This window comes from Chromohalobacter sp. HP20-39, assembly GCF_033052815.1.
Classification (GTDB): Bacteria; Pseudomonadota; Gammaproteobacteria; order Pseudomonadales; family Halomonadaceae; genus Chromohalobacter.
Window position 1 is genome coordinate 57,672 of sequence record NZ_JAWHTP010000002.1, and the last position, 57,671, is coordinate 115,342.

Below are 57,671 nucleotides of genomic sequence, written 5' to 3' on the forward strand. Positions count from 1 at the left end.
TCTCGTTCCAGACGGCCCCCAGCACTCGAGTGTCGATGATGTGGCCCTATCTGTCGGTGCCGGTCGGCGGCATCGTGATCATGATCAATGCCGTAGGGCTGTTGATCGATGAATGCATCGGCGCAGAGGAATAAGCCATGACACTACTTCTGTTCGTGCTGCTGATGGTGTTCTTCATCATCGGCTTACCCATCGCCTTCTCGTTGGGGCTAGCCTCTGCGGTGACAGTCTGGTATGGCGACTTGATGCCGATGCTGATCATCCCGCAGCAGCTCATCGCCTCGGTGAACTCCTTCCCGCTGATGGCGATTCCCTTCTTTATCCTGGCCGGTTACCTGATGCAAGGCGGTGGGATTTCCAAACGTCTGGTCGACTTCTCCAATACCCTGGTGGGTAGCATGACCGGCGGACTGGCGATGGTGGCCATCGTCACCTCGCTGTTCTTTGCCGCGATTTCGGGCTCGGGAGCGGCTACCACCGCAGCGATCGGCTCGATCCTGATTCCGGCCATGATTTCGAAAGGTTACTCAGCCACCTATGCGTCGGCCAACCAAGCGGCGTCGGGGGCACTGGGCGTGATTATCCCGCCGAGTATCCCGCTGATCCTGTACTCCATCGCTGCGGATGTCTCGGTCAGCGACATGTTCATGGCCGGTGTATTACCAGGGCTGATGCTCACGCTAAGCCTGCTGATCTATGCCTACGTCTACGCCAAGTTCAACCATTACGGTGGCGAGGCGAAAACCTCCTGGAAGGAGGTCTACCAGGCGGGGAAGAAGGCCATCCTGGCGATCCTGATGCCGGTCATCATTCTTGGGGGGATCTACGGTGGCATCTTCACGCCGACCGAGGCCGCCGTGGTCGCTGTTGCCTACTCTCTAGTAGTCGGCTGCCTGGTTTATCGAGAGATAAAGCTCAGCCAGATCCTGTCGATCTTTCAGGAGTCTGCGGTGACCACGGCAGTCATTTTGGTCATCATCGGTGCTGCAGGCATCTATGGAAGGATCCTGCAGCACCTGCGGGTGCCGGACATGGTCTCCAATTTCGTAATTGACACCATCGAGAGCCCCTTCGTCTTCATCGTGCTGCTTAACCTGCTGCTGTTGCTGGCGGGCATGTTCATCGAGGCCGCCGCAGCCATCCTGATTTTCGTGCCGATCCTGCTGCCGATCGCGATCAGCTTCGGTTTCGACCCGGTTCATCTGGGCATCATCATGGTGGTCAATCTGGCCATGGGCATGTTCACGCCGCCAGTGGGCCTCAACCTGTTCGTTGCCTCGCAGATATCGAAGGTCGGTATCTCCAGGCTCTCCTTTTCTGTCTTGCCCTTCGTAGCGATCGTGCTGATCAACCTGCTGCTGATCAGTGTCTTGCCGTTCCTTTCTACTTGGCTGCCTTCGCTGCGCTAACTCCAGCGGGCGATAACGATGAATTACAAGAGGACCATGAATGAAAACAACTGAACTGCTCATTCCCAAGCAAGGCCTCAAGGTGCTTGTGACCGCCGGCGCGAGCGGCATTGGATTGGCCATTGCCCAGGCGTTTCTGGACGCCGGTGCCAGGGTGCACGTCTGCGACATCGACGATAAAAGCCTGGGCGAGCTCCCGGCAGGGATCACCTCGACCCGCGCCGATGTCAGCGATGAGACCGATGTCGAGGCCCTGTTTCGGGCGCTCTGCGAGCACATGGACGGGCTCGATGTAGTGGTCAATAACGCCGGCATCGCGGGGCCGACCGCCGGTATGGACGAGATCAGCACCGACGAATGGATGCGCACCATCGACATCAACCTCAACGGCCAGTATTTGGTCGCCAAGCGAGCAATTCCCTTGCTCAAGGCGTCCTCGGGGCTGCTCGTCAATATGGCCTCGGTGGCCGGGCGGCTGGGGTTCGCCTACCGCACCCCCTACGCCGCCAGCAAATGGGCGGTGGTGGGGCTGACCAAGAGCCTGGCCAGCGAGTTGGGTCCCGATGGCGTGCGGGTCAACGCCATCCTGCCGGGCATCGTAAGTGGTCCGCGCATCCAGCGCGTGATCGAGGATCGCGCCAGGCAGCGGGGCACCAGCTATGCGGAGATGGAAAAGGAAAACCTCGCCAAGGTGTCGATGAGGAAGATGGTCGAGGCCACCGACATCGCCGCCATGGCGCTGTTCCTCTCGGCATCCGGCGGCGCCAATATCTCCGGCCAGGCTCTGAGCGTCTGCGCCAACGTCGAATCCCTGTGACCGGCAAAGGAGTCACCTCATGACAGCTCAGATAGGCATCATCGGCGCCGGCCTGATCGGCCGCGCCTGGGCCATCGTCTTCGCCCGGGCAGGCATGCCCGTGTCCCTCTACGATGTGGATGCCGGTGCCTTGGACATGGCCCGGGGCACCATACGCCAGTCCCTCGACGACCTTCAGCAGGCAGGCTTGATCGAGGATGTGGAAGCCACCCTGTCGCTCATCCAGACGGAAAGCGATCTGGCGCGAGCCATGGCAAGCGCAGAGTACATCCAGGAGTGCGGCCCCGAGAACGTCGAGGCCAAGCGGCGCATCTACACCGACCTGGAGGCGGTGGCGACCGAGGACACCGTGCTGGCCAGCTCCACCTCGGGCATCGCCGCCTCGCAGTTCACCGACCACCTGCGCCACCCCGAACGCTGTCTGGTCGCGCATCCGGTGAATCCGCCCTACCTGATCCCACTGGTCGAGGTCGCCCCCGCCCCGGCCACCTCGGACGCGACCGTGAACCGTACCATGCGCCTCATGAAGCAAGCTTGGCAAACGCCGATTCTGGTCCGCAAAGAAGTCCAAGGCTTCATCCTTAACCGCCTGCAGGGCGCCCTGCTCAACGAGGCGCTGCGTCTATTCCGCGGCGGCTACGTCTCCGCCGAGGACCTCGACAAGACCGTCAAGCATGGATTAGGCCTGCGCTGGTCCTTCATGGGGCCCTTCGAGACCATCGATCTCAATGCGCCATCCGGCGTGGTCGACTATGCCAATCGCTACGGCCCCCTGTACCGCGACGTCGATCGGCAGCGCGGTGACGACGCTCCCTGGGATCCCGCGACGCTGGCCGCCCTAGACAAGGAGCGCCGGGAACGACTTCCAACCAGCGGCCTCGCCGACCGGCAAGCCTGGCGCGACCGTCGCCTCATGGCGCTGATGGCCCATCAGCGCAGCTTCTCTTCTTCCTGACCCCGACACCCACCCGGAGAGACATTCCCATGGCTACCCAACGCAAAGTCATAATCACCTGCGCCGTGACCGGCGCCATCCACACGCCCTCCATGTCACCGTACCTGCCGGTCACTCCGGAGGAGATCGCCGAGGCCGGGATCGCCGCCGCCGAGGCGGGCGCCTCCATCCTTCACCTCCACGCCCGCGACCCTGACAACGGCAAGCCCACCCAGGACCCCGCCGTCTTCGAGCGTTTCCTACCGCGCATCAAGGCCTCCACCAATGCGGTCGTCAACCTAACCACCGGCGGCAGCCCGCACATGACCGTGGAGGAGCGTATGCGCCCGGCCATAGAGTTCAAACCGGAGCTCGCCTCAATGAATATGGGATCGATTAACTTTGGCTTGTTTCCCATGCTCAATCGCTACGAGAGTTTCCAGCACAAGTGGGAGCGTGAACACCTCGAAAACAGTCGCGACCTGGTGTTCAAGAACACCTTCGCCGACATCGAGAAAGCCATGACCATAGGCACGGAGAACGGTACACGCTTCGAGTGCGAATGCTATGACATCGGGCATCTCTACAACCTGCGCAACCTCATGGATCGCGGCATCATTGGTGGGCGTGTCTTCGTGCAGAGCGTCTTCGGCATTCTCGGTGGCATCGGTCCCCACCCGGAGGACGTAATGCATATGCGCCGCACCGCCAACAGGTTATTCGGCGATGACTACGAATGGTCCGTGCTTGGCGCCGGCAGCGGCCAGATGCGCATTGCCGCTCAGGCTGCTGCCATAGGAGGCCATGTACGGGTTGGCCTCGAGGATTCACTGTGGCTCGAGCCAGGCAAGCTCGCCGAAAGTAACGCCAGCCAGGTCGCCAAAGTGCGTAAGATTCTCGAGGGCCTCTCATTCGAGGTGGCTACCCCTGACGAGGCACGCGAAATGCTACAGTTGAAGGGGGCCGACCAGGTCGGCTTCTAAGGAGACGCTTCATGCCCCTCTATCGACTTGAGGACCACGCACCCAACATCGACCCCAGCGCCATGGTGTTGGATGAAGCCATCCTCATTGGCCGCATCCATCTTGGCCGCCGGGTTAGCGTTTGGCCAGGCGCGGTGCTACGTGGAGACAATGAGCCGATCACCGTCGGCGAAAGCAGCAACCTGCAGGACGGGTGCGTAGTGCACACCGACCCTGGCTACCCGGTCGCCATTGGCCGCCGGGTCACCGTTGGGCACCTGGCCATGCTACACGGCTGCCATATCGGAGATGGCGTGCTGGTCGGTATGAACGCCACTATACTCAACGGCGCCGCGATCGGCGAACACTGCATCATCGGTGCGGGAGCATTGATCACTTCCGGCAAGCGATTTCCTCCTCGCTCACTGATCGTTGGTGCGCCCGCCAAGGTCGTCAGAGAGTTGACCGACGAGGAGGTACAGTCGGCACTAGACAATAGCGATACCTATGTGCAGAAGATCAACATGTATCGTTCCCTAGAACGCCTCGAACCGGCTTTGAGATAGCCGGCTGTCTCAGTCACCACGACACGATATAAATCGATGAAAAGAAAATCCGTTACCTCACGCGAGGTCGCCAAACTGGCTGGCGTCTCGCAGTCCGCTGTTAGCCGGACATTCTCTCCCAATGCCAAAGTCTCAGAGAGGACACGCAAGAAGGTAATGGAGGCCTCGCGCGAGTTAGGCTATCGGCCTAATACGATCGCCCGCTCGCTTATTACGCGCTCTAGCCGGACTATCGCAGTAGTCACATACAGCCTGAAGAACCCCTTCTACAGCTTTATGCTGGAGCAGGCATCACGCTTCTTTCAGCAGCAGGGCTACCACCTTCTTTTGTTCAGCGCTCCCTCGGACGGTGGGGTCGACTCCGTACTCGACGACATTATCAAGAGCCAAGTGGAGGGCGTTCTCATGCTTGCCATCACGATGAACGAACAACAGGCACGACTGGTCGTCGATTTCAGCATTCCCGTGGTCATCATCAACCGTACCGTGGATTATGCAGGTATTAGCCAGGTGGGCAGTGACAATTTCCGGGGAGGATTTTGGGCTGGTCAATATCTCGCTTCGCAGGGCCATCAACGCATCGCCTATTTGGCCGGTTTACCAGACTCCTCTACCGAACAGCAACGACATGCAGGTTTCCTTAAAGGGTTAGCTTCGATGGAGCTCGAACTCTACAGCGATGATGTCGGCAACTACCGTTATGACGATGCCAGTCAGGCCACACGCCGGCTCTGCTCCTCGTCACCGAAGCCTGACGCGATATTTGCAGCTAATGATCTCATGGCCATTGCAGCTATGGAAATCATACGCGACGAATTCTGCATGAAAGTACCCGATGATGTGGCCATCATCGGGTTCGATGATGTACCTATGGCATCGTGGCCCAGTTACTCTCTCACGACTCTACAGCAACCTGTAGAGACTATGATCATGCGCGCTACTGAACTCTTGCTGAAGCAAATTGATTATCCGGAAACGCCCACCGAGCACATCACTCTCCCCGTCACTCCGATGCTTCGCCATAGTACTCGCCGCCCCACAACCTCAGACAACATCACCACAAGAGTATGACACCTTGCGAGTCTTATTAGCGCCCGATAGTTACAAGGATGCCGTATCTGCCAATCAGGCCACCGCAGCACTGGCAAGAGGAGTATACCGAGGCTGTCCAGATATCGACATTGATGAGTGCCCGATGGGGGACGGCGGCGAAGGCACGCTAAACGCCATCCTTGTGGCTACTCAGGCATATCAACAGTCAGCCAAAGTCCGAGATGCTTTAGGCCGTACATGTGAAGCGTCTTGGGGTTGGCACCCTGGAACCCAGACTGCCTTCATAGAATTAGCAGAAGCTTGTGGCTTGCAAAAGCTGGCGATGGATGAGCGAACAGCACTTTACAGTTCGACTTATGGTGTTGGAGAACTTATCTGCCGAGCTCTCGATCATGGAGCAAAGCGAATTCTTCTCTTGCTTGGTGGCAGTGCAACAAACGACGCCGGTGCAGGAATGCTCCAAGCACTAGGCGCCAAACTGACAGATGCCCGAGGTGATCCGTTACCTGGCGGTGGCGTTCACCTCACTAACCTCGACAAGCTAAACCTCAGTGGCCTCGACCCAAGGCTACGAGAAATTTCCATTGAAGCCGCCATCGATGTAGATAATCCCTTGGTCGGGCATCAGGGCGCGAGCGTTGTTTTTGGTCCTCAGAAGGGAGCCAGTTCAGCAGAAGTAGCGTATCTGGATACGTCCCTTAAACATTTTGCCGATATCACAACCCGCACCCTCAATACCGACTACCGAAACCTTCCAGGCGCAGGGCGGCAGGAGGTATTGGCTTTGCGGCACATACTTTCTTGCAGGCGATCCTGAGGCCGGGAATCGAGCTCGTAATGCACCATATGGGCTTCCACGAAAGGCTGGAGCATGCCGACCTAGTCATTACCGGTGAAGGTAAACTCGACGAACAAAGCTTGTCTGGCAAGACGCCCATCGGCATATCCCGCCTTGCAAGAAAGTTGGATGTCCCAATCGTAGTGATTGCCGGAAGTCTAGGACAAGGCTGGCAATCCTGTCATCGCGAGGGCGTGACCGCAGCATTTTCCCTAGTGGATCGCCCCATGCCTTTAACAGATGCTTTGGAGAGATGCGAGGCCCTGCTATCCGACAGATCAGAAAGTATTATCCGGCTCCTCCATCGCTGACGTTCATGGCTAGATGTAGCCCGGATGAGGAAACTAGCCTAAAGAAGGCGGTCTCAATGAGCAAGTGCAACACCTGACGCACTTGCTCATTGAGACCGCCCATTCGACGTACCCCTTGATTCTCTCCTTCAGCATCGCCAGAACGAGTGGTGAGGCAAGCAGGAAGGCTGCCTCGGGAAGATTCGTCACCGACGATCCCGTTAAGGAGGATGACATGAGCCGCAAGACCCTCACCGCCGTCAATCCCGCCAACGATCAGGTGCTCGGCGAGCACGAGATGCTCGACGATGCCCAGTTGGCCGAAAAGCTCAACCAAGCCCGCGAGGGCTATGCCGAATTCCGTCACCTGCCGGTGGCCGACCGCAAACATCGGCTCACCGCACTGGCCGACTTGATCGATGAACATCAGCGCGAAATGGCTGAGATCATCGCCCATGAAATGGGCAAGCCATTCCACCAAGGAATTGCCGAGACGCAGATTTCCTCGGCCATCGTGCGCTTCTACGCCGACAACCTGGACTCCCTGCTCAAGCCTCAACCGCGCCAGGTAGAAGGCGCACAGAAGGCGGAAATCGTTCACGATCCGATGGGCGCCGTACTCGGCGTGATGCCGTGGAACTATCCGCTTTATCAGGTAGTGCGTTTCGCCGCGCCCAACCTGGCGGGTGGCAACGTTTGCCTGCTCAAGCATGCCTCCAACGTGCCGGGCTGTGCCAAATACATCACCAAGCTGTTTCATGACGCCGGCTTCAAGGAAGGCACTTTCACTTGGCTGCCGATCGGCTCCGACAAGGTCGAGGGCATCGTGCACGATCCGCTCGTCTGCGGCGTCACGCTGACCGGCAGCGAGGAAGCCGGCCGCGCCGTGGCCAAGATCGCCGGCGACGCCATCAAGCCCAGCGTGCTCGAACTCGGTGGCATCGACCCGCTGATCGTGCTCGACGATGCCGATGTCGACAAGGCGGTAGAACTGGCCGTGAACGGCCGCTTCGACAATACCGGGCAAAGCTGCGCGGCCTCAAAGCGCCTGATTGTCGAACGTCCAATGCTGGAACGCTTTACCGAGCGGCTCATCGACCGTGTTCAGCAGATGAACATCGGCGACCCCATGGACGGCGACACCGAGATCGGCCCCATGTCGCGCAAGGACCTGCGTGACGATATACACGATCAGGTACAGCGCGCTATCAAGCACGGCGCGCAGCTCGAAACCGGCGGTGAGATCCTCGACCGTCCCGGTGCCTGGTACGCCCCAACCGTGCTGACCAACGTGGCGCCCGGCAACCCGGCCTTCGACGAGGAACTGTTCGGCCCGGTGGCCTCGGTCATCGTCGCCGACGATGCCGAACACGCCATCGAGCTGGCCAACAATTGCCGCTATGGGCTGGGCGGCACCGTGGTCGGTCAGGACGTGAAGCGCGCCGAACAGGTCGCACGTCGGCTCGAAGTCGGCATGAGCTTCGTCAATCGACCCACCACGCCCTTTGCCGAGCTTCCCTTCGGTGGCGTCAAGGAAAGCGGCTACGGTCGCGAGCAAAGCGAATACGGCTTTGGCGCCTTCCTCAACGTGCGCACGGTCTATATCGCCGAGTAAGCAAACCGTAAACGCCCCAACGCAAGCGCCCCCGCCCAATCATTGGGCGGGGGCGCTTCGTCGTTCGGCATCCGTGATGTTCCGTCAAAGGTCCAAGCCGGCCTTGTCACGGCTATGGATCTCTTGGATCGACTCCCTTAGATATAGGGATTGGATGTCTGTTCTTGAAAACCGCGATAGGCGCTTTCGGTCATCATTCCCAGCACACGGCCTGCATGCTTGCCAAAACGCTTGAGCAGAGTCGGTCGCGCAGTCGAAATCGTCATGGATAACGTGCCTGTGTCAGTGGATACACAGGCATTATACCTTAGTCTTTATACTTTGGTCTAATTTCGGCCGCGCTCGGTGCTAGAAGTTGTAATTGATGAAGCCGCCTGCATAAGCCTGGGTCGCATCACCGATATCGTCGACGATAGGGCTATCCTTGGCGTCGCCGGTCAGGCGTGACACACCGACCATCCCCGTGACGGACCACGCTTGCGTGAAGTGATAGCTCAGACTGGCATCGGCGCCGACCTTGAAGTAACCCTCGCTCGGCGTGTAGACATCCAGTCCCGAACGCTGGCTTTCCCGCGCGGAGATGCCGAACATATCCTCGGCCCAGGACTCGCTCCCATAGGCGATGCTCGGTCCCAGCGAGACGGACAGCCGCTGGGTCAGACGCGAGCGCCAATGCGCCTTGGCGCTGGCGTGATAGCCGTCCACATCCCCGGTCACCGGCGTTTCCACCGCCGCACTGTATAGCCAATTGCCCTCGGTATACTCGGCCCGCAGCCCGGCCGTGACACCGCCATCGACCTTGTCCAGGCGGTGCAGATCGTCCTCGTCGTCGCGCCCGAGGGTATAACCGAGAAACGGCGACACCTTCCAGCCATCCTGGTTGATGACGTTCCATCCCACCCCATCGCGTGCGTTGATATACACGCTATCGCCATAGGTCAGGTCGACCGACGGCCACACGGAGGTTTCGTAATCGTCGCTCCCCAGGTAGTCGGGGGAGTAAATCGCCCCTGCGCCCAAGCTCCCCTGCCAGCCGCTTTCCTGTGCCTGGCTAGGCGTTGCCGCCGCCAGCAGCGGTAGTCCAACGGCCAGCGTCGCGTATCGATATCTTGCCTGCATAGTTCCGACTCCCTGAATGGGTTGCATGACCACCGGCTGGCCGCCCGCCACGTTGCAGGCATACGTACCCGGTCTTTTACATACGATATCGTAGGTATTTCTGGCGCGCCAGCCGATCTTCGGCAGTGGGAGGCGGACCAGAGAGCGCTGACGTATCTGGGTACTTGAGCCTACAATGACGTTCGTTTTGTATTTCTGCTTACGCGGTAGCTGGCAAAATAGCCAAGGAGCGTCGGAGTGACAGGGTGGGTTTATTGGCTGGATTTAGCCGGTGTGATCGTCTTCGCACTCTCAGGGATCATCCTTGCCTGCCGCTCGCGAATGGATCCCTTCGGCATGCTGGTACTGGCCGCGATGACCGGCATTGGCGGCGGCACCCTGCGCGATCTGTTACTCGGCGTTCGTCCGGTGTTCTGGGTCACCGACCCTACCTATCTCTGGGTGATCATCATCACCGTCGTGATCTCGATCATCGGCTTTCATTACATTCATCGGTTATCGCGCATCGTTTTGCCCGTACTCGACGCCTTTGGCCTCGCCATCTTCACCATCATCGGCGCTCACAAGGCATTGGCGCTAGGCCATGGAGGTACCGTCGCTGTCTTGATGGGGCTCTTAACCGGTGTCGCAGGCGGAATGCTACGTGATGTGCTCGCAAGACGAGTCCCCATGGTGCTACGCCAGGAAATTTATGCGACCGCCTCTATTGCAGGCGCCTGGACCTACGTCATCCTCTACAGCCAACCCATCCATCCCTACGCCATTATCGCTCTGCCTATTCTGGTGATCTTGGCGCTACGCCTGAGTGCCATCTACTGGCGTCTCTCCTTACCGGTATTCGCCTGGATCACTTCGCCAGCCGAAGCCTCATCTCAAAGCACTATGCACAACGCAACACCGGCGTCGAAAGAGGTAGAAAAGAAGTCACGCCCTAAAGCCCGCGTGCGAATGCTCTCACCCAAACGGCGTAGATAGCCATTGCCAAATAATAGTTAGCAAACTACATTCTTGCCATCATTCGCTTCAGGAACGTTTTCATGGCATCCCCTAAGCTGTTCACGCCGCTCACGCTCGGCGAGCTCGAATTGGCCAATCGCATCGTCATTTCACCGATGTGCCAATACTCCGCCGATGATAGCGGCAGCATGACCGATTGGCACAAGATTCATCTGGGGAATCTCTCGCTCTCCGGCGCTGGCCTGCTGATCGTCGAGGCCTCCGCCGTCGCGGCGGAAGGACGCATCACCTCCGGTGACGTAGGTCTCTATTCGGACGATAACGAGCAAGCAATGGCGCGGGTACTCGAGTCGATTCGCGCCCATTCGCCGATGCCGGTCGGCATCCAGCTCGGCCACGCCGGACGCAAGGCTTCCTGCCAGGCACCCTGGGACGGCGGCGCTCAGCTTGGCCTCGACGAGGGCGGCTGGCAGACCGTGGCGCCTTCCGCCATCGCGTATCAGGACGGGCAACGTCCGCCACAGGCGATGAGCCTCGAGGATATCGAGCAGCTCAAGGCGAACTTCGTCGCCTCGGCCCAGCGCGCCGAGCGTCTCGGCTTCGAGCTGATCGAATTGCACGCGGCGCATGGCTATCTATTGCACGAGTTCCTGTCGCCGCTTTCGAATCAGCGCGACGACGCCTACGGCGGCAATCTGGAAAATCGCATGCGGATCGTGCTGGAGGTCTTCGACGCCGTGCGTGAGGTGTTCCCGAGCGACAAGCCAGTCGGCATTCGCATCTCCGGCAGCGACTGGGTCGAAGGCGGCTGGGATCTCGAACAGAGCGTCGAATTGGCCAAGGCCCTCGACGCCCGTGGCTGCAACTTCATCGACTGCTCCGGCGGCGGTCTCGATCCGCGCCAGACGCTCGAGGTCGGCCCCAACTATCAGGTGCCGTTCGCTCGCCGCATGAAACAGGAAGTCGCCATGCCGGTGATCGCGGTGGGACTGATCACCGAGCCGGAACAAGCCGAAGGCATCGTGTTCAGCGGTGAGGCGGACGCTGTCGCACTGGCGCGCGGCATGCTTTTTGATCCGCGCTGGCCGTGGCACGCCGCCGCCAAACTGGGCGCCAGCGTGCACGCCCCGAAGCAGTGTCTGCGTAGCCAGCCGCACACGCTGAAAGGGTTATTCGGCTAACGCGATATTTACGCACCGTAGGCATTTTGCAGGCGGCCCGCCTCGTTGTAACGAAGCGGGCCGCTTGTTTTCACGCTCTACCCTCAATACGCCACCATTACCATATTTCAAACTAGAACGGATACTGGCGCGGCGCGTGCTGTAGCGTGATCCAGTGTTCGGTGGTGAATTCATCGATCGCCCAGTCACCGTTGAAGCGGCCCAGGCCGGAGTTCTTTTCACCGCCGAACGGCGCATGCGGTTCGTCATTCACGGGAATATCGTTGACATGGGTCATGCCCGCCTTGATGTTCTGCGCAAAGCGTACGCCGCGTTCCAAGTTCTGGGTAAAGACCGCACTGGAGAGACCAAACTCGGTGCGATTGGCCAGTTCCAGCGCATGCGCTTCATCGCGCGCTGACTGAATACCCACCAGCGGTCCGAAGATTTCCTCCTCGGCGATTTCCATTTCCGCCGTGACATCACCGAACACATGCGGGGGAAGCACGTTGCCTTGTGCCTCGCCGCCGGTCAGCAGCTTGGCCCCTTCGGCCTGCGCCTTGGCGATCTTGGTCTGGAGCCCGTCGAGCTGCTTGGCATTGATGATCGGTCCCACAGCCGTCTCGGCATCGGCGGGATCGCCGCAGCGCAGCGCCTTGACGCGTTCGACGAAGCGCGCCGTGAACGCCTCCAGCAGCGGTGCTTCGACGATGATGCGGTTGATCGCCATGCAAATCTGGCCCTGGTGCAGGAACTTGCCCATCACCGCTGCATCGACCGCCTGCTCGACATCGGCATCCGCCAGCACCACGAAGGGGCTGTTACCGCCCAGCTCCAGCGCGACATGCTTGAGATGCTTGCCGCCGCTGGCCAGGCGTCCGATGTTGAGGCCCACCGGCGTCGACCCGGTGAAGGTGATCAACGACGGCACGGGATGCTCGACGAAGGCGTCGCCGATCTCGGAACCGGCGCCGACAAGGACGCTCAACACCCCTGCCGGCAGCCCGGCTTCTTCAAAGATGCGCGCCAATAGCAGTCCCCCGGTAATGGGCGTGTCGCTCGCCGGCTTGATGACCACCGCGTTACCTAACGCCAACGCCGGCGAGACCGAGCGAGCACTCAGGTTGAGCGGAAAGTTCCAGGGGCTGATGACGCCCACCACGCCCAACGGCGCCCGATAGACACGACTTTCCTTGCCGGGAATGTCCGAGGGCAGAATACGTCCGTGTGCCCGCGTCGGCATGCTGGCCGCTTCCTGAGTGATCGCCCGCGCCGCGCTCCATTCAATCTGCGCCTTGATGCGGGTACTGCCGGATTCTCGAATGATCCAGTCGATGATCTCGTCACGGCGCTCATCGAAAATCGCCACCGCCCGGCGCATGACATCACCGCGGGCGTTGGGCCCCATCGCCGCCCATTCGGCCTGGGCCACTTGTGCTTGGCGATAAGCATCGTCAAGGTCCTGACGATCGGCCATGGCCAACTCGAGCAAGGCCTCCCCGGTATACGGATTGGTCACGCGCAGACGGCGTTCGGCGCGGCCTTGTCGCCACTCTCCCGCGATCGGCTGGGTATCCTGGCCGGCAAACAACGGTGCTTGTGTCATGTCTCTCACCTCAATCGACGTACGAAGACGCGGCGCTGTCTGGTCGCGTCGCTGTCATGCGAGACTAGCCGGGCACTTAAGACGCAGACTAATAGTAATGCCCAATGGTCTCGATACGTGGTGATCGCACCGCCAAATCCGACTAGTCCTCCAGCGGCTCGTAGGGCAAGCCCACGTAGTTTTCGGCGATGGGATACGCAATTCCTAGACTTCCGCTCAATAACCCGCAATCAGCAAGTCACCTACTCCGTGGCTCGCCGCCGGGATACCGACGAGACTCCGTCGCCAGATACTTGCTAAGCTAACGTTTTATTTCACCACCCCGGGAACGTTCGATGGTTCATAAAAAGGCAATTGCGTATTCAGTGTCATTCGCCGCTTTTCTGGGCCCTTTTACTCAAACCGTCTACGTTCCCATCCTCCCCGAGCTGCAAGACACACTGGCCACCAGCCAACTGCTCATCAACGCCAGTATCTCGGTATTTACCTTCATCATCGCCTTCATGCAGATCCTCTACGGTCCGCTGACCGACAGCCTGGGACGCAAGAAAGTCTTGCTCCCCGGGATCGCGCTTTACGTCGCGGCGTCGATCGGTTGTTTCTATGCCGATCACATCACCTCGCTGCTCTTCTTCCGCGTATTTCAAGCGGTTGGAATCGCGACGGGGTCGGTGGTCGCCGTCACCGTTATAGGCGACCTTTTCCAAGGCGAGGAGCGTCTCAAGGCAATGGGCACCTTCCAGATGATGGTCGCGCTCGGCCCCGTCATCGGACCAGTGGCAGGCGGCTTCATCGCCGGCCGGCTCGACTATCACTTCGTTTTTCTGGCACTGGCCATCGCCGGAGCGCTGATCGGCATCATCAACTGGATATTGCTCCGAGAGACCAAGCCCGCCGGCCCTGCCCGCAAAATAGACCTCGCCGAATATGCCCGCATCGCACGCGACCGACAGGGGCTGACCCTTGGCATTCTGGGCTTTGTGCAGTTCTACATTTACTACAATTTCCTGGTCTATTTGCCGGTGATTCTCGACCGGGGCTATACGCTCACCGTGGCCCAGAAAGGGCTGATGTTCTTGCCGCTTTCTGTGGCCCTGGTGCTGGGCAGTTTCCTGAGCAGCCGTGTGCAGAAACGTCTGTCGACGGAAAGCCTATTGGTAGCCACCACACTACTGGGGGCCATCGATGTCGTGGTTTTTCTCGTCACAACGATGCACTCGCTGGCGATGCTCATCACCACCACCTTTATTTTCGGCCTGCTGCTGGGCCTCTCGCTACCCGCGCAGACCGCGCTGCTGACGCGCGTCTTCGTCACCCACCGCGCCACCGCCGTGGGGCTCTACAATTTCTTTCGCTTCATGGGCATGGCCAGCGGGCCGTTTCTCGGCGCTCTACTCTTCAGCCTCGGCGATCTCACGCTATTGTTCAGCATCGCCGCCCTACTGCTGCTGCTCATCGCCCTACTCGCCCGGCACAATCTGACGCCCGCCCGACATACCTAGGCGGAGATACCCTCAGGCATATTTGCCTCTCGGGGGCCAACCACGCCTAGAATGAATGCATGCATCGCGCCTGTTGCCAGGCGTGGTTGTTATTCATCGCGCATAGGAGGTCCCCATGTCATTGACGCCTTCCACCATGATCGAGCTGGGCTCGCCACTGCCGGCATTTCGGCTTCCCGATGCCGAGGGCAAGGAGGTCGACAGCGCGGACTTCGTCGGGCGGCCGGTGCTGGTAGCATTCATCTGCAACCACTGCCCGTTCGTCAAGCATATCGCGGATGCCTTCTCCGACTTCTCCCGCGAGTACCAGGCCAAGGGCCTGTCAGTGGTCGCCATCAACAGCAACGACTTTCACGCCCACCCGGATGACAGCCCCGAGCGCATGCGCGAGGAAATCGACACACGCGGCTACACCTTTCATTACCTGGTGGACGAGAGCCAGGACGTGGCGCGCGCTTTCGACGCGGCCTGTACGCCTGACTTCTTCCTCTTCGATCATGAGCATCGCCTGGCTTATCGTGGCCAGTTCGACGCCAGCCGCCCCAGCAAAGAGACGCCGGTCACCGGAGAAGATCTACGCGCCGCCGCCGATGCCGTGCTCGCGGACCGCGCACCGTCGGCCCAGCAAATCCCCTCCATGGGCTGCAACATCAAATGGAAGTGAGCGATGTTCAGCGCGCGCGGCGCCGTATCGCCAAGGCGCTCGCACCAACACCGCTGGTGCTTGATCACGTGCTTTCCGAGCGCCTGGGACGGCGCGTATGGCTCAAGGTCGAGTCACTACAGCACACCGGTTCCTTCAAGGCGCGCGGCTCGCTGAACTGGCTGGGCACGGCCCGTGACGAGGAGCTCAGCGGTGGGCTGGGCGCCGTATCCGCCGGCAACCACGCCCTGGGGCTGGCTTGGGCGGCACGCCAGCGGAACGTGCCCGTGACCATCGTGATGCCCGAGAATGCCAGCCCTTTCAAGGTAGAAGGCAGCCGCGCGCTGGGAGCGGAGGTCATCCTGCATGGCGACATCAACGCAGCCTGGACGTTGATGCATGAACTGGTCGAAAAACGCGGCCTGACGCTAGTGCATCCCTATGACGACGAACGCATCATCGCCGGGCAAGGCACGCTGGGGCTCGAGGTGCTCGAGCAGGCACCCGACGCGCAGGCAATCCTGTGCCCCGTCGGTGGGGGCGGGTTAATCGGGGGAATTGGTGTAGCTGCCTCGGCACTGCGCCCCTCGCTCTCGCTAATCGGCGTGGAACCCAGCGGGGCGGCCAGCATGGCGCATGCCTGGGCCCAAGACGGCCCGGCGAAGCTCGACAGGGTCGAAAGCTGCGCCAAGAGTCTCGCCGCCGCCATCGTCGGCGAACACACCTATCTGCTGAGTCGCCGATACGTCGCCAAGCTCCTCGCCGTGGACGAAGAGGCCATTCACCGCGCCATGCGCCATCTGCTCTACCAGACCAAGCTGGTCGCGGAGCCCGGCGCCGCCGTGGGCGTGGCCGCCCTGCTGGAAGACGCCGCCACGCTGCCGCCGCAAGGCGATATCGTGGTCATCGTCACCGGCGCCAATCTGGGGCGCGACGAGTTGGCTGACTTTCTTTGATGTACGCGCTTGGTCAACGTTCCTGAGCGACGTGTTCATCGCCCAACCAAGCGCGCAGGCGCTTGGCGATCGCCTCGGGCACTTCCACACTGGGTACGTGGGCGATGTCCTCGAGTACTTCGAGACGCGCATCGCCGAACTGCGAGGCCAGCGTCTTCAAGGTATCGGGCGGGGTGGACAGATCCTCACGCCCCCCGAGAAGACGTACAGGTCCGCTGACATCACGCAACCGGCCGGTAAAATCGGTCGCGGCCAGCATTTCGCAGAGCCGTGCGTAACTTTCGTCATCAATGCGCGTGAGCTGAACTTTCCAGCCCGTGTAGACAGCCGTGTCACGCTGCACGAACGCCTCGGAAAACCAGCGCGGCACGATCTCGTCGGCCATGGCGGCCAGGCCTTCCTGGCGCACTCGCGACGCCCGCGTGTGCCAGTTGTCAGGCGTGCCGATGACTGCACCGGTATTGGTCAACACGACATCAGTAAGCCGCTCGGGGCACTGGACCAGCAACTGCTGGCCGACCACGCCACCGACCGACGTACCCACGAAGTGGAAGCGCGCAAGTCCCAAGGCATCGGCCAGGGCCAAGGCGTCATCAGCCAGATGTTCCGGCGTTACCGCTGTTGTCAGGCCGGTGCTCGCGCCATGACCGGGAAGATCCCAGGTCACGCAGCGAAAGCGTCCGCGCAGGGCTGCGACCACGCCTTCCCAGACGTCCTGACTCATACCCAGCGGATGTGCCAACAGCACCGCTGGCAGCGCGTTTTCGCCGCTATCACGATAGGCGATCGTGCGTTCCGCTACCGTCAAGAAAGCCATGCCGTTCTCCTCAAACGCGTTCGATCAAAGTGGCCACACCCTGACCCACACCGACACACATGGTGCACAGGGCGTAGCGCTTGTTCTGCGCGTGCAATTCATACGCTGCCGTCAGCAGCAAGCGCGCACCGGACATGCCCAGCGGATGGCCGAGCGCAATCGCCCCTCCGTTAGGATTGACGCGCGGGTCGTCGTCGGCGACGCCCAGCTCGCGCAGGCACGCCAGCCCTTGGGCGGCGAAGGCTTCGTTGAGCTCGATGATGTCGACCTCGTCGATGCCGATACCCAGGCGCTCGAGCAGCTTGCGCGTGGCCGGGACCGGCCCCATGCCCATGATGCGTGGCTCCACGCCGGCGGTGGCCATGCCCAGAATGCGCGCCATGGGGGTAAGCCCGTGACGCGCGACGGCGGCATCGCTGGCGACCAGCATCGCCGCTGCGCCATCGTTGACGCCGGACGCATTGCCGGCGGTAACACTGCCGCCCTCGCGAAACGGAGTCGGCAACTTGGCCAGTTTTTCCAGCGTGGTACCGGCACGCGGATGCTCGTCCTGATCGACGATCAGGGGATCCTGCTTGCGACGCGGCACCTCGACCGGCGTAATCTCCCGCGTCAGACGCCCTGACTGCTGGGCGCGCTCGGTCTTCTGCTGCGAGCGCACGGCGAAGGCATCCTGATCCTCGCGAGAAACATGAAATTGCTCGGCGACGTTCTCGGCGGTTTCGGGCATCGACTCGACGCCGAAGTGGTTCTTCATCAGCGGATTGACGAAGCGCCAACCGATGGTGGTGTCCTCGATCGCCTGAGCGCGCGAGAAGGCGGTCTCGGCCTTGCCCATCACGAAGGGCGCGCGCGACATGGATTCCACACCGCCCGCCAAGGCCAACTCGAACTCGCCCGCCTTGATGGCGCGGAACGCCGTACCCACGGCGTCCATGCCCGACCCGCACAGGCGGTTCATCGTGGTGCCGGGCACGCTGGTAGGCAGCCCGGCCAGCAACGCCGACATGCGCGCCACGTTGCGATTGTCCTCGCCGGCCTGGTTGGCGCAGCCCATGATCACTTCATCGATGGCCGCCGGATCGAGATCCGGCGCCTGGGCCAGCACGGCGCGGAAGATCGTCGCCGCCAGATCGTCGGGACGGACACTCGCCAGCACGCCGCCGAAGCGCCCCACGGCGGAACGCGTGGGATGACACAGCCAAACATCGCTCATCGAATTCTCCTCACGCCTCACCGGCGTGTTTACGTTCGGTACGCGCCTTGAGATCCCGCAGCACTTCCAGCTCGCGTGCATCAGGCGTCGGTGTCGTCTCGAGCTGCTCGGCGAAGCGAACCTCCCAGCCGGTAGCCTCGACCACGTCGTCACGCGTGACGCCCGGGTGCAGCGACACCACCACCAACTCCTTGGTTTCGGGATCGGGCTTCATGACACACAGGTCGGTGATCACCCTGGTCGGCCCACGGCCGATATTGGGCACACCATCGCGCGCCTTGCCGTCGCGACCGAAACCCAGCGTGGTGATGAAGTCCACGTCGTTGACGAAGGTCCGTTTGGAATGCTTGAGCGTGATGAAGACTTCGCCGGCGCTGGTGGCAATCTCCGGTGCCCCGCCGCCGCCCGGCAAACGTATCTTGGGCGATTGATAGTCACCGATCAGCGTAGTGTTGAGATTGCAGTAGCGGTCGATCTGCGCGGTCCCCAGGAAGCCCACGTCGACCTTGCCGCCCTGTAGCCAGTAGCGGAACATTTCCGGTACCGAGACGGTGGTCAACGCCGACTCGCACAGCTCGCCGTCGCCAATGGACAACGGCAACACCTCGGGCTTGGTCTGCAGGGTGCCGGATTCGTAGATCAGCACCACGTCCGGTGCGTGCGTCAGGCGGGCCAGATTAGCGGCCTCGGAGGGCAAGCCAATGCCCACGAAGCAAGTCATGCCGTTTTCCAGCGCTTTCGCCGCCGTCACGGTCATCATTTCCGAGGAGGTGTATTCGTTACTCATTGGGCCTGACCTCCTGCGTTGTAAACATTGTCATCGAGCCATGTCTGGAAGGTGTCGCGGTCGCGAGCGATGGCGTCCCACTCCTTGTAGAAGCGGTTGTCACGCGGGTAGTAGCCGTGAGCGTAGGAGGGATAAGCGCCCTTCTCGGCTACCGCGATAGCATCGATCGCCCATCCCGGAATCACGCAGGCGTTGGGGCCGGCTTCAAGGTCGTCGACCACTTCCTCGACGGTGACGATGCTCTTGCCCGCGGCGAGAATCGCTTCCTTCTGTACCCCGATGATGCCTTCCACCAGCACGTTGCCCTTGCGATCCGCCTTCTGCGCATGCACCACGCTGACATCGGGGCGGATCGATGGCACCGCCACGAGGCGTTCCCCGGTGAACGGACACTCGATGAACTTGATCTGGTCATTGACGCTGGGCAGCTCGCTACCCACATAACCGCGCAACACCGCCAGCGGCAGCCCCGCCCCGCCGGCCTCGAACGCGCACGCCATGGCCGCGTGACTATGCTCGAAGATCTCCACCTTGTGCGGCCAGCTTTTCTCCACCGCATCGCGCAAGCGATGCAGCGACCCCACGCCGGGATTTCCGCCCCAAGAGAAGATCAACTTCGTGGCGCACCCGGCACCGATCAATTGGTCGTAGACCAAATCCGGCGTCATGCGAATCAGCGTCAGGTCACGCTTACCCTGGCGAATGATCTCGTGCCCGGCAGCAGAGGGAATCAGGTGAGTGAAGCCTTCCAGGGCCACGGTGGCGCCATCTTCGACATAGCGCGCCACGGCGTCATGGAGGCTAAGAAATTCAGCCATATTTAAACCTCACACATTAAAAATTATAACAGGCATTACAAAGCGCCGCTGCATTAGTAACATTAAAATTAATATATAAACAGACCTACCTTACCATCAGGTAAAAGACTTCAAAACTCTGCCTTATAAAATAGCCACCCCTAACACCCCGAGGCGGCCTTAAGGCAACCACTTTCATCTAAATAACTTTCCACCCTGGTCACTCTATCTTTTCGATAAAAAATCAGCAACAAATTGAGTATTAAATTCGCCAGACCGAAAAGCCAGACTGCCAATCAATTCATGCTGAAAACCTGCAGTAGTTTTTACACCACCAACTTCTGTTTCTTTTAAAGCTCGCAGCATACGGTCTATTGCTTCTTCACGATCTCTTCCCCAGCAGATTATTTTACCAATCATAGAATCGTAAAAAGGCGGAATGGTATACCCTGTTTCTAAGTGGCTATCCATACGCACGCCAAAGCCACCTGCTGGACGATAAGAAGTTATTTTTCCAGGGCATGGGATAAAACCGATATCAGGATCTTCGGCATTCAAGCGACACTCAATGGCATGACCATTAATTTCGATATCGCTTTGGCTAAGAGAGATTTCTTGTCCGTCTGCAATACGGATCTGCTCTTTTATTATATCGATACCTGTAATCATTTCTGAAACGGGGTGCTCAACCTGAACACGGGTATTCATCTCAATGAAATAGAAATTTTTCTCAATATTATCATACACATACTCAACTGTACCCGCACTCCGGTAACCAACGGCTTTACATAGCCTAATGGCTGACTCGCATATCTCTTTACGCGCCGCCTCACTTAACTCAGGGGAAGGGGCCTCTTCGACCAACTTTTGATTGCGGCGCTGTGCTGTGCAGTCACGTTCGCCAAGATGCACAGTCGCTTCACCATCGGATAGTACCTGTACTTCAATATGGCGGATGTCAGTTAGGTATTTTTCGATATAAACCGAAGGATCTCCAAAGGCAACTTCTGCCTCAGACATTACCTCGCTTACCGCCCCGTTCAGCGCCTCAGCGTTCGGGACAACGCGCATGCCACGTCCGCCTCCGCCAGCGGAGGCCTTGATCAGAAGTGGGAACCCAATATCTTGAGCGATCTGTCGTGCAAGTTCTTCTTCCTCCACTGTCCCATCTGAACCAGGTATTGTCGGTACGTTAGCTTCTATTGCTACTTTTCGGGCTTCAATCTTATCCCCCATTTTCCTGATTATCTCGGAAGATGGCCCAATAAAATTGATCCCTTCCTCCTCACACTTTTGTGCAAAGCTAGGATTTTCCGAAAGGAATCCATATCCGGGATGCACTGCATCAACCCCGAAAGATAACGCAGCACTTACTAGCGCTTCTTGATTTTGGTAGCTGCGGTTAGAAGGCGCTGGGCCAACACATACCGAAGCATCGGCTAATTTCACAGGAAGAGAGTTAGCGTCAGCTTCAGAGTATGCAACAACACTTTTTATTCCCAACTCTTGGCATGCACGCACAACACGCAAGGCAATCTCGCCTCGATTTGCGATTAGCACACTTTTAATATCATTAAGCATACAATCTACTCCTTGTTAACCATAAACGGTAGAAGCTATGCTTTCTTAATTAGCATAAGAGGCTGACCATATTCGACCGGCTGCTGGTCATCCACATATATTTTTTTAACAGTGCCTTTCACCTTAGCTTCGATATTGCTCATCAATTTCATAACTTCAATGATGCAAAGGACACTCTCTGGCTCCACAGCTTGGCCTTCTTCCACAAACGCGGGAGCGCCAGGCTTTGGAGAAGAATAAAATGTACCTACCATGGGAGCCTTAATCAGCACTTCGCCCTCGCCAGCTTCTATCGTAGCAGGCGTTTCAGCTACTGGAGTTTCAGCAGCAGGGGCACTATCTTTTGGTGCGCTAGGCGCAGGGGCCGGGGTAGCTTGCGGCTGCGGTGTAGCGGCAGGCGACGGCTGGGCCATAGCCGAGCCGCTATCTGCATTGCGTGACAGAGCTACTTCTAGATCGCCGTATTTTAGAGAAAACTCTTGAATGTCTTGGCTTACGTTCAGCCATTCCACAAGCTCTTTTATTTCATCGATGCTAACGTTCTTAGTGCTCATGATAATCACTCTCCACGTGACAGGTTAATTTCTAAGTCGCCATTCTTAATATAAACCCTACCGGTCTTTCTCTTGGCAGCAAGGTCTTTAACAAGGCCCAGCATCGAGCTTGGCACTACTTCATCATTTGTGCCGTTTTTAATCGCTTCTTTCATGTCATCAACCTGATTGCCTGCAAACATAGCTCTTAGCAGCAACTCATCTTCAGTAGCTTCAGGATAACGACGCTTCAGATCCGGCAGCATGGGTTCGATAGGTTGACGCTCCATTGCAATATCAGAAGAGCCGTTGGCAATGATGCGATCATAAACGTCTGGGTCCACTGGCCCGAGAAGTCGACCATAGTAACCTAGGACATACTTTTTAATTTCATTAGGAACGTTGCTATAACGCTCACCTGTAATAACGTTCATTACCGCCTGTGTCCCGACAAACTGAGCGAAGGGAGTGATCATGATCGGCCATGCAAGCTCAGCGCGGACACGTGCTATTTCTTCTAGCAGCTCATCAAATCTATCTTCTAGGCCAGCAGTAGCTAGCTGTTCCTGGAAGTTTGATAGCATCCCACCCGGCAACTGGTGTTTATAATGAAGTGCGTCGTACTCAAGAGGCTTGCCAAAAGGTTTTCCCTCTCTTTTCGCTATTTCGGAAAAATGCTCGCTAATCTGAGCAATTTTTTCGTCATCCACATTAACTTTATATCCGAGCTCTCGCAGATTACGTACGATGCTTTGTGTTGCAGGCTGCCCAGCACCGTTTGCCAAAGGAGCAATCGAAGTATGAAGCATGTCGCAGCCAAGTTCTGCTGCCTCAAGATAAACGAGAGGAGCCAGTGCTGTAAGACAGTGACTATGCAGCTCGAGAGGACGATCACCAATAACAGATTTAATTGCAGGAATCAGTGTTTGCACCCGCTCCGGCGTTAAAAGGCCACCTGCATCTTTGAGCATGATGGTATCAACGTCGGCCTTCTCAATAATCTCTTTTGCTGTCTGAACGTAAAGCTCATCGGTATGTACCGGGCTTTCGCAGTAAGACAGTGCACCAAATGTTTCTGCGCCCAAGGACTTGGCCTTTCTTAGGCCCGCTGCAATGTTGTTGACATCATTCAGCCCATCAAACGCACCAATCACACGGAAGCCATTAGCATAGAGCCGCTCTACCCATTTCTCTATAACGTCATCGGCTAGAAAATCAAAGGCAGCAATATTCTTTGACCTAATCAGTGCCCGGAATTTAGTGTCAGGCGCCTTTTCATGGGTCAGCCTAACGCGCTCCCACGGATCTTCTTTGAGGTACCTGACCGCGACATCAAACTGGATTGGTGCAACCAGATCAACGTTCTGAAAGCCCACCTCATTGAAAACGCCAGCAACCGGTGTGATATGGCGTGTGCGCATTCTAGTTGCCCAGAGACTCTGGTGGGCATCTCGCAACGTCGTATCTATAATTTTAATTTCACGCTGGCTACCTGCAGGGCGGCCACCCTCTCCAAGGAGAGCTGAGATAGATTTTTTCATATTTGACTCCATTGACATTACAACTCCATTCATTAAATTTTTCATGATATACAGAAGCCATAAGGGTCTAATAATTTAAAATTTTCTACATAGAATTATAGAACAAGCATACCCAGGCTAATAACCACGCCACTAACGATAAGCACTAAAGCGGTATACCCCATAATTGACCTTATATTTAGTCCAGCAATAGCCAACAGAGGCAGAGCCCAGAAGGGCTGAACCATATTTGTCCAAGCATCTCCCCAAGCTACGGCCATCGCGACACGAGGAATGTCCGCGTTAAGCTGTTGTGCTGCTTCGACTACTATCGGTCCTTGCATAACCCATTGCCCACCGCCAGCGGGTATAAAGAAATTAATAATCCCAGCGCTAATGAATGATAAAAATGGCAGGGTCTCTTCGGTCGCTATAGAGACTAGCGAGCTACCTAAGTCTGCAGCCATACCTGTGTTAGCGATAACCCCCATCATAGCGGCATAAAACGGAAACTGGATGATAATACCACTTGATGCAGCGGACCCTTTAATACAGTAATGGATATATGCCCTGATACTGGGAGCGAGCAGAAGCCCAAGAGCAAAGAAGCTCATAATGACTGAATTTATATTAACAGTCCCGCCTGCTACGAAGTAACTTATTAGGGATACCATGGCTATAATGCCAAGTATCAGCGGAATATAGCGACTTTTCTCTAGCTTTTCCGCTGGGGTCATGTCCTGTTTTTTTGTAGGTGCTTCGCGGACATCGTCATCATCGGAAGCTTCCGATTCTGGCAAGTTAACCCTTTCTTCTTCAGGCTTTGGCCGCATCAATACTAATGAAAAGGGGACAACAATAACTATTGCAAAAAGCAAGACCAAGTTAAAAGGTGAAAAGATTGTTTCTGTAACTGGAATAACGCCGATCTCTGAAACCAAGAAATGATCTGGACTAGCGATCACTGTCGGTATGGACCCACCATATCCTGCGTGCCAGACAATAAACCCTGCATAGGCAGCCGCCACAATAAGTGGATAGTGGACTTTCCCACGGTGAGCGATACCCATCTCGCGCGCGACAATCCCACCAACGACTAAGCCAAACCCCCAAGATATCCAACTTCCCAACATTGCAACCAAGGTAGTAGTAACGATTACCTGAGCCTCAGTTTTAGGAATTCTGGTGAATGAGGTTATAGCTTTCTTAACAAAAGGTGTATGCGCCAAACTAAACCCAGTCACCATAACCAGGATGATTTGATAAGTAAACTCCATTATACTAAAAAAGCCAGCGTTCCAGTAATCAATTACTGCACGAGCACTATTGTTTGGCTCCCAATATATACCTAACCCGACCACAACGAGAGTTAGGAAAAACAGGAACACAAACGCATCTGGCAAGTATCTCTCCGAGATGCGAGTAAACAAATTTGCTATTGACCTCATCGGCCCATTTTTTGAGCTTATGCTTATACTATTCTTCATAACCACCTTCTTGAGATAAGAATGAGCTTATAGCTATGCTTCCTGCTTGTTTTTAGGTATCCAGGGAACGAAGTGAGATTGGAATAGCAACCTTTGTTCGTCAAGCGGCTTTATGTACGCATTACGTACGAACAACGTAAGTCGTTGAAATGAAAAAACTTGAATCATTACTTTTTTCTTCTGATTTAGACTATTGTCTAATTATACTCAGCCAGCCACCTCATCAGCTCAATGAGAAGCCGCACAAACCATCATTTACGGCTACCTGCATATGGGCATCTACGAGGTCCATACCAAGTAGGTCAAAGCATATCTATCCGCGGCTGTCGACCGAACCTCCAATTCGCGCTTTCGAATGGCGACCGTGGCCACCAGCCAATAGGCATAACGCAGCCGCGCATTACTCCCTTTACCCCAACCGGTAACGACTGCAAGTATTGCCACTCGGCGAAGCCGACAGGTTGTAACCGCAAAACTTCAAGTACTGGTGATGAGGCGCACAGCGTCGTAGCCCCCCTCCCACCGCAGGATCATCAAGGCGACGATAGCCCCCACGCCAGGCAGCGCCTGTAACCGGATGAAGTTCACATATCTTTAGGTGTGTCGCTGCCAGGGTCTGGCGTTGCTCGGTCAGCGCGAGATAGCACCTCAACTGCAGCTGAAAGGTGGCAATCTCCGGCGTCGACAGGCGAGTCCGGTGCAGCGGGAAGCCATGCTGGACTAGACCTTTTCATAGAGGCCTTCCAAGTACTGCTGCTGGCGACCTTGCGGCCGACGTACTCCCAAGCGGCCTCGACAAAAGCCTCACGGTGCCATGCCCTGATGCTGGCGAGAGTCGGGAAGATCCGTAGGAAGTGGCAGAACCAGGCAGCTCGAGAGTTGTTCAGGTAGCGTTCCATCTCCGGGAAGTACAAGATTAGGTATTGGTTGACTAGGCTATGCTGGTAGCAGGTGCGAGCCCGAGAGATCTGCTAATAGATGTTCGGGGCCTCCAGAATATCAAAGAATCCTCCACGCAACGGATCATGAAATGGTTGCGACATGCCGTGAGTCAGCAGGTACATCAAGACACGCGCATCGCCGCGACCAGGTCCTGAGCCCGGCACTGTTCACGGCCAGTGGAACTCGTGAAAGGGTGGCGTAAAAGTTGCTCGTACAATGGATTTCTCCCTTGTAGCCTTCCACCACTAGCGTATTAGCGAACATATGTTCGCAATTCGAACACTATGCTAAAGTCAGCCAGATGACCGAGCAACACAATGCAAATGATCAGAACACGACGGCGCACAATCGATGATTACACAGACCAACGATGAACCTCTTAAACCAGACGATCGCGATTTCGTTACCGCACTGGCAAGCGGCCTAGAAGTCATCATGGCATTCGATCAGGCCAAGCCTCGCATGACACTCAGCGAGGTCGCCACGAAAACCCACATGAACCGAGCCAAGGCCAGGCGTTTCCTGTTGACCTTGCATGCCTTGGGATACGTGCGTAAGCAGGAGCGTTATTTCGAGCTTTCACCCAAAACGCTGCAGCTTGGCTATGCGTTTCTCTCCGCCAATAATTACCGCACGGTGATCCAGCAGCACCTTGAAGACATCACGCACCAAACCGGTGAGTCATCATCGCTGGGCGTACTCGACGGCGACGAAGTCACCTACGTGTGCCGTTCGGCAGCAACTCACCGGCTGATGGCGATCACGCTGGCGATCGGTACCCGCCTGCCGGCGGTCGCGACCTCGATGGGACGTGTGCTGCTCGCGCGACTGCCTGACGACAAACTCGATGCACTGCTTGCAACAGTCACTCTGACGCAACACACAGAACGCACCATCACCGACAAGGACGAGCTCCGCGACTGCCTGCATCAGGTCCGCGAGCAAGGTTATTGTATCGTCGACCAAGAGCTCGACTCCGGCCTGCGCTCGCTTGCCGTGCCCGCCTTCGACGCCCACGGCAAGCTGCTCGGTGCCATCAACGTGAGCACCAACGCAGCGCGCATCGATATGACGATGCTGACCGAACGTTTCTTGCCACTACTTCGCGAGAAAGCGCAACAGATTGCCAGTCAGGTCAACTAACGCTCTCACCTCGCTTCAATCTTCAAGAAAACTTCAGGCCAGGCTTGGCCAGCCAGCTCGTCGAAAAGTACACCCAGCAAACGCAATAAACGCTCATGCGCGGGGCAAATCGCCCCGCGCCCCCCCTCATCTAGCCCTCCTTTAGCCCCTCCCTCGTCCCTTATCCTCGACCAAAGTCTAGGTATGTTCGATTGTCGTGATGTCCCGGTGTTTCTATGATGGGCTTTCCCATCGATGACCGCTCGCCCCGTCGCGATGCCGTGCCTTCGGCAACCGCTTTTGCAGCTTCTTTCAGGATCTTGTCATGATCGATTCCACTACACCGGATATCCTGACCTTCGGTGAAGCGATGACGCTGTTCATCGCCGAAACCCCCGGCGACCTGGCCGAGGTCGAGCGCTTCCAGCGGCGCATTGCCGGCGCCGATACCAATGTCGCCATCGGCCTGGCGCGTCTGGCCTTTCACGTCGCCTGGATCAGCCGCGTCGGTGACGATGGTTTTGGCACCTTCATCCGTCGCACGCTCGAAGGCGAAGGTCTCGACTGCCGCTACCTGAGTACCGATGCCGAGCATCCCACCGGCCTGGTCTTCAAGGAACGCGCCGAACACGGCGAGGATCCCAAGGTGGCCTATTACCGGCGCGGCAGTGCCGCCAGCCACCTGGGCGTGACCGACGTCGGCGACCTCGACTTCCAGGGTGTGCGTCACCTGCACGCCACCGGCTTGCCTCCGGCGCTTTCGTCAAGCACGCGCGAGCTCGCCTTCCACATGCTGGAACGCGCTCGCGAGGCCGGCCTCACGATCAGCTTCGATCCCAACCTGCGGCCCTCGCTGTGGAGCAGCGAAACCGAAATGCGCGAGACCCTCAACGCACTGGCCGCACATGCCGACTGGGTGCTGCCGGGCCTGGCCGAGGGCCAGCGACTGACCGGCCTCGACAACGCGCACGACATCGCCGGTTATTATCTCGATCAAGGCGCCAGCGGAGTCATCATCAAGCTCGGCCCGGAAGGCAGCTACGTGCGCACGGCGGACGATGCTGGCATGGTGGAGGGCGTGGTGGCGGCCCACGTCGTCGATACCGTAGGCGCTGGTGACGGCTTCGCGGTGGGCGTGATCAGCGCCCTGCTCGACGGGTGCTCGCCACGCCAGGCCGCGCATCGCGGCAATCTCATCGGCGCCGAACAGGTTCAGGTCGTCGGCGACATGGAAGGCCTGCCGCACCGGGCCCGGCTGCGCGACCTGGAAGCTGCACACCCATTGGCGTGACGACACGCCACCATGCCGTATTTCACGATCAGGAGTCCTGCATGACCAAGCGCATCCTCGCCTTCGGGCGACTCAAGCCGCATCATCTCGGCCAATTGCGCACACACTTCCACGTCGATTATTTCGACCACCTGGAAAGCGCCGACGACCCTGCGTTTCGTGAAGCACTGAGCGAAGCGCACGCCCTGCTGGGCGCCAGCCTGCCGATCACCTCCGAGCTGCTCGACGATGCACCTCATCTAGAGACCATCTCGAGCATCTCGGTGGGGGTCGACAACTACCCCGTGGACGAGCTGACCCAGCGCAACATCCTGCTCTGCCACACCCCGGATGTGCTCACCGAGACCACTGCGGATACCGGCTTCTTGCTGATCATGGCCAGCGCCCGCCGCGCAGTGGAACTGGCCAACATGGTCAAGCAAGGGCAATGGACGAGCAGTATCGGCGAGCCTCACTTCGGCACCGATGTCCACGGCAAGACGCTGGGCATGGTCGGCTTCGGGCGTATCGGCCAGGCCATCGCACGGCGCGGTGCGCTGGGCTTCGGCATGCAAGTGCTCTACACCCATGCCTCACCCAAGCCAGCACTGGAAGAAGAGCTAGGCGCGACGCACTGCGAATTCGACGCCTTGCTCGAACAGGCCGACTTCGTCTGCGTCAACGTGCCGCTGACCGCCGAGACCACCGGCTTGATCGACGCCGATGTGCTCAAGCGCATGAAGTCCTCGGCGATTCTGATCAATATCGCGCGCGGCAAGGTAGTCGACGAACAAGCGCTGATCGAGGCACTTTCCAACGGCGAAATCCTCGCCGCGGGGCTGGATGTCTTCGCTCAGGAACCGCTGCCCGGCGATTCACCACTCACGCGGATGGACAACGTCGTGACCCTGCCGCATATCGGCTCGGCGACGCATGAGACGCGCGAGGCCATGGCCCAGCGCGCCGTCGACAATGTCATCGCCGCCCTCCAGGGCCAGCAACCACCGAGCCCCTACAACGACGTCACACCACGCGGCTGACGTCTCTCCCATACGCCGCAAGCATTACCTCCCTTCACGCCTGCGCCTCTCGGTGCGGGCGTTTTCGACGCATGACACGCACGCTTGAAACCTGGGATCCCGCCCCCAGTCAGTGCTCACTGACAGCGGCCCCACGCCGCTCACTTTCCGATTCGGGAGCCACTCCATGTCCTCCAGCATTGCCCTCATCACCGGCGCAGGCCGAGGCCTCGGCCGCAGCATGGCGCTGCACCTCGCAGCCGCCGGCGTCGGCGTCATCGGTACCTACCGTCACCATCGCGACGAAGCACTGGCGGTCGCCCGCGAAATCGAGGCCGCCGGCGGCACGGCGGCGATGCTCAAGCTCGACATCGGCGATAGCGCCGCCTTCGCCGAATTCAAGGACAACGTCGCGGACACGTTGGAAAACGCCTTCGGCCGCACGGAGCTGGATGCCGTGGTCCACAACGCGGGCGAGGGCATTCTCGCGTCCTACGAAGAGACCACCGAAGACGATCTCGACGCCCTCTACCGCACCCACTTCAAGGGCCCATTCCTGCTCAGCCAAGCCCTGCTGCCGATGATCGCCCGGGGCGGACGCATCCTGAACGTCTCCACCGCCGCCACGCGCTTCGTGCTGGACAATCACTGCGCCTACTCGGCGATGAAGAGCGCGCTGGAGGTAACCACACGCTACATGGCCAAGGAACTCGGCGAGCGCCGGATCACGGTCAACGCCATCGCCCCCGGCGCCGTGGAAACCGACTTCGCCGGCGGCGCGGTCCGCGACGACCCAGCGCTCAACGCCCACTTCCGCGCAATCACGCCACTAGGGCGCACCGCCAAGCCGGATGATATCGGCGCTGCGGTCGCGAGCCTTCTGTCGAACGATTTCGGCTGGCTCAACGGCGAACGCATCGAACTCACCGGCGGGCAATCGCTTTAAACGCCTCCCCGGCCTTGCCATCACGGTCTGGGGCAACTAAGGTTCTAGAATGCGTTTAAAAACGCCGTTCACAAACTCGACGCGTCTTCTCAAGCCTGGGCGATGCGGGCCGATATTTGGGATAATGAGCGGTTCCATTCACTTCGCCCTCGAGGCTCCACCATGTCTCATCCGCTATGCCTGCTATTCGACTGCGATGGCACCCTGGTTGATAGCGAACCGCTTCTCGCCGAGGTCATGGCCGATGTTTTGACCCGTGCCGGATTACCCTTTTCCGCGGCCCAATACATGGAAGAGTTTCGTGGCGTCAGGTTCGCCAACATCGTCGCCGAGCTGGAGCGCCGTGACGGCGCCCTGGACGACGCCACTCGAGAGGCCGCCGAGGCGGAGATGCGCCGTACCATGCAGACGCGCATGAATACTGAGCTGCAGCCGATTCCGGGGATCCGCGAGGCGCTCGACCGGCTCACCGAGCATCCCCGCTGCGTCGTCTCCAACGGCCCCGAGCACAAGATTCGCCGCGCCCTCGACAGCACGGGCCTGCGCGCCTATTTCGGAGACCGCCTCTACAGCGGCTACACTATCGAGCGCTGGAAGCCCGACCCCACTCTGTTCCTGCATGCCGCGCGCGAGATGGGGGCTTCGCCCGAACGCTGCGTGGTCATCGACGATGCCGCTGTAGGCGTCGCGGCCGGCTTGGCGGCAGGGATGCGCACGATCCACATCAACCGCTTCCCCGAACGCGAGACCACCCCCGAGGGCGCCATCGCCCTGCACAACATGCGCGATCTACCCAGTGCCGTCGCACGATTGGAACAATTGGAAGCCGTGCTCCACTGACTCCGCCGGGTGGCATAGACCGATATCGTGCCCAACGGCATGGCGCGTTATCATGGAGACCTCGCGACACATCGATTCAGGGAGGCGCGCATGGCATCGCTGCAGGATCAGTTACGCGGACGGGTATACTCCACCGAACACGGCGAGACCTGCCCCGAGTGCCGGGCACCGCTCGCCGAGTGTCGCTGTGCCGAGGCTGCGGAGGAAGCACGCCTGGCAAGCCTCGATGGCACCGTTCGCCTGCGCCGTGAGACCAAGGGGCGCAAGGGCAAGGGCGTGACCCTGATCGAAGGCGTACCGCTCAAGGCCGACGAACTCAAGCCCTTGGCCAAGGCGCTCAAGCAGCGCTGTGGCACTGGCGGCGCCATCAAGGACGGCGTCATCGAGATTCAAGGCGATCAGCGCGACACGCTCAAGGCGGAACTGGAAGCGCGCGGCTATCGCGTTAAACTGGCCGGCGGCTAGGCATGGTCGGTCTTTCCCATGCGTAAGGAGGTCTTCATGCCCTTGCCACGTAGCCTGCACGCCATGCTCACCGGACTGCTACTGATCGGACTCACGGGCTGCGCCAGCGGCCCCGATTTCAAGACCCTCGATACTCGGGTCGTCTTCGATCAACCGCCCGAGCTGTCGGACGATGCCGCACTCAACGTCACATTGAAGGATAGCGACGACGGCGCCACCGTAGCGGAAAGCCGCTATACGCACTTCGATGCCCCCGCCACAGAGGTCACCCTGCAATACGCCCAAGGGGCCATCGAGGCAGCGCATACGTACGTCTTGCAAGCCGAGGTACGTGACCAAGGACGGTTGACGCATCTCAACCGCGAGCGCGTCGAAGTCTTCAACGGCAAGACCGGCACCACGCCGACCGTCACACTGGTACCCGTTTCACGTCAGTGAACGGACGCGCAGCGGTATCCGGCGCAGCTAAGTGTTGGTGGTCGAGGCCTGAATCGCCGCCCCGTCGGTGGGCATAGCGGATTTCAAGGAACGCAGCGCGGCGTCCAGCGTCTCGCCCGCCGACGCTTCGACCTTGAGGCTAAACAACGCGTCGGCACGCGTGCGCCCCACGTTGATGCAGGCCATCGGCTTGCCCGACGCCGCCGCTCGACGCGCAAAGCGATAGCCTGAATAGACCATCAACGATGAGCCTACCACCAGCATCGCGTCGGCACGCTCAAGGGCATCGAAGGCCGCCTCCACACGGGCACGTGGCACGCTGTCGCCGAAGAACACTACATCGGGCTTGAAGATACCGTCACCGCAACGCGCGCAGGACAGCAACGAGAAATCGCTAAAGTCATTCTGCCCCAGGTCGGCATCGCCATCCGGCCCAACGCTCGCCTCCAGGCCCGTCCAATGAGGATTGAGGCGCGCCAGGGCGGCGTGCAAGGCATGGCGCATCCGAGTCGCTCCGCAACGCATGCAACGCACCACGTCGGCCTGGCCGTGTAGGTCGATCACGCGCCGCGATCCGGCGCGCTGGTGAAGCCCGTCGACATTCTGCGTGACCAACTGCTCGATGCGTCCGGCACGCTCCAGCGCGGCCAGCGCGTAATGCCCACGCCCCGGACGCGCCTCGGAGAGCGCCTGGAACCCCACCAGGCTACGCGCCCAGTAGCGGCGACGTGCGATGTCGCTGTGCATGAACGTCTGATGCGTCATCGGCGGCGAGCGTTTCCAGGCGCCCTGTTCATCACGGTAGTCGGGGATGCCGCTATCGGTGCTCATTCCGGCTCCGGTGAGCACGAAAAGCCGCGAATGACGAGAAAGAAAGGTCGTCAAGGACGACACTGAGGAATCGGACATCGTGATCTCCCGGGCAAAGCCGATGTCTCATGATACAACCGGCGCCCCGCGTCGCCACAAGCACCCATCATGCGCCGGCATCGCCGATCTCCGACAAGCTGGCTAGAATGGGGGTTCATGTAACACCTTCTTGACCAGGATGACCGTAATGGTTTGGCTGGAATACGTACTACCGATCATTTTTCTCGCCCCGCTCGGCGCCACCGCACTGGTCGTGCTGGCCCTGCGCCACCTGGAAGACGGGGCGCTGACTTCGCCCTATGATGGACACACCTTGCGCGAACCGGCGCAGTCACTACGCGACCGCCTCGATCGCGCCTATGCCGCGCTGTTTCTGGATGGCGCGCTGGGGCCCATCATCACCCTGGCGCCACTGGTCTACGGCATGGGGCGCATGCTGTTCGCCAACCAGCATAGCTGGCTGGAATGGGCGCTTTACGGGCTGTTGACCACCTTGTTGGCGTTGGTGCTGTGCTTTCGCTTGATTCGTGACGTCCAGCGCATTCGCCGCCTCAAGCTGGGCCTGGCCTGCGAACTGGCCGTGGGGCAGGAATTGGAGCGTTTGATCCGTCCGGAGGCGCATCCATATTTCGTATTCCACGATGTGCCCACCGACAGCGTCGCCATCGACCATGTCGTGGTCACCCCGCATGGCGTCTTCGTGGTCGAGGTGAGCGCCCGGACACCGCCGTTGGATATCACGGGCGAGACCCGCACCCAGGTAGTCGTCGCCGGGCAACGCCTGCGCTTTCCCGGCTGGCGCGAGCGCCAATCCCTGGCACACACACGGATGGCCACGAGCTGGTGCCGCCAATGGCTGACCCGCCATTCCCTGGGCAATGTCGCCGTGCAAGGCGTACTGGTCCTGCCCGGCTGGGATGTGGAGATCGACGAGCCACCCAGCGAAATCATGGTGGTCGATGGCCAGGGGCTCGCCGAACTGCTCAATCACACCTCGCTACAACCCATGGATGACGCCACGCACCAGCGCGTGGTGCAGGCACTCGACCAGCGCGTCAAAGGCAGCCTCCAGCCGTAATGATAAGGTGAGGCGCTAGGGGGAGGTTTCACCAACGATCAGCTGGGTCGCCAGGCAATGATCCTTCATGGGGGTAAGACCCAAGACCATCGAGGCTGCCAAGCGTCCCTTGGCAACGCTATCCTGGCGTACCGTAGTGAGCCGCGGCGCACGGTACTGCCCCTCGGCAATACCGTCGAATCCCGTAATGCGTAGATCCTCGGGGATGCGTAAGCCACGCTGCTCGGCCAACGTCAATACGGTCAGGGCAATACGGTCCGACATGCACAGCAGCAGGTCGGGGCGCTCATCGTCGGGTAGATCCAGAATCTCGGCGATAACCGGAGCGCACACCTCGTAGATGTTCTCCTCGATGTTCCACATCGGCACCGTGGTCGGGTCGATACCGTACTCGGCCAACGCCTCGTAAAAGCCGTTCAAACGTAGGCGAGTGATCGTTTGCGACTCTTCGTACAATGGTTGGTCGATAATACGGCCGTTGCAGGGCTCGGCCGTCAGGCGCAGGTTGATGATCGCTGGACGCCGAGGCCTTTGGCGCAAGGTATGTCGTGCAATGTTGAGACAAGCAAACTGGTTGTCGATGTGCACCGAAGCATGCCCGGCTATATCAAAGTCCACCGCCATCAGCGGCTTCTGGCTCGGAAACTGTTCCAGCATCCGCGGATCAGCCACCAGACCATAGACGATGAAGCCATCGGCCATGCTGGCCGACTCCAGGCGCGCGCCTTGACGAGCGGGGAGCAACAGCAGGGTATGCCCGTGGTCATCAACTACCTCAGCGACACCCGCGAGAAATTCACTGGCCACCGCATCGTTCAAGTTGTAGGTGAGACTTTCGGCAAGCACCACCGCAATGATACGCGAGCGCCCGGTACGCAAGCTGCGACCTCGCGCGTCAGGCCCCGTGTATCCCATGGCACGCGCCTCGCTCAGGATGCGTTCGCGTAGCTGTGGCGAAAGCTGGTCCGGGCGATTGAAGGCGTTGGAGACCGTGGCGGTAGAAACCTCGAGCCGAGCGGCCAGATCCTTGATGGTGATGCGGCGGTGCGATGGAGTCACGGCGAATCTCGTCAGAATCGAACGCAGGCAGCATACCTGCCTGCTCCGACACTCTCTAGCACGAAAGGCGACTCAGCCGAATGGGTCGCCCTCATGCCAGCATGCTCAAGCGGCGTCACGTGTGCCTATCAGTGCCAATGCGCAACCACCACTGTCGAACAGATGCACATTGGCAAGTGACGGCACCAATGCAGCACGTTGCCCGATTTCCCAACGACTAGGAGCCTCGCTGCGGTGAATCAGCAGCTCGCCGCCCTGGCCGGAATCAAGATAGACATAAACCTCGTTCCCCAGGTATTCGACGTTGACGATTTCGAAAGCATTATCGCCTTGGGGTTCATCCAGGCTCAGATGCTCGGGACGAATGCCGAGCGTCAATTTGGCGTTTGCGGCAAGACCCGCAGCATTCTGTGGCAGAGTCAGTTCACCGATGCCCGGTAGGCTGATACGACAACCATCGGCATGACTCTCACGCAATGTGGCGGACAAGAAGTTCATCGTCGGTGAGCCGATGAAACCAGCAACGAAGCGCGTTGCGGGGCGCTGGTACAGCTCCTGAGGACTGCCGACTTGTTCGATGTGCCCACCATTCAAGACCACGATCTGATCGGCAAGCGTCATCGCCTCGACTTGATCATGGGTGACATAGATCACCGTTGAGCCCAGGCGGTGGTGTAAACGCGCAATCTCATTGCGCATTTGTACGCGTAACGAGGCATCCAGGTTGGACAACGGTTCGTCGAACAGCAGGATGCGCGGCTCGCGGGCCATCGCCCGCCCCATGGCCACGCGCTGACGCTGCCCACCGGAAAGCGCCTTGGGTTTACGATCCAGCAATTCTTCGAGCTGCAAGATACGCGCTGTCTCGAGGACCCGGTCGCGCACCGTCTGCTCGGCTTTCTTGGCCAACTTCAGTCCGAAGGCCATGTTCTCGTAGACCGTCATGTGTGGATACAAGGCATAGGACTGGAAAACCATGCCTACCCCCCGCTCGCGAGGCGGCAGGTCGTTGACCAGCGTTTCGCCGATCTTCAGCTCGCCGTCGCTGATCGATTCCAGCCCAGCGACCAGCCGCAGCAGAGTCGACTTACCGCAGCCCGAAGGGCCGACAAAGACCACGAACTCACCATCAGCAATCGTGAGATCGACATCTTTGATGATATGCGTATCGCCAAACGACTTGTTGAGCTTGTTGAGCGTCAGGCTTGCCATGGAAAGTGCTCCTGGCCGGCGCCTTGGCGCCGGCGGCATATTTCGTCCAAAGAAAATCAGTCAAGGCGCAGATAAGCCGCCTGATAGGCCGGCAAGTGCAAACGGTCGTGTTCCAGCCTTGCTGTGAAACCCGGTGCATCGAGCAAAGAGCCCTGCTCGGGCAGGTGACAATCACGTGCTTGGCCGCCAAGATTGAACACACACAACAGGCGCTCATCGCCATGCTCGCGCACGAAACCGAGCAGTTCATTCCCGATATCGATCAGTTGTAGGTCGCCGCCGACCAGAGCCGGATGCTCGCGACGAAACGCGATCAGCTCGCGCACGCTGCTGAGCAATGAATCGGAGCGAGCCTGCTGACGTGAGACGGCACGCAGTAGGTGGCGGGTATCCACCGGCAACCAAGGCTCGACACGCGAAAAACCACCCTGGATATCATCGGTCCAGGGCATCGGAGTACGACAGCCATCGCGGCCTTTAAACTCAGGCCACAGGACCTTGCCGTAGGGATCCTGGATGCGCTCGAAAGGCACCTCGGCCTCGGGCAGGCCAAGCTCCTCACCTTGATAAAGGCACACACTGCCTCGCAATGATAAGAGCATGGCCAACGTGACCTTGGGATACGCCTCGGGATCCTCCTCGGCCCCCCAGCGCGTGGCGCTTCTCACCACATCGTGGTTGGACAATGCCCAGCAAGGCCAGGCATCTCCCGCCAGCCGCTGGAAGCGCTCAATCACCTCATGAATGTAGGCCGGGGAGCGCGGTGCATTAAGCAAGTCGAACGTGTAGGCCATGTGCAACTTGTCACCACCTGCGGTGTACTCAGCCATGCGCTCGAGCGGGTTATCGTCACCGATTTCCCCAACCGTGGTGGTGCCCGGATACTCATCCATCAACGCACGCAATTGCTTGAGGAAGTCGAGGTTTTCGGGACGACTTATGTCATGGACATGACACTGCCACGTATAGGGGTTGGCCTCTGGCGCGCCCAGAGTCTTGGCATCGCCGGGTTCGAGGGCCGGATTGTCGCGCAGTTCGGCATCATGGAAATAGAAGTTGACGGTATCCAGACGGAAGCCATCGACACCAAGTTCCAGCCAAAAGCGCATGTTATCGAGCTGAGCGTCACGTACTGCCGGATTATGGAAGTTGAGGTCCGGCTGTTCGATCAGGAAATTATGCAGATAATACTGACGACGGCGCGAGTCGAATGTCCAGGCCGAACCGCCGAAGATCGACAGCCAGTTGTTGGGTGGCGTGCCATCGCGCTTGGGATCAGCCCAGACGTACCAATCGGCGCGGGCATTGTTGCGGTCGCAACGGCTTTCTTGAAACCAGGGATGCTGATCCGAGGTATGGCTGATCACCTGGTCGATAATCACCTTCAAGCCCAGCTCATGGGCACGCGCGAGCAGCGTCTTGAAGTCCTCGAGGGTGCCGAACATCGGATCGACGTCACGATAATCGCTGATGTCGTAGCCGAAATCCGCCATCGGCGAGGTAAAGAAAGGCGACAGCCAGATGCCATCGACACCGAGCGAGGCAACATAATCCAGCTTCTCGGTGACACCCGGCAAATCGCCGATACCATCGCCATTGCTATCCAGAAAGCTGCGCGGATAGATCTGATAGATGACACCGCCGCGCCACCAGGAGGTGTTGTCTTGCATGTTGTTTTCCTTGATCGAATGAAACTCGGGAATGTGGGTTAGCCCTTGACGGCACCGGCTGTCAGACCGGAAACGATACGTCGCTGGAAGATCATCACCAGAATGACCAACGGCACCGTGACAGTGACAGAAGCCGCCATGATCGGTCCCCAAGGCAACTCATGCTGGCTTCCCCCGGAAATCAGCGCGATCGCCACCGGTACAGTGCGTTCCTCGCTGGTGAGGGTAAACGTCAGGGCGAACAGGAACTCGTTCCAGGCGGCGATGAAGGCCAGCAGGCCGGTGGTCGCCATAGCCGGCCACATCAATGGTAGAAATACCTTAGTAATAGTGACCCAGGGACTCGCGCCATCCATGATCGCCGCCTCTTCGAGTTCCATGGGTAGCTGGCGCATGAAGGTCGTTAGCACCCAGACAGTAAAAGGCAGGGTGAAGATGGTATAACTCAGAATGAGTCCACCCGCGCTGTTGTAGAGGTTAAGCACGCGAATCACCTCGAACAGCCCGGAAAGGACCGCCACTTGAGGAAACATCGACACGCCGAGCACCACCATCATCACCGTCGTCCGCCCCCGAAAGCGCACACGCCCCAAGGCATAGGCAGCGGTAACGCCCAGCAGCAAGGCGATAGCCACCACACTCACGGCGACGATGATCGAGTTGATGATCGCCTGGACGAAACTTCCTTGGGAAAAGATTGTGATGTAGTTACTGAAATCCACGCTGTGCAGCCAATAATCGACCTGGAACAATGCACTGGAAGGTTTCAGTGACGTTATCACCGCGTAGTAAAAGGGAAAGATGGCGTACACCAGCAAAATCGCTATCAACAACCAGAACCCGATACGTTTGATAAGGGACTTCGCGAGTTTGGTATTCATGCATCACCTCCCAACTGACGACGGCCCAGATAGAGATAAACCACGGTGACCAAGGCGATGATCAAAAACAGCATGGTCGAGGCGGCGCTGCCGTAGCCCACATCCTGAAACTCCACCAGTTGCTGACGCGCGTAGATCGACATCGTCATAGTGTTGGTGGAATTGGATGTCAGCACGTAAATCACATCGAACACGCGAAGCGCATCCAGCAAGCGGAAAATGACCGCCACCAGCAACGCCGGCGTTATCAGTGGCAATGTCACGCGGAAAAACACTCTAATCGGGTGGATGCCATCGACTTCGGCCGCTTCGTAGCAATCCTGGGGTAGCATTTGTAGCGCGGCCAGCACCAGCAGCGCGACGAAGGGGATGGTCTTCCACACATCGACGATAATGACCGCCCACATCGACAGGTCAGCACTAGCGGTCCAGGCAAGCGGCGAGTCGATCAAGCCCATCGTCATCAACAAATGATTGATGATTCCGAACTGGTCATTGAGCATCCAGGCCCACATCTTGGCCGATACGATGGTCGGAATGGCCCAGGGAATGAGCACTGCGGCACGCACCAGCATGCGCCCCTTGAACTCGGCATTGAGGATCAAGGCGACGATAATCCCGAAGACCGTCTCCAACGAGACCGACACGGCACTGAAGAACAACGTGTTCCACACCGACTGCCACCAGGCGGGGTCAGTGAGCAGGCCATACCAGGCGCCTTGGTAATACACCAGATAGTTTTCGAAACCGATGAAGTTGGCGCCACCGGTATTCGCCAGCGAGGCATCGGTGAAACTGAAGTAAAAGGTCCGTACAAGCGGCCAACCGGCGACCAGCACCAAGGTGACAAGCATCGGTACCAAGAACAGCCAGGCCGCACGCACGCGTTGACGGCGTACCTTGGTACCCCGTTGCACGCCCCGACGCGCTGGCGCCGGGGGCGGAGTTGAAAGAGAGTCGCTAGTGGTCATGGCAAGCCTCGGGTTACCAGCGGCGGCGCTTCATGCGCTCGAGTTCGTCCTGCAGTTGCGATACCGCCTGTGTGCCGTTCATGCTGCCGGAAAGCACATTGTGGGCGGCGTTAAAAAAGGCATTACTGACCCGGCCGTACTTTTCGCCAGTTGGCGCCGAGGGGCGTGCTACGGCATTGGTAAACGTGTCATACAGCTTGCCGAAGAAGGGAACTGCAGCCAGAACTTCTTTATCCTGGTAAAGCGACTTGATGGTCGGGTTGTAAGCACCTGCGATAGCCCGACGCTTCTGTTCGGCCTCGGACGTCAAGAACTTGACCAGATCGACAGCCAGCTCGGGATTATTGCTGTATTTGGACACCGCCAGGTTCCAGCCACCCAGCGTCGCGGCACTGCTTCCTTTGGGGCCATGCGGCAGCATGGTCACGCCAACCTTGCCCTGCACATCGCTACTTTCGCTCTGCGCCAGCGCCCAGGCATAAGGCCAGTTGCGCATGAAGACCGCATTGCCGGACTGGAAGACGCCACGCGCTTCTTCCTCGGTATAGTTGAGTACGCCCTTGGGAGAGATATTACCGATCCACTCGGCGGCCTGATCTAGCGCGGCCGCCGCACGTGGGTTATCGATGGTAATTTCACCCTGATCATCGACGATGCTGCCACCGCCGTAGCTGGCGACCCATTCCAGTGCGTTGCAGGTCAACCCTTCATAAGCGCGCCCCTGAAAGACATAACCCCACATTCCATCCTTGCCGGCCTGGCGTTCACCTTGTTGAATGACCTCGGCAGTAGCCGTCATCTGCTGCCAGGTCTCGGGTACCTCGCGGTCATATTCGTCGAGCAGATCCTTGCGGTAGTAGAGCACCCCGGCATCAGTGAACCACGGCATCGCCACCAGCCGTCCATCGACGGTATTGTTATCGACGATCGTCTGAAAATGGCCATCAGCAATGCCCTTGCCGCCTATCTCTTGCAAGTCGACCAAATGGTTCGCAAGTAGCCCTGGCCAGACCACGTCGATCTGCATGACGTCGATATCGCCGGACTGGGCCGAGAGAATCTGCTGATAGAGCGATAAGCGTTCGGTCGACGAATTGGGGGTCGAGATCACGGCAACACTGTGACCGGTTTTTTCCTCCCACGCGGCGACACCCTGCTTGCACAGGGTCAGCTCGGCGCCGACAGCACCGCAGGAAATGGTCAGATCGGCGGCGTGAGCCTGGCCGACGGCGGCGCCGGCCAAGGCGATGAGAGGGATCAATTGACGTATCATGGCGCTAACCTCCGAGATGGTTGTTGTTATCCGGATAAGAGATAGCCTTTCCGGGTAATATCGATGGAGCGGGTTAAATCGCGAACGAATCTTAAACGATTAAGTTCAAGAAGATTAGCCGCCGTTGCAACTCCCAACAACCTAGACTTTGGTGTAAAGAAACATCCCCCATCGAGACGTGATAGACATTGGTCGAAATAACGTGATTGGGATTTTGAAGGCATAGACTTAAACGTTTAAGTTCATGTCTTGCGAGGCATGACCAAAAGCATTGAATTTGGTGCATCGCATCGACAACAACCACAACGGGAGTCAAATACATGCCCCTTTCACGCCTAATGGCTCGCTCACCGCTAGCCATCGCTGTCACCGTCGCCGCTATGGGCACCGCCGCCACGGCCAATGCCGATATATCATCCGCAGAACTGGAAGCCCGCCTGGCCGCGCTAGAAGATCGCGTCGCCGCCGCCGAGCAACGTGCCGCTGCCGCCGAGAAACGCGCCGAGCGGGCAAAGGCGGCCCTGCAAGCCCTCGACGATCCCGATCTGGAAAAACGTTTGACCGATGTCGAGGCCCATGCCGATGGAGACTTGGGCCTATCGCTCAATGCGTATGCACGCTCCGGGTTACTGCTCGACGAGCATGGCAAAAGCGCACCGGGAGGCCCCTATCTAACGCCGGCCGGCGGCACTGACGGTGCAGTAGGCCGTCTGGGCAATGAGCCGGACACCTACGTCGAGACCACGCTCAATTACAAACAGCGCTTCGATAATGGTGCGCGCTCACATTACCGCGTCATGATTGCCGACGGCGTCACCACCAGCAACGACTGGACTGCCGAGGAGTCAAACCTCAACGTACGTCAGGTCTACGCGCAATTCAGTAATCTGCCGAGTTTTACCGGCGCCTTCGAGGACGCCAAGATCTGGGCTGGCAAGCGCTTCGACCGCGACAACTTCGATATCCATTGGCTCGACAGTGACATCGTCTTTCTCGCCGGTACCGGCGCCGGGGTTTATGACGTTCGCCTCAACGACGACTGGACCAGTAACGTGTCGCTCTACGGGCGCAGTTTCAGCGACTTTCCTCTTGTCAGCCGCGAAAATCCCGGCCTCACTGGCGATACCGACAACCTGATCTTCACGCTCAACAATCACATCGGCAACTGGCAGTGGATGGTCAATGGCCTCTCGGCCAACGACAACGACCAACGTGCCACCGGAAACGCTGCCAATGCAGCGGACACCGGCTTTCATACCATGCTCGCCTATCACGGCGACGACTTCTTCGGCCTCGGCAAGGGTAGCTTCAAAGCAGCAGCGCTGCATGGTCGCGGGCTAGGCGCCGAGGTCAAGGCACTGGGTTCCGATGGTAATTTACTTGACGAGGCGCAGACTACGCGGCTGGCGCTCTATGGAACGACCTACGTGGCACCGCACTGGCGTCTGGCGCCAGCGGTCCTCGCCCAGCACAGCACGGATCGCTATGCGCCTGGCGACAGCTATGACTGGGCAACCTTCAATGCCCGTCTCGCCAATGAACTGACAGCGAACTTCGAAATGCAGTACGAAGCCAGCTACCAATGGATGGACCTCGACCCACAAGGCTACAACGGCAACAGTGCCGTCGACGGTGCCTATACCAAGCTGACCGTAGCACCCACCTTCAAGCCCGAGGTTGGCGGCTTTTGGCAGCGCCCGGAGATTCGTGTGTTTGCTAGTTGGAGCGACTGGGACGAAGAACTCAACGGCTTCGCCAGTGGCGATGCTTTAGGCAACGACACCTTCACCGGTGGTGAGTGGACCTTCGGTACACAGATGGAAATCTGGTTCTGAATCGACACCATCTCCTGGCCAATGCCCCAGCTACCATGGCTGGGGCATCAGATTTCACCTTCATCAGATATTCGCAATACCTGACTCACCTCTAGCACCATGGTCTAAGAGCGCTCACATCACATGCGATAGCGCGCATAATCAATGCTCATATTAAACGTTTAAGACGCAGGCAGGCGAGGTGTCCCTTGAACGCCCACAGCCCCCATGAGCCGCAGCCGTTGATCGATGAAAAGCTCGCGCCACCGCCACTACCCCCGGTAGTGGTTGCACGACCGCGGCTCAATGATCATTTCATACTCAACGAGCAGGTACGTCTGCTAGTGCTGCAGGCTCCCCCCGGCTATGGCAAGACCACATTGGTCACGGAGCGCTTGCCCGCGCTGCAACAACCAGCTGTATGGCTGCGCCTGGATAATCGCGATAACGATCCCACACGCTTCACCCGCTACTTCGCGGCGGCCTTGAGAACGCTATGTCGTGAGCACTTAGACATCGAGTTGCCCAACGTCACACCGACCTTTCCCTTCAGTGAAGCCATCGAGCACTGGCTGTCGGCGCTACCTGACCGAGCCCCATCTTGTCGGCTAGTGCTTGATGAATGTGAACATCTCGACGATCCCGAAATCCTGGAGGGGCTGCGCTACTGGCTCAAGCATCAACCGCGCTGGCTAACACTCACCGTTCTCTCGCGCATTCAGCCAGCGCTTGGCTTGCCACTATTACGCTTACGGGGCGAGCTTGAGGAGGTCACGCTTGATGCCCTCGCCTTCGACCTCGAAGAAGCTCAAACCCTGTGCGCAGAGCAACTCGCCTTTCCTCCTTCCCGAGTCAGCCTTGAACGTGCCATGCGGCGTGTCGAAGGATGGGCTATGGCGCTTAGTTGGCTAGTCGAACGTACGACCACACGAGCCAGCTTCGACGCCTTGCTCGAACGCCTCGGTGGAGACCATCCCGATTTTGTCGCCTGGTTCGACGAAATTCTCGCTGATAGCGTCGATGATGCAGATCGCCACTTATTGCTACAGCTCGGCGTATTATCCCGCTTCTCACCAGAACTCGTGGCACGATTGCTCGATGGCGGCAACCTATCACAACGCCTGGAGGCACTGGAAAACGCTGGGCTTTTCATTCATCGCCAGGACCCTCACGATCAGTGGCGGCATTTTCATCCCCTGTTCGCGGGCTACCTGCGCCATCGCCGTCATGAGCTTAGCGTTGCCACCCAGCGCGAACTGCATCATCGCGCCGGCGAGGCCTGGCTAGCCTTAGGCGATCCCGCTCTGGCACTAACCCAAGCAATCGAGGCCGAGGCGCCCGATACCCTAATTACCTTACTTACGACACATGGCCCACATCTGCTGGCCAACGGCCACTTTGCCTTGATAGCACGCGCACTAGGCGCACTAGGCGAGCCCAGAATCTGTATCTCTCCACGTTTGACGCTCATTCATGGGTGGGTCAACCACGCCCAGTACCAGTTCATTGAAACCGACCGAGCCATTCGTTGGGCCGAAGCACAGCAGGATGAACCCACCTGGCAGGAACTCGCCGCCGAATTTGCCACCCTGCGTGCCCAACTAGCCATCAACCGTGGTAACGCCGAACAGGCCGCACCATTGGCCGAGAGCGCCCTGGCGCTGCCGGCTCGCTACCTGGCCGCCACACCAGTTTCGGCAAGCGCTATACTCTGCGAGGCACGCTTTGTGCAAGGCCAACTCGAAGAGTCCCTAGCGCGCGTCAAGAGCGTAACACGCGACGCCCAGCGCCTCGGCGACGATCAGCTTCACTTGTGGTCCCTATGTCATCAGTCCGAAACACTCGTGGCTCAAGGACGCCTGCAAGCTGCCTATGATACGCAAGAGCGGGCCTTTTCACTGCTCACGAAACGCGAACTGGAGCACCTTCCAGTGGCCGAGTTCCTGTATCGTATTCGCAGTCAAATACTCTGGGAATGGCATCGCCTCGATGAATCGGAGCAGGCCGCATTAGCGGGTATTGCAGTGCTTGATACTCAAGGCGAACGCTGGACACTACAATGTCATATCAGTCTTGCCAAAGTCTCCCAAGCCCGGGGGGATAAGCCCCAGTGCGCCGATCATATCCGCCGCCTGCGCAAGATCCTCACCGAGGGCGACTACCATATCGACTGGCGCGCCAATGCCCATGCCGCTCTTCTGACTTGGTGGCGTTCTACCAATGATTACGATGCCATCGCCCATTGGCTGGAGGACGCGCCTTCCGTCGAGGTCGAGAATGCTTGCAACCATTTTGCCCAGTGCAACGGGCGCAACCATGTTCGGGCTTTAACTCTGCTCGGCCGTCACGATGAGGCACACACCCTACTCGAACAGCTCAATACACAGGCCACACACTTTGGATTAATCACCGACGCTAACCGCAACCGTATTGGTCTCGCTGATCTCGCATGGCAATCCGGGAATCATATTGCGGCGCTTGACCATCTAAGCACCGCCCTCGATCTGGCCGGACGTACCACTTTGACGGGCAGCTTTCTACGCCTCGGCCACACTCTGGTCGAGATGCTGCAGGCGTTGCTCGCCGAACGCGAGCTTGACACCTTGACTCGCCCCCGGGCCGAGCGGCTATTAGCCCTGGCTAGCCAACAGCGTGATTTTGGCAATGCTGTACGGCTCATGCTCGACGAAACGGTGATCGCGGATATCGTCTCCCGCCCCAACGTTCCTGAATTGATCCGCACCTCGCCACTGACTCGCCGCGAGTGGCAAATTCTTGGGCTAATCCACGCCGGGCTGTCCAACGAACAGATCGCTGAACAACTTTCGGTCGCCCCAACTACCATCAAGACTCACATTCGCAGCCTCTATCAGAAGCAAAACATCCGTCGCCGCGAAGAGGCCATCACCCTCGCTGGCGATTTGCTCTCTCGCATTGCGGGGGCGTGACACCTCCTCCCCCCGCCTACGCCTGCACACTCATCACCGGGAGGATGCCCATTCTGCCGGAGCTCGCCACCATGGAAACCGATAATATGACCACGCCCACGCGCGTCGGCGCTGCGGCCTCGAAAGGACACCAACAACATGACAGCAACTTCCCACATCATAGGTAAACACGGCCAAGACTGGTGGCGCGGCGCAGTGATCTATCAGATCTATCCACGCAGTTTCATGGATAGTAACGGCGACGGCATCGGTGACCTGAAAGGTGTGCTCAAGAAGCTCGACTACATCGCCTCCTTGAACGTCGATGCGATTTGGCTCTCGCCTTTCTTTACCTCGCCGATGAAAGACTTCGGCTACGACATCAGCGATTACCGGGCAGTCGATCCGATGTTCGGCACGCTGGAAGACTTTGACCGACTCGTGGAAGCAGCTCACGCGCGTGGGCTAAAGGTCACCATCGACCAAGTACTGTCGCATACCTCCGACCAGCATGCCTGGTTCGTTGAAAGCCGCGAAAGCCATGACAACCCACGCGCCGACTGGTACGTATGGGCCGACCCGCAATCCGATGGTGCGCCACCCACCAACTGGCAGTCCATCTTCGGCGGTCCCGCCTGGCAGTGGGATACCCGGCGCTGCCAGTATTACCTGCACAACTTCCTGGCCGAACAGCCTGATCTCAATTTTCGCAACCCCCGGGTCATAGAGGCGATCCTTGAAGAAGTGCGCTTTTGGCTGGAACGTGGTGTCGACGGCTTCCGGCTCGACGCGATCAATTTCTGCACCCATGGCGCACTAAAAGACAATCCTCCTCGAGAAGAATTAGTCGAAGGATTCATTGGTGTACGCCCAGACAACCCTTATGGCTTTCAGCAACATTTGTATGACAAGACTCAGCCCGAGAATCTAGATTTCCTCGAGAGGCTACGGGCGCTCCTCGACGAGTACCCCGGGACTACCAGTGTGGGTGAAGTAGGAGATGACGACTCGCTGGGTGTGATGGCTGAATACACGCAAGGTGGCAAGCGCTTGCACATGGCCTACTCCTTCGATTTTCTCGGTGAACGCCACGATCCCGAATTTCTGCATGACACTCTGACGGCCATGGAAGCACGTATCGGCGATGGCTGGCCATGTTGGGCCTTAGGCAACCATGACGTAACCCGCTTGGCCACACGCTGGGATGCCGAGGACGACAAAGCAGCGCTACGCTTGTACCTCGTGTTTCTACTCACCCAGCGTGGCAGCGTATGCCTCTATCAAGGTGAAGAGTTAGGCCTGAATGAGGCCGAGCTGACTTTCGAGCAACTGGTCGACCCTGCCGGCATCACCTTCTGGCCAACCTATAAAGGGCGCGATGGTTGCCGTACTCCGCATCCCTGGCATGCCGACCTCCCGCATGCCGGTTTCAGCCACGCGCCTCCCTGGCTGCCGGTACCGCAAACCCATCAGGCACTCGCCGTCGACCGCCAGGACAACGATCCAGACTCATTGCTCAACGCCTATCGAGATTTCCTGGCATTCCGCCGCACTTTGCCGGCGCTGATCAAGGGCGAGGTCCAGCACCACCCGGTCCGCAACGGCGTGCTCTGCTTGGAACGTCGCCATGGAAAGGATGGCGAGCGCCTCCTGATCGCTCTCAATTTCGCCGCCGCACCACGCGAGCTAAAAGCACCCTATTCAGTCACGGCAATCGATGAAGCACCCGCTTGGATCGAGGGCCGCTGGGCCGATGGCACACTTAGCTTGCCGGCACACGGCATCGCACTTGGACGCTGCACGGACAACGAGGAGAGCGCACCATGGGACGTGTGACCCTTGAAGGAATCGGCAAGTCTTACGGCGACACCGAAGTCTCTCATGACATCAATCTCACCATCGAGGATGGCGAGTTCGTAGTCTTCGTCGGCCCTTCGGGATGCGGCAAGTCAACGCTATTGAGGATGATCGCGGGGCTGGAGGACATCACCACCGGCGAAATGTGCCTCGATGGCGAGCGAATCAACGAGATTCCCCCTCAGGAGCGCGACATTGGTATGGTTTTCCAGTCCTACGCGCTTTACCCACACATGAATGTCGCCGACAACATGGCCTTTGGCCTCAAACTCTCGCATACGCCCAAGGAAGAAATCCGCCGAAGCGTTGAGCATGTGGCAGAGACGCTACAACTCACCGAGTTGCTCGAGCGCAAGCCCAAGGATCTTTCAGGCGGTCAACGTCAGCGAGTCGCCATCGGACGCACCCTGGTCAAAGAGCCCGCCGTCTTTTTGTTCGACGAGCCGTTATCAAATCTCGATGCCTCGCTGCGTGTCGAGATGCGTGTACAGATCGCTGAACTGCACCGGCGACTCCGCGCGACAATGATCTATGTCACCCACGACCAAGTGGAAGCAATGACCCTGGCTGATCGCATCGTGCTGCTTTCCAGCGGGCGCATAGCCCAAGTCGGTGCACCGCTTAGCCTCTATCATTTTCCCGAAAGCCTTGAAGTCGCCGCCTTCATCGGCTCACCGCGCATCAACACGCTGCCGGTTACCGTGATCGAACCCGGCACCACACGTACCTTGGTACGTTTGCCCAATAACCAGACCCTGGCCGTCGCAGTGGATGGCAGCACCCTCGAGCCCGGCGACACCGCCACATTGGGTATACGAGCGGAAGATTTCGTCAACGAAAAGGCCGAAGCGACCCTTGAGGCACGGTTGACGGTTGCCGAAAAATTGGGTTATGAAACACTCGCCCACTACCGTGTCGAGAGCGCATACGGCCCTGTGACGCAACGTTTGGACGGCTTGGCCGTCCTCGACGATGGCCCAACCACCACACTGGGCTTGGCTGGCCAATGCTGTCATCTGTTTGGCCCCGATGGACGAGCCTGCCCTCGCCAGATCGAGCTACCCAGCATCCCTGGCGGCACCCACGCTTGACCATATGCACATAGCGCCGACGCACCGACCCAGCGGCCAGGGCGTCACGCATAACACATGTAAACGCGACGAGCAGCAGGCTCGCCTGCTGCTCGTTATCAGCGACGTTTCAACTGCTCGGCGAGCCAATCGCGAGTTCCAGCTTGCCCGGCCTCTTCAGCGCGTTCAGCGAGCTCCATGGCAAGGGCAATATCGCCGGCCGCCAAGGCAGCCCGGATCAAGCGATGAAAATCGAGCCCTTCTAACCCCCTCGTCGCCGTGGCAGTCGGCATCTGATGAGTCGCTTGAGAGGGTGCCGTCACCACTTCATTCTCGCTCTCATCGACGAATAGCGGTGCCAATACCCCCGTCGTTTCACCGAGTGGGCGCAGCATGACACGCACTTCGCCGATAGCGCGGTGGGCAGCAATCGGGTTGGCCACCGGGGGGACGGCCAAATGACGCGCACGGGCCTGAAGGCGTGCCGGGTGCAGCAACTCGGTGATCGCTTGCAACGCCTCATCGCCCGTCGTGATCACAACCCGATCGGCGTTCCTACCCGGCGACACCGAGAACCCCAGCGTCAAACGGTTTCCCCAAAACCCTTGTGGGGTCTGATACTGGAACGCCGACCAATCGAAACGACGCTGGACACGCCCCTGAGCATCGAGCAACAGTACCTCCGGGGCAAACACGTACGGCTGCCCTTCGGCGTCACGTCCCACCAGGCTGGCTAGACTCACCCGTAAAGGGCCTTGTCCTTTCGGTAATTCCAGAACATGAAAAGGGGCTTTGCCTTCCGCAAAGACATGTACCGGCGTATCGGGTCCAAAACGCAGCGTCAAAGACTGGTCGGCAGACACCGCTGTCGTCGGCAAGCTCCCCAAGTCTGCCGTGCAACACTCAGACGTACTCGCCAGCCAAGTATCATCGGTAGGCATGGAAGGCAGTGTGGCGGAAGTGGCACAGCCGGACAACAGAACTGCACAGAGGGAAGCCGTAGCCAAGCGGGGAACCAACATCGCGATCTCCTTGTAAAAACGCCGGTCCCTAGATTTTTTGAACAAAACCTAAAAGACCGGCCAATAAACGATCGAACTATCACGATCTATGCGTGACTGTTACCACCAGGCTTCCATCTGCAGACCGTAGGTCATTCCGTTATCTTCTAAATCATCAACCGACTCGCTGGCAGCGTTATAGTCTTCACCGTTCCACTTGGCATAGGTGACAAAAGCACGCACGACAGGACGCGCGAAAGCTCCACGTCCGGCTGACCACTGCTGGGCCAGGGTCAGTTTGGTCAGGTGGGCCGTTTCACGGCTGTTATCCTGAGGGTCGACTCGATCATAGCCCAGCTCCATGGCGGTACTCATGGTGTCGGACCAATAATACGTGGGGCGAAGACCCGCCGAAGTCCAAGTTTGCCCTTGGCCATTGTCGAGGTCGCGGTCCTCATAGATGGCCGCATAAAGCATGTCGACATTAGGTGATAAGTTGACCAACCCATGGTCGAGGACGCGCATCATATCTCCCTCGGGCACCGAGGAGGCAGTATTCGACTTGCCGGAGCTACCGATAGCGCCATCCTTGCCATACTGCACAACGAATTTGTTATAGCCACCCAGCCAGTTACCCTGAACATGCTCCAGCGTCACCAAGTGTCCCTTTTCAGGGTCAACGTCCGCTTCTTCCTGCGCATCGGTAAGATTGGCCGCACCGTAGTCATAGCCAATCTCCAACTCACCACCGGGGTTCGTCTTGAGGCCCGCCAATCGGATATCGAGGGTATCGTTGGCTAGATTCTGATCGCTATCCGGAAAATCCTCATCAGTACTGCTATTGCGCAGCCACGCTACGCTGAGTCGCCCGAAACCCAGGTCGATGTTTTCAATACCACCACCAGGCCCCGAGACATCCCAATAATAGAAGTCATTCATATGGATGTCGTGACGCTGATAAAAACGCTTACCTGCCCAGACGGTGGCATTGGGTAGCGCCTCGATCACCCCCGTCGCTTGAACATTGAGCTGGCGTAAGGCGAGTGTGTTGCCATCCGAGCTTGAGCTATCCAGCCCCTCGAAGTCATTGCCTTGCTCATTGACATAGGCAACTAAGCTATCGAAGTAGAAACTTTTTCCATCCTGCTCATAGAGGGTCGAGCCTAGCCCTAGCTCACCATAGGTCTCGCACTCATTACCCAAGCGATACTTGGCTGGTGCCCCCGCTGCCTGAAAACAAGCCTGATCACCACCGCCCGCGGTCGCCCCCACTCCAGAACGGCCATAGCCATGAAAGTCGACTTCAACCGCCTGCGCCGTGGCAGACGTCGCCAGTGCCACGGCGGCCGCTAGCGTGGAGAGCGTATATGGCGTGAAACGTGAGAGTCGCATGTCGATCCTCGTTTGTTGTTGTGTGGTTCCCTTACCCGAGCCGGGTGGCCGCCTCGAGTCTGTACGTCGCGTAACGCCCTGGAGCGTCGCCACCTCACTCTCGCCCAAATCTCGCCATGTTAAGCCCTCCCCACCACCCCCATACGGGGCGGGGCCTAGGGGCGTAGGGTGGGGGGTAAGCCTTTAGTAGCACCACCACCGAGTAGTGCTCATAAAAAGCCCCGCACAGGGCGAGGCAAAAAAGAAGCAAGCAACAGCAAGGGGTATCAGCCCTTGACGCCCCCCGCAGTCAACCCCCCCACGATCCAGCGCTGACAAAGTAAAAACGCCACGGTGATCGGCAATCCTGAAAGCACGGCGGCGGCGGCAAAGTCACCCCATCGCTGATTATGATCGGCTAGGTATTGCTGGGCGCCTACGGCCAGAGTCAGTTGATTCTCATCGAGCAACAACACAGAAGCCATGGGGTATTCCATGATCGACATAATGAAGGCGAGGATGAAGACCACCATCAGGATCGGCACCGACAATGGCAGCAAAATATGGCGGAACGCCTGCCAGGTACTGGCGCCATCCACCATTGCCGCCTCTTCCAGCGAACCATCGACCGACTCGAAGTAGCCTTTTATTGTCCAGATATGCAACGCCACGCCGCCCAATGAGGCAACGATAAGCGCCCCATGGCTATTGATGCCTAGCCAGCTTACGTACTGTCCAAGGCGATCGAACAACGCATATAACGCCACCAGCGACAACACCGGCGGGAACATCTGCAAAATCAGCATCCCCTTGAGGATCGGCGCCTTACCAGCAAAGCGCATCCGCGCAAAGGCATAAGCACCGGTGGTCGAGAGTGCGAGAATCAACAGTGACGAGATTACCGCGATCTTGACCGAGTTCCACAGCCATAACAGCACCGGAAACGGCGGCTGAACCATGCTACCGTCAGGACGCTCCCAAGGAATTCCCAACGCCAGCGCCCAGTGCTCCAGCGAAAAATCACGCGGAATCAAACTACCCGTGGCAAAGTTGCCCTCACGAAAGGAGATCGAAATAACCAATAACAGTGGGAAGACCACCAGAACCACGAAAGCCAGCAACGCTAGGTGGGCGGCTAGACGCCGCCTACGAATCGAACGGGGTTGAACCATAGGCATGGCGTCTCTCCTAGACCTTAACCTTGCTGAGTCGCAAATTGAGCAGCGAAAGCACCGCCACCACCACGAAGATCAGTGTGGCGATCGCCGCCGCCAATCCGAAGTTCTGTCCAGCATCCTGGAAGGCGATGCGGTAGGTATAGCTAACCAGCAAGTCGGTAGTCCCCGCTGGCGTACTCGCGCCGATGATATCCGGCGCCCCACCAGTCAGCAGGGTGATCAACACGAAATTGTTGAAGTTGAAGGCAAAAGCCGCGATCAAAAGAGGTGTCAGCGGCTTGATGATCAACGGCAACGTGATGCGAAACAGATTGGTCAGCGGACCGCCGCCGTCAACCGCCGATGCCTCGTAGAGATCACGCGGGATCGATTGGATCAGCCCCATACACAGCAGCAGCATGTAGGGATAGCCCAGCCAGGTATTGACTATCAGCAACATGGTTCGCGCCAGCCATGGATCGGTAAACCAGTCCGGGCTGATACCGAATAGCGCCTCGAGAATCAGGTTGATCTCGCCATACTGCTGATTGAACATGCCCTTGAAGATTAATATCGAAATGAACGCTGGCACCGCATAGGGCAGAATCAACAGCGTGCGATAAGTGGCTTTGCCACCCAACTGCTCCCACTGCAACAGCGACGCGAGCAAGAAACCTACCGCCAAGGTGAACACTACGGTCAATCCGGCGAACGTGAAGGTCCAGACGAAAATCTGCAGGAACGGCCCACGCACCGCTGGATCAAGCAAGACGCGCTCATAGTTATCGAGCCCCACCATCACCGGCCACCCCGGAGTGATGCGCTCGCCACTACCGGTAATGAAGAATCCGGTTTCCTGATTAGGTGTCAGCATCTCACCGGTCTGGCGGTTGGTAAGCGTGCCATTGTCGTTGGCCTGGTAGCGGGGCTGGATCGGCGCGAACTCACGCAGCCCCGCCAGGCGTAGCTCGGTACCGTCAGGCTTACTCAGGATCAAGCTGCCCAACGCCTGCCGATGCTCAATCGCTGCGCGTATACCCAGCTCATTCCCCTCGGGCGGGGCCTCGGCGGCTGTCAGTGCCAGTGTACCGGGAGGCGTAGCCAGATCCACCGGTTCGCTGACCAAGAGTGTGTCATCCGCCTCCGTCCCAGCAGTATCAAGCACCAAGCGTACCCGGGCCCCATCCGTGTCGAAGAGTGAGAAGCTGTAACTCTCACCTGGCACCTGATAGGTCTCGCCGAGCAACTGCTCACGTACCCTTTGTTCGCTAAGCAGGTTGCTCGAACTGTAATTGCTAAAGCTGATGCCAACCGTATAAAGCAGCGGAAAGATGACGAACACGCCCATCCCCGCCAAGGCAGGAAAAATGTAGCGATGACTCATCAGTTGCCGACGAGTAAAAACAATTGCCAGCGCCGTATCGAGCACCAAAAACAGCAGCGCAAACATCCATTGGCCATTGGCATAGAATCCCACCACCAGCCACATCAACGCCAGGACCAACAGCGCCATAAAGGTGCGCAGCGCCCAGCGAGTATAGCGCTCACGAAGACGCCGCGAGCGATGGCGAGGCAAGCCTCGCGAGGCGTTAGTCGTATACATGAAGCTCACCTGATGACGCCCCGCCCCGACAGGGCCGGGGCGAGAATGGAGGATTATTGAACGGCGTTACGGATACGCTCGGCAGCATCGTCGAGGGCAGCCTCCGGCGCTTGACGCCCGCTACCGATGTTCTGCAGCGCCGGCTCCATTGCCGACCAGAACGCCCCCATCTCTGGGATGTTGGGCATCGGTTCCCCCACGCGTGCATTGGCCAGCGTCGCCGCGATCTTCGGGTCTTTTGCCAATGATTGCTGATAGACCTTATTGGCCACCGCCCCTAGCGAGCCATCACTGTTGAAAGTCTTCAGCCCTGCGCGAGTCAGCAGATAATTCTCAAGAAACTCGGTCGCCAACAGCTGATTAGGTGAAGCCGAATTGATCATGGCCGTCATCACCCCGAACATCGGCTTGGCACGCTTGTCACCGACCCTAGGCAGAAGCGCCACTCCAAAATCGATACCGCTGCGTTCAAGGTTGCCCCACGCCCAAGGGCCACTGATCATGGTCGCGACCTCCCCCTTGTTGAAGCGGGTGTCCATGATGTTGTAGTCGGTGCCTTCCGGCAGTACACCGTTCTCGATCAACTCGCGCAGCCGCTTGGCCCCTTGAACCGCACCCTCATTGTTCACACCGATGTTGCTGACATCGTATCCTGCGTCGGTGCGCTTGAATGGGTAGCCCCCATTGGCGGCCAGCAGCGGCCAGCCGTAATAGGGCTCCCCGTAGTCAAAAAGGATCGCCTTCTTGCCTTCCTTGGCGAGCTTTGCATCCAGTTGGGCTAGCTCGTCAAAGCTCTGCGGCGGCTCATCGACCAGATCCTTGTTATAGATCAGGCCGATGGACTCTACCGAAATTGGGTAACCATAATTCATTCCATTCCACTCGGTAGCTTCCCAAGTGAAGTCGAAGTAACGGTCACGGAAGGCGTCTTCCGGCTTGATCGGCGCGATCAAACCGCTTTGCGCCCACTCGCCGAGCCGATCATGGGCCCACATGACAATGTCTGGTCCTTGACCACTACCCGCCGCCTGCGGAAAACGATTGGTCAGATTGTCAGGATTGACGATATTGACTTGAATACCAGTATCGGCCTTGAACTGTTCAGCGAGCTGACGAATGCCCTCCGGCCCCTTGTTGTCACCCATCCAAACAGTCAAGGCATTATCCTCGAAAGCTAGTGCGGGTAACGCGACGGTGCCTAGCGCCAGCGCGATCATCGAAACGGTAAAACCTCGACGTGCTTGCATCATGGTGAATCCTTTGTTGTTGTCCCGATCCTGTCGCACCTGAACTGGACGCGACATTTCAGGTACCAGCCTCGCCAATCCTCGCGTCACCTTCCTCATCCTCGTCCAGGGCGTACCCGGCGTAGACGCACGGCGTAGCCAATCCCCCTATGGAAGGATCCACGCACCACCTCAACCGGATAGGCTAAACGCACGCGTATCCACCAAGGAGGTTCGTCATGCGTCTAGGAATTTCTGCTCGTTGGTTGGCCGGTTCACTACTTGCCGGCCTGATGTCTCCCGCCCTCGCTAGCGGTACGCCGGTCTCTACGGCCAGCATGAACGCGCCGGGGACAGTGATGGTGCACCTGTTTGAATGGCGCTGGGATGACATTGCTCGTGAATGCGAGCAAGTGTTGGGGCCGTCTGGTGTGACTGCCGTGCAAATCTCACCACCCAACGAGCACATCGCGCTCGATCCGGTCGGCGGTGCCTGGTGGGCGCGTTACCAGCCAGTCAGTTATCGCCTTCAATCACGCAGCGGCGACCGCGCCGAGTTCACCGACATGGTCGCGCGCTGCCGCGCCGCCGGTGTAGGAATCGTCGTAGATGCGGTGATCAATCACATGGCCGGTATCGGTGAAGGGGAAGGCATCGCCGGTACCCGTTTCACGCCCTTCCAATATGGCAACCTATATCGCCGTGAACATTTTCACCACTGCGGCCGTCACGGTGACGATTCGATTCACAACTATCAGGACCGCTGGGAAGTTCAAAACTGCCATTTGGTAGGATTGGCCGATCTGGCTACCGAAACGCCCGGGGTCCGCGAGCGTATCCGTGGCTATCTACAGGGATTGCTCGACCTGGGTGTTGCCGGCTTTCGCATCGACGCTGCCAAGCACATTCCGCCCGAGGACATCACGGCGATCCTCGATGACCTCGACGGCGCCCCGTACATCTTTCAGGAAGTGATCGACATGGGCAACGAGCCGATCACCGTTCAAGACTACCTAGGCAACGGCGATGTGACGGAGTTTCGCTACGGTCCTCGGCTATCACGCGCGTTCATGAGTGGAGACCTTGCCCGACTGCGCGATCTCGGCGAGGCATCGAACTGGGTCCCATCCGAACGTGCCCTGGTCTTCATCGACAACCACGATAACCAGCGAGGACACGGCGCCGCGGGCATGGTAATGACCTTTGGGAGCGGTACACGCTACACCTTGGGGCGGCTGTTCATGCTTGCCTGGCCCTACGGGACACCGAGATTGATGTCGAGTTACCGCTTCGAGGACACCGATCAAGGCCCGCCTCAACGTCCCAGCAGTTGGAAAACCTTGCCTGTCTACACCGCCGATGGCGCGGATCGCTGCGACAACGAGCATTGGGTGTGCGAGCATCGTCAGCCAGCGGTGCTGGCCATGGTGGGATTTCGCCAAGCCGTGGGCAACGCGCCGGTGACGCACTGGCAAACTGGCGGCGAGTCGCGCATTGCATTTTCACGCGGTGAGCGTGGCTTCATAGCGTTCAACCGAAACGACACCGACTGGACCGCGACACTCACCACTGGCCTGTCCTCCGGTACTTATCAGAACCTGATCGGTGACGACGTGCTACGCGTTGATGATACTGGTCGCGTGAACGTCACAGTCCCCGCCAATGGCGCCGTGGCATTGCGTTACGACCGACCTGCCACTGCCAACGATAGCTGAAGCGAGACGCCTGCGCGGCGAGTGGCGAGCACACTCACTCGCCGCGCAGCCGACCCCCCATTTCCTGCGCCAGGTCGACGGCGTAGTGGTCGGTCATGCCACCGATGAAGTCGAGCATGCGCCGGTAGCTGGCATAGAGCGACCACGACGGCTTGGGCGTGTTCTCACCGATCAACGCCAGCACGCGCTGGTGCTTGAAGGAGGACTCACCACTGTGGTGAAGCTCATACGCCGCGCCGATGAAGGCTTCGAGGAGAATACCTAGCGTCGTGTAGGCGCCGATCTCCAGCTTGGCCTTGCGTTCATTCTGGAAGATGCGCTCGCGGGCGATCCGCTTGGCCATGCCCACACCCCATCCCAGATCGGGATGACATAGCTCAAGCATATCGCCGCTCAGCGTGCCGCCCAACAGTGCACTTTCATGCTGCACGAACACCGCCGCGACATCGTTCACCGCACGTTCCATCGCCGCGCCGCGCAAGGCCGCGATACGCCGCCGCTGGGACACGCCTCGAGCACGCATGTCGTCATAACCCGCCGGCGTTCCTCCGGCGATCTGGATGAGAATCTCGGCGACTTCGTCGTAGCGCAGGATGCCCATCTCCAGGCCATCTTCGAGATCCAGCAACGCATAGCAGATATCGTCGGCAGCCTCGACGAGATACGCCAGCGGGTGCCGACACCAGGCGGTTTCGCCACGCGGCAACAA

50 protein-coding genes and 1 pseudogene (2 of these 51 cut by a window edge) are annotated in these 57,671 nt (G+C 58.7%); 27 read left to right on the forward strand and 24 right to left on the reverse strand.

Annotated features, from left to right (window positions below; genetic code table 11):
- The 9 genes and pseudogenes from RVY79_RS03840 to RVY79_RS03880 all read left to right on the forward strand — a co-directional run.
- Positions 1 to 134 carry the 3' portion of a TRAP transporter small permease gene (locus RVY79_RS03840; RefSeq protein ID WP_317462708.1) on the forward strand. The gene continues 358 nt to the left of window position 1, outside the view, so the window shows 134 of its 492 coding nt (coding positions 359-492); the start codon falls outside the window, past its left edge; it ends in the stop codon at positions 132 to 134.
- 3 nt (positions 135 to 137) lie between these two features.
- Complete coding sequence (locus RVY79_RS03845) at positions 138 to 1,409, forward strand: TRAP transporter large permease (protein WP_317462709.1); 1,272 nt, start codon at positions 138 to 140, stop codon at positions 1,407 to 1,409.
- 40 nt (positions 1,410 to 1,449) lie between these two features.
- Positions 1,450 to 2,226, forward strand: a complete 777-nt coding sequence (locus RVY79_RS03850) for an SDR family oxidoreductase (RefSeq protein WP_317462710.1) — start codon at positions 1,450 to 1,452, stop codon at positions 2,224 to 2,226.
- Positions 2,227 to 2,245: 19 nt separating this feature from the next.
- Positions 2,246 to 3,181, forward strand: a complete 936-nt coding sequence (locus RVY79_RS03855) for a 3-hydroxyacyl-CoA dehydrogenase (RefSeq protein ID WP_317462711.1) — start codon at positions 2,246 to 2,248, stop codon at positions 3,179 to 3,181.
- Positions 3,182 to 3,210: 29 nt separating this feature from the next.
- Entirely contained in the window at positions 3,211 to 4,143 is a 933-nt protein-coding gene (locus tag RVY79_RS03860) for a 3-keto-5-aminohexanoate cleavage protein (protein WP_317462712.1), read from the forward strand.
- A gap of 11 nt (positions 4,144 to 4,154) precedes the next feature.
- Positions 4,155 to 4,688 carry a gamma carbonic anhydrase family protein gene (locus RVY79_RS03865; protein WP_317462713.1) on the forward strand — a complete coding sequence of 178 codons (534 nt, stop codon included), beginning with the start codon at positions 4,155 to 4,157 and terminating at the stop codon, positions 4,686 to 4,688.
- Between the two features lie 36 nt (positions 4,689 to 4,724).
- The gene (locus RVY79_RS03870; protein ID WP_317462714.1) at positions 4,725 to 5,759 is read left to right on the forward strand and encodes a LacI family DNA-binding transcriptional regulator; all 1,035 of its coding nucleotides are present in this window, start codon (positions 4,725 to 4,727) and stop codon (positions 5,757 to 5,759) included.
- Between the two features lie 4 nt (positions 5,760 to 5,763).
- Positions 5,764 to 6,890: pseudogene (locus RVY79_RS03875) on the forward strand (glycerate kinase).
- Positions 6,891 to 7,104: 214 nt separating this feature from the next.
- Positions 7,105 to 8,484, forward strand: a complete 1,380-nt coding sequence (locus RVY79_RS03880) for an NAD-dependent succinate-semialdehyde dehydrogenase (RefSeq protein ID WP_317462715.1) — start codon at positions 7,105 to 7,107, stop codon at positions 8,482 to 8,484.
- A 137-nt stretch (positions 8,485 to 8,621) separates the two neighbouring features.
- Here RVY79_RS03880 and RVY79_RS03885 read toward each other — a convergent pair whose 3' ends face one another.
- Together RVY79_RS03885 and RVY79_RS03890 are read right to left on the reverse strand one after the other, a co-directional pair.
- Complete coding sequence (locus RVY79_RS03885; RefSeq protein WP_317462716.1) at positions 8,622 to 8,750, reverse strand: hypothetical protein; 129 nt, start codon at positions 8,748 to 8,750, stop codon at positions 8,622 to 8,624.
- A gap of 82 nt (positions 8,751 to 8,832) precedes the next feature.
- Entirely contained in the window at positions 8,833 to 9,603 is a 771-nt protein-coding gene (locus RVY79_RS03890; RefSeq protein WP_317462717.1) for a MipA/OmpV family protein, read from the reverse strand.
- A 237-nt stretch (positions 9,604 to 9,840) separates the two neighbouring features.
- Here RVY79_RS03890 and RVY79_RS03895 point away from each other — a divergent pair, with 237 nt between their 5' ends.
- Together RVY79_RS03895 and RVY79_RS03900 are read left to right on the forward strand one after the other, a co-directional pair.
- Positions 9,841 to 10,578: a trimeric intracellular cation channel family protein gene (locus tag RVY79_RS03895; protein ID WP_317462718.1), complete on the forward strand. Its 738-nt coding sequence runs from the start codon at positions 9,841 to 9,843 to the stop codon at positions 10,576 to 10,578.
- A 62-nt stretch (positions 10,579 to 10,640) separates the two neighbouring features.
- Positions 10,641 to 11,741 (forward strand): NADH:flavin oxidoreductase/NADH oxidase, encoded by a 1,101-nt coding sequence (locus RVY79_RS03900; protein ID WP_317462719.1) that lies wholly within the window; start codon positions 10,641 to 10,643, stop codon positions 11,739 to 11,741.
- Positions 11,742 to 11,853: 112 nt separating this feature from the next.
- Here RVY79_RS03900 and RVY79_RS03905 read toward each other — a convergent pair whose 3' ends face one another.
- Positions 11,854 to 13,326, reverse strand: a complete 1,473-nt coding sequence (locus tag RVY79_RS03905) for an aldehyde dehydrogenase family protein (RefSeq protein WP_317462720.1) — start codon at positions 13,324 to 13,326, stop codon at positions 11,854 to 11,856.
- Positions 13,327 to 13,661: 335 nt separating this feature from the next.
- Here RVY79_RS03905 and RVY79_RS03910 point away from each other — a divergent pair, with 335 nt between their 5' ends.
- The 3 genes from RVY79_RS03910 to RVY79_RS03920 all read left to right on the forward strand — a co-directional run bounded on the left by RVY79_RS03910 (position 13,662) and on the right by RVY79_RS03920 (position 16,427).
- Complete coding sequence (locus tag RVY79_RS03910; RefSeq protein WP_317462721.1) at positions 13,662 to 14,828, forward strand: MFS transporter; 1,167 nt, start codon at positions 13,662 to 13,664, stop codon at positions 14,826 to 14,828.
- Between the two features lie 115 nt (positions 14,829 to 14,943).
- Complete coding sequence (locus tag RVY79_RS03915) at positions 14,944 to 15,492, forward strand: thioredoxin family protein (RefSeq protein WP_317462722.1); 549 nt, start codon at positions 14,944 to 14,946, stop codon at positions 15,490 to 15,492.
- Positions 15,483 to 16,427 (forward strand): threonine/serine dehydratase, encoded by a 945-nt coding sequence (locus RVY79_RS03920; protein WP_317462723.1) that lies wholly within the window; start codon positions 15,483 to 15,485, stop codon positions 16,425 to 16,427. Before RVY79_RS03915 ends, RVY79_RS03920 begins: the two co-directional genes overlap by 10 nt.
- Positions 16,428 to 16,440: 13 nt before the next feature.
- On the opposite strand, the gene RVY79_RS03925 is transcribed toward RVY79_RS03920, so the two are convergent.
- From RVY79_RS03925 to RVY79_RS03960, 8 genes are all read right to left on the reverse strand, one after another.
- A complete protein-coding gene (locus RVY79_RS03925; RefSeq protein ID WP_317462724.1) occupies positions 16,441 to 17,244 on the reverse strand; it encodes an alpha/beta fold hydrolase in 804 nt (267 codons plus the stop codon).
- A 10-nt stretch (positions 17,245 to 17,254) separates the two neighbouring features.
- Positions 17,255 to 18,460, reverse strand: a complete 1,206-nt coding sequence (pcaF, locus tag RVY79_RS03930) for a 3-oxoadipyl-CoA thiolase (RefSeq protein WP_317462725.1) — start codon at positions 18,458 to 18,460, stop codon at positions 17,255 to 17,257.
- A 10-nt stretch (positions 18,461 to 18,470) separates the two neighbouring features.
- Entirely contained in the window at positions 18,471 to 19,247 is a 777-nt protein-coding gene (locus tag RVY79_RS03935; protein ID WP_317462726.1) for a CoA-transferase subunit beta, read from the reverse strand.
- Positions 19,244 to 20,065 (reverse strand): CoA transferase subunit A, encoded by an 822-nt coding sequence (locus RVY79_RS03940; protein ID WP_317462727.1) that lies wholly within the window; start codon positions 20,063 to 20,065, stop codon positions 19,244 to 19,246. Before RVY79_RS03940 ends, RVY79_RS03935 begins: the two co-directional genes overlap by 4 nt.
- 204 nt (positions 20,066 to 20,269) lie before the next feature.
- Positions 20,270 to 21,625 carry an acetyl-CoA carboxylase biotin carboxylase subunit gene (gene accC / locus RVY79_RS03945; RefSeq protein WP_317462728.1) on the reverse strand — a complete coding sequence of 452 codons (1,356 nt, stop codon included), beginning with the start codon at positions 21,623 to 21,625 and terminating at the stop codon, positions 20,270 to 20,272.
- A gap of 35 nt (positions 21,626 to 21,660) precedes the next feature.
- Positions 21,661 to 22,179 (reverse strand): acetyl-CoA carboxylase biotin carboxyl carrier protein, encoded by a 519-nt coding sequence (accB, locus tag RVY79_RS03950; protein ID WP_317462729.1) that lies wholly within the window; start codon positions 22,177 to 22,179, stop codon positions 21,661 to 21,663.
- Between the two features lie 5 nt (positions 22,180 to 22,184).
- On the reverse strand, positions 22,185 to 23,699 hold the full coding sequence (locus RVY79_RS03955; protein ID WP_317462730.1) for a pyruvate carboxylase subunit B: 1,515 nt from the start codon (positions 23,697 to 23,699) through the stop codon (positions 22,185 to 22,187).
- 95 nt (positions 23,700 to 23,794) lie between these two features.
- Positions 23,795 to 25,165 carry a short-chain fatty acid transporter gene (locus RVY79_RS03960; RefSeq protein WP_317462731.1) on the reverse strand — a complete coding sequence of 457 codons (1,371 nt, stop codon included), beginning with the start codon at positions 25,163 to 25,165 and terminating at the stop codon, positions 23,795 to 23,797.
- A 1,293-nt stretch (positions 25,166 to 26,458) separates the two neighbouring features.
- On the opposite strand from RVY79_RS03960, the gene RVY79_RS03965 reads away from it, so the two are divergent.
- The 7 genes from RVY79_RS03965 to RVY79_RS03995 all read left to right on the forward strand — a co-directional run bounded on the left by RVY79_RS03965 (position 26,459) and on the right by RVY79_RS03995 (position 32,207).
- Positions 26,459 to 27,250, forward strand: a complete 792-nt coding sequence (locus tag RVY79_RS03965; RefSeq protein ID WP_317462732.1) for an IclR family transcriptional regulator C-terminal domain-containing protein — start codon at positions 26,459 to 26,461, stop codon at positions 27,248 to 27,250.
- Between the two features lie 304 nt (positions 27,251 to 27,554).
- A complete protein-coding gene (locus RVY79_RS03970) occupies positions 27,555 to 28,520 on the forward strand; it encodes a sugar kinase (RefSeq protein WP_317462733.1) in 966 nt (321 codons plus the stop codon).
- A 41-nt stretch (positions 28,521 to 28,561) separates the two neighbouring features.
- Positions 28,562 to 29,539, forward strand: coding sequence for a D-glycerate dehydrogenase (locus tag RVY79_RS03975; RefSeq protein WP_317462734.1), 978 nt, complete (start codon positions 28,562 to 28,564; stop codon positions 29,537 to 29,539).
- Positions 29,540 to 29,705: 166 nt separating this feature from the next.
- On the forward strand, positions 29,706 to 30,464 hold the full coding sequence (locus RVY79_RS03980) for an SDR family NAD(P)-dependent oxidoreductase (RefSeq protein WP_317462735.1): 759 nt from the start codon (positions 29,706 to 29,708) through the stop codon (positions 30,462 to 30,464).
- A 162-nt stretch (positions 30,465 to 30,626) separates the two neighbouring features.
- Positions 30,627 to 31,304 (forward strand): HAD-IA family hydrolase, encoded by a 678-nt coding sequence (locus RVY79_RS03985; RefSeq protein ID WP_317462736.1) that lies wholly within the window; start codon positions 30,627 to 30,629, stop codon positions 31,302 to 31,304.
- A gap of 90 nt (positions 31,305 to 31,394) precedes the next feature.
- Positions 31,395 to 31,769: a translation initiation factor Sui1 gene (locus RVY79_RS03990; protein WP_317462737.1), complete on the forward strand. Its 375-nt coding sequence runs from the start codon at positions 31,395 to 31,397 to the stop codon at positions 31,767 to 31,769.
- 36 nt (positions 31,770 to 31,805) lie between these two features.
- Entirely contained in the window at positions 31,806 to 32,207 is a 402-nt protein-coding gene (locus RVY79_RS03995) for a YbaY family lipoprotein (protein WP_317462738.1), read from the forward strand.
- Positions 32,208 to 32,234: 27 nt separating this feature from the next.
- Here the strand turns inward: RVY79_RS03995 and RVY79_RS04000 are convergent, their stop codons facing one another.
- Complete coding sequence (locus RVY79_RS04000) at positions 32,235 to 33,116, reverse strand: NAD-dependent protein deacetylase (protein ID WP_317462739.1); 882 nt, start codon at positions 33,114 to 33,116, stop codon at positions 32,235 to 32,237.
- Between the two features lie 148 nt (positions 33,117 to 33,264).
- Between RVY79_RS04000 and RVY79_RS04005 the strand changes: the two genes are divergently transcribed.
- The gene (locus RVY79_RS04005) at positions 33,265 to 34,155 is read left to right on the forward strand and encodes a nuclease-related domain-containing protein (RefSeq protein WP_317462740.1); all 891 of its coding nucleotides are present in this window, start codon (positions 33,265 to 33,267) and stop codon (positions 34,153 to 34,155) included.
- Between the two features lie 15 nt (positions 34,156 to 34,170).
- Here RVY79_RS04005 and RVY79_RS04010 read toward each other — a convergent pair whose 3' ends face one another.
- The 6 genes from RVY79_RS04010 to RVY79_RS04035 form a co-directional block, all read right to left on the reverse strand.
- Positions 34,171 to 35,214 carry a LacI family DNA-binding transcriptional regulator gene (locus RVY79_RS04010; RefSeq protein ID WP_317462741.1) on the reverse strand — a complete coding sequence of 348 codons (1,044 nt, stop codon included), beginning with the start codon at positions 35,212 to 35,214 and terminating at the stop codon, positions 34,171 to 34,173.
- A gap of 105 nt (positions 35,215 to 35,319) precedes the next feature.
- Positions 35,320 to 36,426 (reverse strand): sn-glycerol-3-phosphate ABC transporter ATP-binding protein UgpC, encoded by a 1,107-nt coding sequence (locus RVY79_RS04015; RefSeq protein WP_317462742.1) that lies wholly within the window; start codon positions 36,424 to 36,426, stop codon positions 35,320 to 35,322.
- Between the two features lie 56 nt (positions 36,427 to 36,482).
- Entirely contained in the window at positions 36,483 to 38,096 is a 1,614-nt protein-coding gene (locus RVY79_RS04020) for an alpha-glucosidase family protein (RefSeq protein WP_317462743.1), read from the reverse strand.
- Between the two features lie 38 nt (positions 38,097 to 38,134).
- Complete coding sequence (locus RVY79_RS04025; RefSeq protein WP_317462744.1) at positions 38,135 to 38,977, reverse strand: carbohydrate ABC transporter permease; 843 nt, start codon at positions 38,975 to 38,977, stop codon at positions 38,135 to 38,137.
- The gene (locus RVY79_RS04030; protein WP_317462745.1) at positions 38,974 to 39,948 is read right to left on the reverse strand and encodes a sugar ABC transporter permease; all 975 of its coding nucleotides are present in this window, start codon (positions 39,946 to 39,948) and stop codon (positions 38,974 to 38,976) included. The genes RVY79_RS04025 and RVY79_RS04030 overlap by 4 nt, the downstream gene beginning before the upstream one ends.
- A gap of 13 nt (positions 39,949 to 39,961) precedes the next feature.
- Positions 39,962 to 41,221, reverse strand: a complete 1,260-nt coding sequence (locus RVY79_RS04035) for an ABC transporter substrate-binding protein (RefSeq protein WP_317462746.1) — start codon at positions 41,219 to 41,221, stop codon at positions 39,962 to 39,964.
- Positions 41,222 to 41,541: 320 nt separating this feature from the next.
- Here RVY79_RS04035 and RVY79_RS04040 point away from each other — a divergent pair, with 320 nt between their 5' ends.
- From RVY79_RS04040 to ugpC, 4 genes are all read left to right on the forward strand, one after another.
- Positions 41,542 to 43,056 (forward strand): carbohydrate porin, encoded by a 1,515-nt coding sequence (locus RVY79_RS04040; protein WP_317462747.1) that lies wholly within the window; start codon positions 41,542 to 41,544, stop codon positions 43,054 to 43,056.
- A gap of 188 nt (positions 43,057 to 43,244) precedes the next feature.
- Complete coding sequence (malT, locus tag RVY79_RS04045) at positions 43,245 to 45,983, forward strand: HTH-type transcriptional regulator MalT (protein WP_317462748.1); 2,739 nt, start codon at positions 43,245 to 43,247, stop codon at positions 45,981 to 45,983.
- A gap of 138 nt (positions 45,984 to 46,121) precedes the next feature.
- Positions 46,122 to 47,798, forward strand: a complete 1,677-nt coding sequence (locus RVY79_RS04050) for an alpha-amylase family glycosyl hydrolase (protein WP_317462749.1) — start codon at positions 46,122 to 46,124, stop codon at positions 47,796 to 47,798.
- Entirely contained in the window at positions 47,786 to 48,910 is a 1,125-nt protein-coding gene (ugpC, locus tag RVY79_RS04055; RefSeq protein WP_317462750.1) for a sn-glycerol-3-phosphate ABC transporter ATP-binding protein UgpC, read from the forward strand. The genes RVY79_RS04050 and ugpC overlap by 13 nt, the downstream gene beginning before the upstream one ends.
- A 98-nt stretch (positions 48,911 to 49,008) precedes the next feature.
- Here the strand turns inward: ugpC and RVY79_RS04060 are convergent, their stop codons facing one another.
- The 5 genes from RVY79_RS04060 to malE all read right to left on the reverse strand — a co-directional run bounded on the left by RVY79_RS04060 (position 49,009) and on the right by malE (position 55,238).
- A complete protein-coding gene (locus tag RVY79_RS04060) occupies positions 49,009 to 49,911 on the reverse strand; it encodes a MalM family protein (RefSeq protein WP_317462751.1) in 903 nt (300 codons plus the stop codon).
- Between the two features lie 99 nt (positions 49,912 to 50,010).
- A complete protein-coding gene (locus RVY79_RS04065; protein WP_317463228.1) occupies positions 50,011 to 51,282 on the reverse strand; it encodes a maltoporin in 1,272 nt (423 codons plus the stop codon).
- A 266-nt stretch (positions 51,283 to 51,548) separates the two neighbouring features.
- Positions 51,549 to 52,439 carry a maltose ABC transporter permease MalG gene (malG, locus tag RVY79_RS04070; RefSeq protein WP_317462752.1) on the reverse strand — a complete coding sequence of 297 codons (891 nt, stop codon included), beginning with the start codon at positions 52,437 to 52,439 and terminating at the stop codon, positions 51,549 to 51,551.
- Positions 52,440 to 52,449: 10 nt separating this feature from the next.
- Positions 52,450 to 54,021 carry a maltose ABC transporter permease MalF gene (malF, locus tag RVY79_RS04075; RefSeq protein ID WP_317462753.1) on the reverse strand — a complete coding sequence of 524 codons (1,572 nt, stop codon included), beginning with the start codon at positions 54,019 to 54,021 and terminating at the stop codon, positions 52,450 to 52,452.
- Between the two features lie 53 nt (positions 54,022 to 54,074).
- Positions 54,075 to 55,238 carry a maltose/maltodextrin ABC transporter substrate-binding protein MalE gene (malE, locus tag RVY79_RS04080; RefSeq protein WP_411161704.1) on the reverse strand — a complete coding sequence of 388 codons (1,164 nt, stop codon included), beginning with the start codon at positions 55,236 to 55,238 and terminating at the stop codon, positions 54,075 to 54,077.
- A 248-nt stretch (positions 55,239 to 55,486) separates the two neighbouring features.
- Between malE and RVY79_RS04085 the strand changes: the two genes are divergently transcribed.
- Positions 55,487 to 56,962 (forward strand): alpha-amylase family protein, encoded by a 1,476-nt coding sequence (locus RVY79_RS04085; protein WP_317462755.1) that lies wholly within the window; start codon positions 55,487 to 55,489, stop codon positions 56,960 to 56,962.
- Positions 56,963 to 56,996: 34 nt separating this feature from the next.
- Here RVY79_RS04085 and RVY79_RS04090 read toward each other — a convergent pair whose 3' ends face one another.
- Positions 56,997 to 57,671, reverse strand: the 3' portion of a protein-coding gene (locus tag RVY79_RS04090) for a deoxyguanosinetriphosphate triphosphohydrolase (RefSeq protein ID WP_317462756.1). The gene runs 663 nt beyond the window's last position; 675 of the gene's 1,338 nt are visible here — the last part of the coding sequence; the start codon falls outside the window, past its right edge — the gene reads right to left on this strand; it ends in the stop codon at positions 56,997 to 56,999.

What these genes read in the sequence shown, in the direction of transcription:
- RVY79_RS03845 (WP_317462709.1), top strand. Translation starts at nt 138, where the DNA reads ATGACACTACTTCTGTTCGTGCTGCTGATGGTGTTCTTCATCATCGGC.
- RVY79_RS03850 (WP_317462710.1), top strand. Translation starts at nt 1,450, where the DNA reads ATGAAAACAACTGAACTGCTCATTCCCAAGCAAGGCCTCAAGGTGCTT.
- RVY79_RS03855 (WP_317462711.1), top strand. Translation starts at nt 2,246, where the DNA reads ATGACAGCTCAGATAGGCATCATCGGCGCCGGCCTGATCGGCCGCGCC.
- RVY79_RS03860 (WP_317462712.1), top strand. Translation starts at nt 3,211, where the DNA reads ATGGCTACCCAACGCAAAGTCATAATCACCTGCGCCGTGACCGGCGCC.
- RVY79_RS03865 (WP_317462713.1), top strand. Translation starts at nt 4,155, where the DNA reads ATGCCCCTCTATCGACTTGAGGACCACGCACCCAACATCGACCCCAGC.
- RVY79_RS03870 (WP_317462714.1), top strand. Translation starts at nt 4,725, where the DNA reads ATGAAAAGAAAATCCGTTACCTCACGCGAGGTCGCCAAACTGGCTGGC.
- RVY79_RS03880 (WP_317462715.1), top strand. Translation starts at nt 7,105, where the DNA reads ATGAGCCGCAAGACCCTCACCGCCGTCAATCCCGCCAACGATCAGGTG.
- RVY79_RS03885 (WP_317462716.1), bottom strand. Translation starts at nt 8,750, where the DNA reads ATGACGATTTCGACTGCGCGACCGACTCTGCTCAAGCGTTTTGGCAAG.
- RVY79_RS03890 (WP_317462717.1), bottom strand. Translation starts at nt 9,603, where the DNA reads ATGCAGGCAAGATATCGATACGCGACGCTGGCCGTTGGACTACCGCTG.
- RVY79_RS03900 (WP_317462719.1), top strand. Translation starts at nt 10,641, where the DNA reads ATGGCATCCCCTAAGCTGTTCACGCCGCTCACGCTCGGCGAGCTCGAA.
- RVY79_RS03905 (WP_317462720.1), bottom strand. Translation starts at nt 13,326, where the DNA reads ATGACACAAGCACCGTTGTTTGCCGGCCAGGATACCCAGCCGATCGCG.
- RVY79_RS03910 (WP_317462721.1), top strand. Translation starts at nt 13,662, where the DNA reads ATGGTTCATAAAAAGGCAATTGCGTATTCAGTGTCATTCGCCGCTTTT.
- RVY79_RS03915 (WP_317462722.1), top strand. Translation starts at nt 14,944, where the DNA reads ATGTCATTGACGCCTTCCACCATGATCGAGCTGGGCTCGCCACTGCCG.
- RVY79_RS03920 (WP_317462723.1), top strand. Translation starts at nt 15,483, where the DNA reads ATGGAAGTGAGCGATGTTCAGCGCGCGCGGCGCCGTATCGCCAAGGCG.
- RVY79_RS03925 (WP_317462724.1), bottom strand. Translation starts at nt 17,244, where the DNA reads ATGGCTTTCTTGACGGTAGCGGAACGCACGATCGCCTATCGTGATAGC.
- pcaF (WP_317462725.1), bottom strand. Translation starts at nt 18,460, where the DNA reads ATGAGCGATGTTTGGCTGTGTCATCCCACGCGTTCCGCCGTGGGGCGC.
- RVY79_RS03935 (WP_317462726.1), bottom strand. Translation starts at nt 19,247, where the DNA reads ATGAGTAACGAATACACCTCCTCGGAAATGATGACCGTGACGGCGGCG.
- RVY79_RS03940 (WP_317462727.1), bottom strand. Translation starts at nt 20,065, where the DNA reads ATGGCTGAATTTCTTAGCCTCCATGACGCCGTGGCGCGCTATGTCGAA.
- accC (WP_317462728.1), bottom strand. Translation starts at nt 21,625, where the DNA reads ATGCTTAATGATATTAAAAGTGTGCTAATCGCAAATCGAGGCGAGATT.
- accB (WP_317462729.1), bottom strand. Translation starts at nt 22,179, where the DNA reads ATGAGCACTAAGAACGTTAGCATCGATGAAATAAAAGAGCTTGTGGAA.
- RVY79_RS03955 (WP_317462730.1), bottom strand. Translation starts at nt 23,699, where the DNA reads ATGAAAAAATCTATCTCAGCTCTCCTTGGAGAGGGTGGCCGCCCTGCA.
- RVY79_RS03960 (WP_317462731.1), bottom strand. Translation starts at nt 25,165, where the DNA reads ATGAAGAATAGTATAAGCATAAGCTCAAAAAATGGGCCGATGAGGTCA.
- RVY79_RS03965 (WP_317462732.1), top strand. Translation starts at nt 26,459, where the DNA reads ATGATTACACAGACCAACGATGAACCTCTTAAACCAGACGATCGCGAT.
- RVY79_RS03970 (WP_317462733.1), top strand. Translation starts at nt 27,555, where the DNA reads ATGATCGATTCCACTACACCGGATATCCTGACCTTCGGTGAAGCGATG.
- RVY79_RS03975 (WP_317462734.1), top strand. Translation starts at nt 28,562, where the DNA reads ATGACCAAGCGCATCCTCGCCTTCGGGCGACTCAAGCCGCATCATCTC.
- RVY79_RS03980 (WP_317462735.1), top strand. Translation starts at nt 29,706, where the DNA reads ATGTCCTCCAGCATTGCCCTCATCACCGGCGCAGGCCGAGGCCTCGGC.
- RVY79_RS03985 (WP_317462736.1), top strand. Translation starts at nt 30,627, where the DNA reads ATGTCTCATCCGCTATGCCTGCTATTCGACTGCGATGGCACCCTGGTT.
- RVY79_RS03990 (WP_317462737.1), top strand. Translation starts at nt 31,395, where the DNA reads ATGGCATCGCTGCAGGATCAGTTACGCGGACGGGTATACTCCACCGAA.
- RVY79_RS03995 (WP_317462738.1), top strand. Translation starts at nt 31,806, where the DNA reads ATGCCCTTGCCACGTAGCCTGCACGCCATGCTCACCGGACTGCTACTG.
- RVY79_RS04000 (WP_317462739.1), bottom strand. Translation starts at nt 33,116, where the DNA reads ATGTCCGATTCCTCAGTGTCGTCCTTGACGACCTTTCTTTCTCGTCAT.
- RVY79_RS04005 (WP_317462740.1), top strand. Translation starts at nt 33,265, where the DNA reads ATGGTTTGGCTGGAATACGTACTACCGATCATTTTTCTCGCCCCGCTC.
- RVY79_RS04015 (WP_317462742.1), bottom strand. Translation starts at nt 36,426, where the DNA reads ATGGCAAGCCTGACGCTCAACAAGCTCAACAAGTCGTTTGGCGATACG.
- RVY79_RS04020 (WP_317462743.1), bottom strand. Translation starts at nt 38,096, where the DNA reads ATGCAAGACAACACCTCCTGGTGGCGCGGCGGTGTCATCTATCAGATC.
- RVY79_RS04025 (WP_317462744.1), bottom strand. Translation starts at nt 38,977, where the DNA reads ATGAATACCAAACTCGCGAAGTCCCTTATCAAACGTATCGGGTTCTGG.
- RVY79_RS04030 (WP_317462745.1), bottom strand. Translation starts at nt 39,948, where the DNA reads ATGACCACTAGCGACTCTCTTTCAACTCCGCCCCCGGCGCCAGCGCGT.
- RVY79_RS04035 (WP_317462746.1), bottom strand. Translation starts at nt 41,221, where the DNA reads ATGATACGTCAATTGATCCCTCTCATCGCCTTGGCCGGCGCCGCCGTC.
- RVY79_RS04040 (WP_317462747.1), top strand. Translation starts at nt 41,542, where the DNA reads ATGCCCCTTTCACGCCTAATGGCTCGCTCACCGCTAGCCATCGCTGTC.
- RVY79_RS04050 (WP_317462749.1), top strand. Translation starts at nt 46,122, where the DNA reads ATGACAGCAACTTCCCACATCATAGGTAAACACGGCCAAGACTGGTGG.
- ugpC (WP_317462750.1), top strand. Translation starts at nt 47,786, where the DNA reads ATGGGACGTGTGACCCTTGAAGGAATCGGCAAGTCTTACGGCGACACC.
- RVY79_RS04060 (WP_317462751.1), bottom strand. Translation starts at nt 49,911, where the DNA reads ATGTTGGTTCCCCGCTTGGCTACGGCTTCCCTCTGTGCAGTTCTGTTG.
- RVY79_RS04065 (WP_317463228.1), bottom strand. Translation starts at nt 51,282, where the DNA reads ATGCGACTCTCACGTTTCACGCCATATACGCTCTCCACGCTAGCGGCC.
- malG (WP_317462752.1), bottom strand. Translation starts at nt 52,439, where the DNA reads ATGCCTATGGTTCAACCCCGTTCGATTCGTAGGCGGCGTCTAGCCGCC.
- malF (WP_317462753.1), bottom strand. Translation starts at nt 54,021, where the DNA reads ATGTATACGACTAACGCCTCGCGAGGCTTGCCTCGCCATCGCTCGCGG.
- malE (WP_411161704.1), bottom strand. Translation starts at nt 55,238, where the DNA reads ATGATCGCGCTGGCGCTAGGCACCGTCGCGTTACCCGCACTAGCTTTC.
- RVY79_RS04085 (WP_317462755.1), top strand. Translation starts at nt 55,487, where the DNA reads ATGCGTCTAGGAATTTCTGCTCGTTGGTTGGCCGGTTCACTACTTGCC.